At 42.1% G+C, this 57,365-nt stretch carries 59 protein-coding genes, 1 other RNA gene, 2 pseudogenes and 1 riboswitch (1 of these 63 running past the window's edge); of the genes and pseudogenes, 28 read left to right on the forward strand and 34 right to left on the reverse strand.

The genetic code is table 11. The features are described 5' to 3' along the window. From PSI06_RS08610 to PSI06_RS08620, 3 genes and pseudogenes are all read left to right on the forward strand, one after another. Positions 1–97, forward strand: a pseudogene (locus PSI06_RS08610) (IS5/IS1182 family transposase); the annotation flags it as partial. Between the two features lie 3 nt (positions 98–100). Continuing rightward, complete coding sequence (locus PSI06_RS08615; protein WP_273605009.1) at positions 101–553, forward strand: sensor histidine kinase; 453 nt, start codon at positions 101–103, stop codon at positions 551–553. Then, entirely contained in the window at positions 550–1,962 is a 1,413-nt protein-coding gene (locus tag PSI06_RS08620; protein ID WP_004589118.1) for a sigma-54-dependent transcriptional regulator, read from the forward strand. Before PSI06_RS08615 ends, PSI06_RS08620 begins: the two co-directional genes overlap by 4 nt. Before the next feature lie 75 nt (positions 1,963–2,037). Here PSI06_RS08620 and rnpB read toward each other — a convergent pair. Both rnpB and rsmI read right to left on the reverse strand, forming a co-directional pair. Continuing rightward, an RNA gene (gene rnpB / locus PSI06_RS08625) (RNase P RNA component class A) lies at positions 2,038–2,416 on the reverse strand. A gap of 43 nt (positions 2,417–2,459) precedes the next feature. After that, a complete protein-coding gene (gene rsmI / locus PSI06_RS08630; protein WP_273603494.1) occupies positions 2,460–3,317 on the reverse strand; it encodes a 16S rRNA (cytidine(1402)-2'-O)-methyltransferase in 858 nt (285 codons plus the stop codon). A 61-nt stretch (positions 3,318–3,378) separates the two neighbouring features. Between rsmI and PSI06_RS08635 the strand changes: the two genes are divergently transcribed. The 4 genes from PSI06_RS08635 (at position 3,379) to dolP (ending at position 6,867) form a co-directional block, all read left to right on the forward strand. Continuing rightward, positions 3,379–5,262, forward strand: coding sequence for a penicillin-binding protein activator (locus tag PSI06_RS08635; protein ID WP_096042310.1), 1,884 nt, complete (start codon positions 3,379–3,381; stop codon positions 5,260–5,262). 12 nt (positions 5,263–5,274) lie between these two features. Further along, the gene (locus PSI06_RS08640; protein WP_004589112.1) at positions 5,275–5,646 is read left to right on the forward strand and encodes a YraN family protein; all 372 of its coding nucleotides are present in this window, start codon (positions 5,275–5,277) and stop codon (positions 5,644–5,646) included. A 68-nt stretch (positions 5,647–5,714) separates the two neighbouring features. Then, positions 5,715–6,308, forward strand: a complete 594-nt coding sequence (locus PSI06_RS08645; RefSeq protein ID WP_004589111.1) for an SIS domain-containing protein — start codon at positions 5,715–5,717, stop codon at positions 6,306–6,308. Then, positions 6,301–6,867 carry a division/outer membrane stress-associated lipid-binding lipoprotein gene (gene dolP, locus PSI06_RS08650; RefSeq protein ID WP_004589110.1) on the forward strand — a complete coding sequence of 189 codons (567 nt, stop codon included), beginning with the start codon at positions 6,301–6,303 and terminating at the stop codon, positions 6,865–6,867. Before PSI06_RS08645 ends, dolP begins: the two co-directional genes overlap by 8 nt. Before the next feature lie 70 nt (positions 6,868–6,937). On the opposite strand, the gene PSI06_RS08655 is transcribed toward dolP, so the two are convergent. The 9 genes and pseudogenes from PSI06_RS08655 to PSI06_RS21670 all read right to left on the reverse strand — a co-directional run. Continuing rightward, a complete protein-coding gene (locus PSI06_RS08655) occupies positions 6,938–7,375 on the reverse strand; it encodes a ClpXP protease specificity-enhancing factor (RefSeq protein ID WP_004589109.1) in 438 nt (145 codons plus the stop codon). Beyond that, positions 7,375–8,001, reverse strand: a complete 627-nt coding sequence (gene sspA, locus PSI06_RS08660; RefSeq protein ID WP_004589108.1) for a stringent starvation protein SspA — start codon at positions 7,999–8,001, stop codon at positions 7,375–7,377. Before sspA ends, PSI06_RS08655 begins: the two co-directional genes overlap by 1 nt. An 80-nt stretch (positions 8,002–8,081) precedes the next feature. Further along, positions 8,082–8,831, reverse strand: coding sequence for a cytochrome c1 (locus tag PSI06_RS08665; RefSeq protein WP_273603493.1), 750 nt, complete (start codon positions 8,829–8,831; stop codon positions 8,082–8,084). Then, positions 8,828–10,093, reverse strand: a complete 1,266-nt coding sequence (locus PSI06_RS08670; RefSeq protein ID WP_004589106.1) for a cytochrome b — start codon at positions 10,091–10,093, stop codon at positions 8,828–8,830. The genes PSI06_RS08665 and PSI06_RS08670 overlap by 4 nt, the downstream gene beginning before the upstream one ends. Beyond that, positions 10,093–10,683, reverse strand: a complete 591-nt coding sequence (petA, locus tag PSI06_RS08675; RefSeq protein WP_004589105.1) for a ubiquinol-cytochrome c reductase iron-sulfur subunit — start codon at positions 10,681–10,683, stop codon at positions 10,093–10,095. The genes PSI06_RS08670 and petA overlap by 1 nt, the downstream gene beginning before the upstream one ends. Positions 10,684–11,238: 555 nt before the next feature. Next, positions 11,239–11,631: a 30S ribosomal protein S9 gene (gene rpsI, locus PSI06_RS08680; RefSeq protein ID WP_024600778.1), complete on the reverse strand. Its 393-nt coding sequence runs from the start codon at positions 11,629–11,631 to the stop codon at positions 11,239–11,241. Positions 11,632–11,639: 8 nt separating this feature from the next. After that, a complete protein-coding gene (rplM, locus tag PSI06_RS08685; RefSeq protein ID WP_004589103.1) occupies positions 11,640–12,068 on the reverse strand; it encodes a 50S ribosomal protein L13 in 429 nt (142 codons plus the stop codon). A 285-nt stretch (positions 12,069–12,353) separates the two neighbouring features. Next, positions 12,354–13,442 carry a cell division protein ZapE gene (gene zapE / locus PSI06_RS08690; protein ID WP_024033326.1) on the reverse strand — a complete coding sequence of 363 codons (1,089 nt, stop codon included), beginning with the start codon at positions 13,440–13,442 and terminating at the stop codon, positions 12,354–12,356. Between the two features lie 95 nt (positions 13,443–13,537). Beyond that, positions 13,538–13,666 (reverse strand): annotated as a pseudogene (locus PSI06_RS21670) (hypothetical protein); the annotation flags it as partial. On the opposite strand from PSI06_RS21670, the gene PSI06_RS08695 reads away from it, so the two are divergent. From PSI06_RS08695 to PSI06_RS08705, 3 genes are all read left to right on the forward strand, one after another. Continuing rightward, positions 13,611–14,021 carry a YhcB family protein gene (locus PSI06_RS08695; protein WP_369128026.1) on the forward strand — a complete coding sequence of 137 codons (411 nt, stop codon included), beginning with the start codon at positions 13,611–13,613 and terminating at the stop codon, positions 14,019–14,021. The pseudogene PSI06_RS21670 and the gene PSI06_RS08695 sit on opposite strands and share 56 nt — an antisense overlap. A gap of 149 nt (positions 14,022–14,170) precedes the next feature. Next, a complete protein-coding gene (locus PSI06_RS08700) occupies positions 14,171–15,523 on the forward strand; it encodes a Do family serine endopeptidase (protein ID WP_273603491.1) in 1,353 nt (450 codons plus the stop codon). 100 nt (positions 15,524–15,623) lie between these two features. Beyond that, positions 15,624–16,706 carry a trypsin-like peptidase domain-containing protein gene (locus PSI06_RS08705; protein ID WP_024033328.1) on the forward strand — a complete coding sequence of 361 codons (1,083 nt, stop codon included), beginning with the start codon at positions 15,624–15,626 and terminating at the stop codon, positions 16,704–16,706. Between the two features lie 146 nt (positions 16,707–16,852). Here the strand turns inward: PSI06_RS08705 and murA are convergent, their stop codons facing one another. Genes murA through PSI06_RS08740 form a run of 7 tightly spaced genes read right to left on the reverse strand, consistent with a single transcriptional unit; the run spans position 16,853 to position 21,505 of the window. Next, positions 16,853–18,112 (reverse strand): UDP-N-acetylglucosamine 1-carboxyvinyltransferase, encoded by a 1,260-nt coding sequence (gene murA, locus PSI06_RS08710; protein WP_273603490.1) that lies wholly within the window; start codon positions 18,110–18,112, stop codon positions 16,853–16,855. A 13-nt stretch (positions 18,113–18,125) separates the two neighbouring features. Further along, entirely contained in the window at positions 18,126–18,383 is a 258-nt protein-coding gene (locus tag PSI06_RS08715; protein ID WP_004589097.1) for a BolA family protein, read from the reverse strand. A gap of 5 nt (positions 18,384–18,388) precedes the next feature. Continuing rightward, on the reverse strand, positions 18,389–18,682 hold the full coding sequence (locus PSI06_RS08720) for an STAS domain-containing protein (RefSeq protein ID WP_024033329.1): 294 nt from the start codon (positions 18,680–18,682) through the stop codon (positions 18,389–18,391). Then, on the reverse strand, positions 18,675–19,355 hold the full coding sequence (locus PSI06_RS08725) for an MlaC/ttg2D family ABC transporter substrate-binding protein (protein WP_121637967.1): 681 nt from the start codon (positions 19,353–19,355) through the stop codon (positions 18,675–18,677). Before PSI06_RS08725 ends, PSI06_RS08720 begins: the two co-directional genes overlap by 8 nt. Before the next feature lie 5 nt (positions 19,356–19,360). Then, complete coding sequence (gene mlaD / locus PSI06_RS08730) at positions 19,361–19,909, reverse strand: outer membrane lipid asymmetry maintenance protein MlaD (RefSeq protein WP_273603489.1); 549 nt, start codon at positions 19,907–19,909, stop codon at positions 19,361–19,363. A 13-nt stretch (positions 19,910–19,922) separates the two neighbouring features. Continuing rightward, entirely contained in the window at positions 19,923–20,702 is a 780-nt protein-coding gene (gene mlaE / locus PSI06_RS08735; RefSeq protein WP_024033330.1) for a lipid asymmetry maintenance ABC transporter permease subunit MlaE, read from the reverse strand. Continuing rightward, positions 20,702–21,505, reverse strand: a complete 804-nt coding sequence (locus PSI06_RS08740; protein WP_004589092.1) for an ATP-binding cassette domain-containing protein — start codon at positions 21,503–21,505, stop codon at positions 20,702–20,704. Before PSI06_RS08740 ends, mlaE begins: the two co-directional genes overlap by 1 nt. A gap of 254 nt (positions 21,506–21,759) precedes the next feature. On the opposite strand from PSI06_RS08740, the gene PSI06_RS08745 reads away from it, so the two are divergent. From PSI06_RS08745 to mgtE, 12 genes are all read left to right on the forward strand, one after another. After that, positions 21,760–22,728: a calcium/sodium antiporter gene (locus PSI06_RS08745; RefSeq protein WP_004589091.1), complete on the forward strand. Its 969-nt coding sequence runs from the start codon at positions 21,760–21,762 to the stop codon at positions 22,726–22,728. A 2-nt stretch (positions 22,729–22,730) separates the two neighbouring features. Beyond that, positions 22,731–23,702 carry a KpsF/GutQ family sugar-phosphate isomerase gene (locus tag PSI06_RS08750; protein WP_004589090.1) on the forward strand — a complete coding sequence of 324 codons (972 nt, stop codon included), beginning with the start codon at positions 22,731–22,733 and terminating at the stop codon, positions 23,700–23,702. Then, the gene (gene kdsC, locus PSI06_RS08755) at positions 23,703–24,254 is read left to right on the forward strand and encodes a 3-deoxy-manno-octulosonate-8-phosphatase KdsC (protein WP_004589089.1); all 552 of its coding nucleotides are present in this window, start codon (positions 23,703–23,705) and stop codon (positions 24,252–24,254) included. Next, on the forward strand, positions 24,251–24,805 hold the full coding sequence (gene lptC / locus PSI06_RS08760) for an LPS export ABC transporter periplasmic protein LptC (RefSeq protein WP_004589088.1): 555 nt from the start codon (positions 24,251–24,253) through the stop codon (positions 24,803–24,805). The genes kdsC and lptC overlap by 4 nt, the downstream gene beginning before the upstream one ends. Then, complete coding sequence (lptA, locus tag PSI06_RS08765) at positions 24,795–25,343, forward strand: lipopolysaccharide transport periplasmic protein LptA (RefSeq protein ID WP_004589087.1); 549 nt, start codon at positions 24,795–24,797, stop codon at positions 25,341–25,343. Before lptC ends, lptA begins: the two co-directional genes overlap by 11 nt. Beyond that, a complete protein-coding gene (gene lptB / locus PSI06_RS08770) occupies positions 25,340–26,065 on the forward strand; it encodes an LPS export ABC transporter ATP-binding protein (RefSeq protein WP_004589086.1) in 726 nt (241 codons plus the stop codon). The genes lptA and lptB overlap by 4 nt, the downstream gene beginning before the upstream one ends. A 69-nt stretch (positions 26,066–26,134) precedes the next feature. After that, positions 26,135–27,634: an RNA polymerase factor sigma-54 gene (locus tag PSI06_RS08775; protein WP_273603488.1), complete on the forward strand. Its 1,500-nt coding sequence runs from the start codon at positions 26,135–26,137 to the stop codon at positions 27,632–27,634. A gap of 27 nt (positions 27,635–27,661) precedes the next feature. Next, a complete protein-coding gene (gene hpf / locus PSI06_RS08780) occupies positions 27,662–27,949 on the forward strand; it encodes a ribosome hibernation promoting factor (RefSeq protein ID WP_004589084.1) in 288 nt (95 codons plus the stop codon). Positions 27,950–27,953: 4 nt separating this feature from the next. After that, the gene (locus tag PSI06_RS08785; protein ID WP_004589083.1) at positions 27,954–28,406 is read left to right on the forward strand and encodes a PTS sugar transporter subunit IIA; all 453 of its coding nucleotides are present in this window, start codon (positions 27,954–27,956) and stop codon (positions 28,404–28,406) included. Between the two features lie 19 nt (positions 28,407–28,425). Then, a complete protein-coding gene (gene rapZ / locus PSI06_RS08790) occupies positions 28,426–29,271 on the forward strand; it encodes an RNase adapter RapZ (protein ID WP_004589082.1) in 846 nt (281 codons plus the stop codon). 40 nt (positions 29,272–29,311) lie between these two features. Then, on the forward strand, positions 29,312–29,584 hold the full coding sequence (locus PSI06_RS08795) for an HPr family phosphocarrier protein (RefSeq protein ID WP_004589081.1): 273 nt from the start codon (positions 29,312–29,314) through the stop codon (positions 29,582–29,584). A 259-nt stretch (positions 29,585–29,843) separates the two neighbouring features. Continuing rightward, positions 29,844–31,202, forward strand: coding sequence for a magnesium transporter (gene mgtE / locus PSI06_RS08800; RefSeq protein WP_004589080.1), 1,359 nt, complete (start codon positions 29,844–29,846; stop codon positions 31,200–31,202). Positions 31,203–31,248: 46 nt separating this feature from the next. Here the strand turns inward: mgtE and PSI06_RS08805 are convergent, their stop codons facing one another. Beyond that, positions 31,249–33,678, reverse strand: coding sequence for a zinc-dependent metalloprotease (locus PSI06_RS08805; protein WP_273603487.1), 2,430 nt, complete (start codon positions 33,676–33,678; stop codon positions 31,249–31,251). Positions 33,679–33,833: 155 nt separating this feature from the next. Here PSI06_RS08805 and PSI06_RS08810 point away from each other — a divergent pair, with 155 nt between their 5' ends. Then, positions 33,834–34,802, forward strand: coding sequence for a class 1 fructose-bisphosphatase (locus tag PSI06_RS08810; RefSeq protein ID WP_004589078.1), 969 nt, complete (start codon positions 33,834–33,836; stop codon positions 34,800–34,802). Between the two features lie 22 nt (positions 34,803–34,824). Here the strand turns inward: PSI06_RS08810 and zapE (PSI06_RS08815) are convergent, their stop codons facing one another. Further along, positions 34,825–35,934, reverse strand: coding sequence for a cell division protein ZapE (gene zapE / locus PSI06_RS08815; RefSeq protein ID WP_273603486.1), 1,110 nt, complete (start codon positions 35,932–35,934; stop codon positions 34,825–34,827). A gap of 59 nt (positions 35,935–35,993) precedes the next feature. On the opposite strand from zapE (PSI06_RS08815), the gene rsuA reads away from it, so the two are divergent. Further along, positions 35,994–36,686: a 16S rRNA pseudouridine(516) synthase RsuA gene (gene rsuA, locus PSI06_RS08820; RefSeq protein WP_055252720.1), complete on the forward strand. Its 693-nt coding sequence runs from the start codon at positions 35,994–35,996 to the stop codon at positions 36,684–36,686. A 26-nt stretch (positions 36,687–36,712) separates the two neighbouring features. Here the strand turns inward: rsuA and PSI06_RS08825 are convergent, their stop codons facing one another. The 8 genes from PSI06_RS08825 to PSI06_RS08860 form a co-directional block, all read right to left on the reverse strand. Beyond that, entirely contained in the window at positions 36,713–37,465 is a 753-nt protein-coding gene (locus tag PSI06_RS08825) for a HesA/MoeB/ThiF family protein (protein WP_273605010.1), read from the reverse strand. Further along, positions 37,458–38,984, reverse strand: coding sequence for a thiamine phosphate synthase (gene thiE, locus PSI06_RS08830; protein WP_273603484.1), 1,527 nt, complete (start codon positions 38,982–38,984; stop codon positions 37,458–37,460). The genes PSI06_RS08825 and thiE overlap by 8 nt, the downstream gene beginning before the upstream one ends. 13 nt (positions 38,985–38,997) lie before the next feature. Continuing rightward, a complete protein-coding gene (locus tag PSI06_RS08835; protein WP_096041151.1) occupies positions 38,998–39,789 on the reverse strand; it encodes a thiazole synthase in 792 nt (263 codons plus the stop codon). 4 nt (positions 39,790–39,793) lie between these two features. Continuing rightward, positions 39,794–39,988: a sulfur carrier protein ThiS gene (thiS, locus tag PSI06_RS08840; RefSeq protein ID WP_029774084.1), complete on the reverse strand. Its 195-nt coding sequence runs from the start codon at positions 39,986–39,988 to the stop codon at positions 39,794–39,796. A 7-nt stretch (positions 39,989–39,995) separates the two neighbouring features. Next, positions 39,996–40,997 (reverse strand): FAD-dependent oxidoreductase, encoded by a 1,002-nt coding sequence (locus PSI06_RS08845; RefSeq protein WP_273603483.1) that lies wholly within the window; start codon positions 40,995–40,997, stop codon positions 39,996–39,998. A gap of 55 nt (positions 40,998–41,052) precedes the next feature. Beyond that, a complete protein-coding gene (gene thiC / locus PSI06_RS08850) occupies positions 41,053–43,005 on the reverse strand; it encodes a phosphomethylpyrimidine synthase ThiC (RefSeq protein ID WP_273603482.1) in 1,953 nt (650 codons plus the stop codon). Positions 43,006–43,148: 143 nt separating this feature from the next. After that, a riboswitch (TPP riboswitch) is annotated at positions 43,149–43,254 on the reverse strand. A 94-nt stretch (positions 43,255–43,348) separates the two neighbouring features. Beyond that, positions 43,349–43,747, reverse strand: a complete 399-nt coding sequence (locus tag PSI06_RS08855; protein WP_248463300.1) for an META domain-containing protein — start codon at positions 43,745–43,747, stop codon at positions 43,349–43,351. Between the two features lie 311 nt (positions 43,748–44,058). After that, the gene (locus tag PSI06_RS08860; RefSeq protein ID WP_004589047.1) at positions 44,059–44,463 is read right to left on the reverse strand and encodes an acyl-CoA thioesterase; all 405 of its coding nucleotides are present in this window, start codon (positions 44,461–44,463) and stop codon (positions 44,059–44,061) included. Positions 44,464–44,546: 83 nt separating this feature from the next. On the opposite strand from PSI06_RS08860, the gene PSI06_RS08865 reads away from it, so the two are divergent. Beyond that, the gene (locus tag PSI06_RS08865) at positions 44,547–46,664 is read left to right on the forward strand and encodes a TonB-dependent receptor (protein WP_273603481.1); all 2,118 of its coding nucleotides are present in this window, start codon (positions 44,547–44,549) and stop codon (positions 46,662–46,664) included. Positions 46,665–47,597: 933 nt separating this feature from the next. Here the strand turns inward: PSI06_RS08865 and rpmG are convergent. The 3 genes from rpmG to radC form a co-directional block, all read right to left on the reverse strand. Continuing rightward, positions 47,598–47,753, reverse strand: a complete 156-nt coding sequence (rpmG, locus tag PSI06_RS08870) for a 50S ribosomal protein L33 (RefSeq protein WP_004587947.1) — start codon at positions 47,751–47,753, stop codon at positions 47,598–47,600. Between the two features lie 11 nt (positions 47,754–47,764). Then, entirely contained in the window at positions 47,765–48,001 is a 237-nt protein-coding gene (gene rpmB / locus PSI06_RS08875; RefSeq protein WP_004587946.1) for a 50S ribosomal protein L28, read from the reverse strand. A gap of 270 nt (positions 48,002–48,271) precedes the next feature. After that, positions 48,272–48,946, reverse strand: a complete 675-nt coding sequence (gene radC / locus PSI06_RS08880; protein WP_273603480.1) for a RadC family protein — start codon at positions 48,944–48,946, stop codon at positions 48,272–48,274. A gap of 144 nt (positions 48,947–49,090) precedes the next feature. Between radC and coaBC the strand changes: the two genes are divergently transcribed. The 3 genes from coaBC (at position 49,091) to PSI06_RS08895 (ending at position 53,887) form a co-directional block, all read left to right on the forward strand. Further along, on the forward strand, positions 49,091–50,284 hold the full coding sequence (coaBC, locus tag PSI06_RS08885; RefSeq protein WP_273603479.1) for a bifunctional phosphopantothenoylcysteine decarboxylase/phosphopantothenate--cysteine ligase CoaBC: 1,194 nt from the start codon (positions 49,091–49,093) through the stop codon (positions 50,282–50,284). A gap of 97 nt (positions 50,285–50,381) precedes the next feature. Then, on the forward strand, positions 50,382–50,969 hold the full coding sequence (gene slmA, locus PSI06_RS08890; RefSeq protein ID WP_004587943.1) for a nucleoid occlusion factor SlmA: 588 nt from the start codon (positions 50,382–50,384) through the stop codon (positions 50,967–50,969). A gap of 158 nt (positions 50,970–51,127) precedes the next feature. Continuing rightward, on the forward strand, positions 51,128–53,887 hold the full coding sequence (locus tag PSI06_RS08895; protein WP_273603478.1) for a S9 family peptidase: 2,760 nt from the start codon (positions 51,128–51,130) through the stop codon (positions 53,885–53,887). 106 nt (positions 53,888–53,993) lie between these two features. On the opposite strand, the gene PSI06_RS08900 is transcribed toward PSI06_RS08895, so the two are convergent. The 3 genes from PSI06_RS08900 to PSI06_RS08910 form a co-directional block, all read right to left on the reverse strand. Further along, on the reverse strand, positions 53,994–55,151 hold the full coding sequence (locus PSI06_RS08900; protein ID WP_273603477.1) for an ROK family transcriptional regulator: 1,158 nt from the start codon (positions 55,149–55,151) through the stop codon (positions 53,994–53,996). A gap of 73 nt (positions 55,152–55,224) precedes the next feature. Next, complete coding sequence (locus tag PSI06_RS08905; protein WP_273603476.1) at positions 55,225–56,466, reverse strand: glycerate kinase type-2 family protein; 1,242 nt, start codon at positions 56,464–56,466, stop codon at positions 55,225–55,227. Between the two features lie 10 nt (positions 56,467–56,476). Then, positions 56,477–57,365, reverse strand: the 3' portion of a protein-coding gene (locus tag PSI06_RS08910) for a sodium:solute symporter (protein ID WP_054982291.1). Its footprint extends 692 nt past the window's final position; 889 of the gene's 1,581 nt are visible here — the last part of the coding sequence; its start codon lies off the right edge, out of view; the stop codon is at positions 56,477–56,479.

Genomic DNA, 57,365 nt, shown 5'->3' on the forward strand with positions numbered 1-57,365 from the left:
AGGGATAGCCACGCGGTATGAAAAGCTTGAACGAAATTATCATTCAATGCTCGCTTTAGCATTTACTATGATGTGGCTACCAATGTGGGCTGATTGATATATGTACTACAAAGATCAACAGCCCCTAGTCACAAATCAAATTAAAAACTCGACAAACCACTTAGAGGTTAACTTAGCCAACTCACTGCCTGCGTTTAAAGGCAGCGGCAGCCGCATCGAGCAGGTAATCGTTAATTTAATTTTAAATGCCTGCCAAGCGCTTGAAGACAAATCGCAAAAAATTATTATCACCAGCTATTTCCATACTAAACACAATCAGGTTGTGCTGAGCATTGAAGATCAAGGCGTAGGCATTGATCAACAGCACTTAATTAAGCTCACCGACCCCTTTTATACCACCAAACGACAATCTGGCGGCACCGGTTTAGGGCTTTCTGTATCAGCGGGGATCGTGGCAGATCATCAAGGCCAACTCACCTTTAAATCAACCCTCGGTAAAGGCACAAAAGTAAAGCTATCACTACCCTTATTACAACACGAGAGTGAACTATGAATACTAATTTATATCCTAGTTTTGAGGTACTCATTTGTGATGACGACAACAGCTTTTTACGAAGCATATCGTTTGCAATAGAGCGCTACTGCGGCATTAACAACATTGTACAATGTAATGATAGCCGCGATGTAATTGCCAAACTAAACCAAGGGAATGTTCGCGTTGTATTGCTTGATTTAAACATGCCACATATCAGTGGCGATGAGCTTATAGCGCAAATTACAGAGCTTTTTCCGCATATTTCGGTGGTGATCATCAGCGGCATTAACCAAGTAGAAGCCGCTGTAAAATGTATAAAATTAGGTGCTTATGGTTATCATGTAAAAACAGAAGATCCCGAACGCCTAAGCAATAGCATAATGCAAGTGGTGCGTTTTCAAGAGCTAAACCTAGAAAACCAAGCCATGCGCGGCTATCTGCTAGAAAACCAAACAAGCCTGCATCCTGCGTTTTCTAAAATTATTAGTGTGGATCATCAAATGCATTCGGTGTTTAATTACATTGAGTCTATATCAAATAGCCAACAACCTATTCTAATTACCGGAGAAAGCGGCGTAGGAAAGGAGCTTATAGCCAGAGCCATTCACGAAACCAGTAGCTGCAGTGGCGAGCTTGTGTGTGTAAACGTAGCTGGCCTTGACGATAACTTATTTTCGGATACCTTATTTGGCCATAAAAAAGGCGCTTTTACAGGCGCTGAGCAAGCCCGCAAAGGCATGATAGAACGCGCATCAGGCGGGATACTATTTCTTGATGAAATTGGCGATTTAAACCTGGCCTCGCAAGTAAAGTTATTAAGGCTTTTGCAAGAAGGCGAATATTACCCAGTAGGCAGCGATACCCCAAAACGCATTAACGCGCGCATTATTGCAGCCACCCACCAAAATTTACTCACTAAAAAAGAAAATGGCGAATTTAGAAACGATTTATACTACCGTTTAAAAATTCATCATGTAAATATTCCGCCGCTTAGAGAGCGCAAGCAAGATATAGCCTTATTACTCGAGCACTTTTTAACGCTTGCCGCACAAGAATTTAATAAACCGGTGGCAAGTATTCCAAAAGAATTATTAATTTTACTCGAAAACTACGCTTTCCCAGGCAATATAAGAGAGCTGCGCGCCATGGCCTTTGATGCAATGAGCACCCACCAAAGTGGCGCACTGTCTATGAAAGCGTTTGAAAGCGTACGCAGCGCCGTGCCTAAATTAGATATGCAAGCCCAGCTTGCCAAGCCGTTATTTGAGTCAACATCAACACTACCCACTTTAAAACAAGCCGCAGAATTACTGGTGGCAGAAGCGATGAAACGTAGCAACTCAAATCAATCTATGGCAGCGCAACTACTCGGTATATCGCAGCCAGCACTCAGTAAGCGACTTAAAAAAGGACAGCCTGAGCCTTAAAAAACAACAAAGTACTTAATCAAATTTTAGGCACAAAAAAGCCCGCAGCGTTAACTGCGGGCTTTTTTGTTGAATGAGTGAGTTAGCCATATAAGCCGGGTTCTGTCCTTTCCGAAGAAAGTGATAATCATTCGTCTAGGCCATAAATCGCTCTATGGCTCAAGCAACCTACCCGGTTCTCACGTGGGCCACGCGTTCATTATTTAAAATGATAGAACCCTATTTGGTCTTGCTCCGAGTGGAGTTTACCTTGCAACCAACTGTTACCAGTGGCCCGGTGCGCTCTTACCGCACCCTTTCACCCTTACCAACCCGAGGGTTGGCGGTCTCCTCTCTGCTGCACTTGTCGTGGGCTCACGCCCCCCAGCCGTTAGCTGGCACTCTGCCCTGTGGAGCCCGGACTTTCCTCCCCCTGATCATTTTCGTCACAGGCAGCGATTATCTTGGCTAACTCGGCGCGCAGTATACATGAGCTGTGCCTTGTACGCAGTAAAGATTTACTCTTTTTCATCAATAATTGTTTTATACAGGGCGTTTTTCTTCATTCCAAAGTATTCAGCAACAATACCACAGGCTTTTTTCATCGGCATTTCGCTTTCAAGTAGCGCCAGCATTTTACGCGCCTCTGGCGGTATATCATCTACTTGCTTGGGTTTACCTGGCAACATGAGCACTATTTCGCCGCGTTGCTTGGTTGGGTCATCAGTTAAAAACTGCTTTAACTCACTTACGCTACCATTAAAAAAGGTTTCAAAGGTTTTGGTTAGCTCTTTTGCAAATACCACTTGTTGCTCACTACCTAAGGCCGCTTCTAAATCATCTAGGCTTGCCATAATACGGTGGGTGCTTTCGTACATTATGCTGGTAATGTTTGAGTTTACAGCTTCTATGAAAAAATCTTGGCGGGCTTTACTTTTAGCCGGCGTAAAACCAATAAACTGAAAGCGATCTGTTGGCAGGCCTGAGCAACACACTGCAGTAATAGCAGCACACGCACCGGGCACGGGTGTTACATGCGCGCCTTGCTCGCGGCACAGGTTTACAACGGCATAACCTGGGTCGCTTATCAGTGGCGTGCCGGCATCTGAGACTAGCGCGATATTTTTGCCTTCGTTTAGCCAATCAATAATTTGCTGCGCTTTTTGTTTTTCGTTATGGTCATGTAATGCAAAGGTTTTAGCCTTTATACCAAAGTGGCTTAGTAGCTTACCGGTGTGGCGCGTGTCTTCAGCAGCGATTAAGTCAACTTGCGATAATGTCGCGATGGCACGCTGGCTTAAGTCGTCAAAATTGCCAATTGGGGTGGCAACAATGTAAAGAGTGCCAATTTTCTGTGAATTCTCCTCATTTAACATTGAGGTCTCCTGCGTCAGTCAGTAATATAAGCAAATCGCGTTAACGTATTGGGAAATCATTGTGCGACTTAAACTTGTTAGTCTATTAATTATATTGTCAGGGTTATCGGCCTGTAGCACAACCGAAAAACCAACTAAAAATAGCGATAGCATTAACACCAGTGCGAATGCGCTGCAAAATCAAGCAACCAGTGCCGATGCTATTTATAAATTAGCGCTTAATCGTACCGGTGCCGACAAAATTCAATTACTTTATAGTGCGCGTGATGCGGCTATTTCGGAGCAAAGCTGGCCGTTACTTGAAAACATTTGTAATGAGCTTGAGCAAACCCCAAGCGTAGATAAAATTCAAAACCGCTTATACATTGCTTATGCACAAAAGCAGCAAAATAAAAACGACCAAGCGCTTGTTATTTTGCAATCGCTCGATGGCCAACTTAAACAGCCTGAACACTTTGCTTGGCATCAATATTTAACTGCTAGCATATATGCATCGCAAAACTTTCCTAAGCGCGCCGCACCTTATTTTTTTAGAGCCTCAGAAACTGCGAATAAAAACAATATTGAGATCCCTGCTCTGCAAAGTGCGCTGTGGGATAACTTAACAAAGCTGTCTTCTTATGCGCTGGAGCGCTTTAATCGTGGCTCTGTTATTCAACAAGGTTGGACTAACTTAGCTTTATACCACCAAGTATATGCAAATAGCGGTGTAGAGCTTGACCAAGCCATTAATAATTGGCGCCGTCGCTACCCTGGGCACCCTGCCGTAGCTATTTTACCCGAGCAAGATGAAGCCCTAGCCGACCTAGCACCAGTTAATATAGAGCGTTTAGCTGTACTTTTACCGCAATCAGGCGCAAATGAGCGTTTAGGTGACGCCCTAAAGGCCGGCATTTTGGCAGGGCTTGATAAGCAAACTATTAGCGACACTGTTTTTATAGATGAGAACCTTTCAACCCAAGTGCTAAGCGAGCAGCTGAGCCAATTTAATCCAGACTTTGTGATTGGGCCATTATTAAAAGCGAATATAGATAAACTTGCGCAAGCTAAAACACTTATTGATACCCCAACATTACACTTAAATACATTTGATGGTGAGCGACTCTCGCTGCAACATTACTTTTTTGCTTTAAACCCTGAGCATGAAGTGCAGCAAGCGCTGGAGCACTTTTTAGCTAAAGGTTATCAAAAGCCTATGTTATTAGCGCCTAATAATGCCAATGGTCAGCGTTTGGTTGATTACTTTAATATTCAGTGGCAGCGCTATAGCGAAACAAAACCGCAAATTGGGTTTTATAACGATAACAAAGACATGCCAAACACAATTACAAGCTTGTTAGAGGTTGATAAATCTAAGCAGCGTATTAAAACGGTTAAGTCTTTATTTAAACAAGAAGTAGAAAGCGAAACCCGCTCTCGTAGCGATATTGATGCGATTTACATTTTAGGCGACGCTATAGAAACACGCCTAATAAAACCTTATCTAGATGTAAATGTAAGTACTTTTGCACAGCGGATCCCGCTTTATGCCAGCTCTAAAAGCCATAGTAAACAAATAGATCGCACTGATAAAGGCGATTTAGAAGGGCTTTACTTTACAGAGCTTCCGTGGATGCTTAATGCGACAGTTAAACAACATAACTTACGCAACCAATACAACACGCTGTGGCCTGAAAATGCCGATATAAGCCAACGCCTATTTGCAATGGCTTACGATGCCGTGTCGGTGCTAAGCGACATTAGGCAATTGAGTGTAATGCCCGGTAATAAGTTTACAGGTTTAAGTGGAAAGCTTTCGGTAAATACAAGCGGACACATAGAGCGTACGCTTGATTGGGCACAATACACAAATAGACGCATAAAAGCCGTACAGCTAGAAACAAAGCAGCCCGTGCCTTTATTTATGCAATCAGCCAACGAAAGCACTACGCTTACGTTTGATTAATCTGGAGCGGCTATGTCGTGGTTTAAAGAGCTGTGGCAAAATAGCCGAGAAAAAGGCCAGTACTATGAACGCCAAGCAGAAAAATACTTAACCCGTGAAGGGCTTACGCCTATTGAGCGTAATTATTATTGCCCCTTTGGTGAGCTTGATGTGATTATGAAACACGGCGATACGCTTGTGTTTGTAGAAGTTAAGTTTCGTAAAAACAATGCGAGAGGCGGTGCAAATTATGCCCTTGGCGCACAAAAACAAGCACGATTAAAACGCACTATTTATCACTACTTGGCAGCAAAAAACTTAACTAATCAGCCTATAAGAGTCGACTACGTTGCCATTACAGGTGAAGGCTCTGGCAATATAAATTGGATCAAAAGCGTACTTTAACAACACGCAAACAGATTAGTAAAACGCCCAGCAACAAACAAAAATGACGAATAAATTATTGGTAGTCTATGCAAGATACAATTAAAGAAATTTTTACAGAAAGCATTCAAGTACAAATAGCAGCAGGCGAAGTACTGCCAAGCGCACTAGAGTCTGCGGCATTTACCATTGCACAAAGTTTAATTAATGGTAACAAACTCCTTTGCTGTGGCACGGCAAACTGCCATATGCTAGCGCAGCACATGGCCGGCGTATTAGTTAATCACTACGAAACAGAACGCCCCTGTTTACCTGCTATTGCGCTATCTCAAGAAAACATCAATTTAGGGCAAAGTAGCCAAGTAGATGAGCATGATACCTTTGCTCGCCAAGTACGTGCCTTTGCACAACAAGGCGACTTACTGCTTGCGTTAGCAATTAATGGCAACGAAAAACATATTATTTCTGCTGTAGAAGCGGCACTTACTAAAGATATGAAGGTCATAGTGATGGTAGGTGACGATGGTGGAGAACTCGTTGGATTATTAGGCCCTAATGATGTAGAAATTCGTACGCCTTCTAAGCGCCCTAGCCGCATTATTGAATCTCACTTAGTTAACTTACATTGCTTAAGTGAACTGGTTGATTTAACTCTTTTCCCGCAGGATGAAAATTATGTTTAAACGCTCTCTTATTGTTTTAGGTACTGTTGTTTTACTGCAAGGCTGTGCAGCCGCAGTGGTTGCAGGAACAGCTGGTGCAGTAACAGCAGCAAATGATCGCCGCACCATTGGCTCGCAAATAGACGACAATAATATAGAAATTAAAGCCAGTATTGCGCTTAGTGAAGTTGAACGACTAGAAAAATTCGCCAATGTAGACGCTATAAGCGTTAATGGCATTGTTTTACTGGTAGGTCAGGTTGCCAATCAAGAAATGAAAAACCAAGCTCAGCAGAGCATTGAGGGGCTCTCAGGTATACGTAAAATACATAACCAAATTAGAATTGGCTCAAATATTGGTATTACCACACAAACGCACGACTCGTGGCTAACCTCTAAAGTAAAAGCACAGCTTTTAACAGCTAAAGATATACCGAGCAATAATATTAAAGTAGTGACCGAAAACGCTGAAGTATTTTTAATGGGATTAGTATCTGAATCTGAGTCTAACCAAGCGGTTAACATTGCACGCAATGTATCGGGTGTAGAGCGCGTTATTAAAGTGTTTGAATATTTATAAAATACATAAAAAGCCGTTGATAAGGCACATAAAAAAACCGCTTAATTAGCGGTTTTTTTGTATTTAAGCGTTACTTGATGACGCGTAAATGTGAGCCTTTTTTCTTTTCTGGCTTTTCTGGCGGGGTTTCATCAATAATCTCATCTGATGTTTCCACACTTTCAAGGTCAGGTGCAAAATCGTCTTCGTCCTCTAAAAACTCATCTGCAGTAAAGACTGTTCCTTCGCCATTTTCACGCGCATAAATAGCAAGTACCGCACCTAAAGGCACATATACTTGCATTGGCTGTCCGCCAAAGCGCGCATTAAAGCTTAGTTGTTCCATATCTAACGAAAACCCAGTAACGGCAGAAGGGCTAATATTAAGCACTATTTGGCCATCTTGAACAAACTGCGTAGGCACTTGTACTGCTGGGTACTGCGCATCAACCACTAAATGTGGTGTGCAGTCGTTATCTACGATCCAATCAAAAAAAGCACGTAGTAAATAAGGACGATTAGGCGTCATTATAAACGGATCTCACGCTCTGCTTCAGTTAAAGAAGCTTGGAATGACTCACGCTCAAATAAGCGGATCATGTACTCTTTTAGCTCTTTAGCGCCAGAGCCATTAAGCTCAATACCAAACTCTGGTAAACGCCATAATAGTGGTGCTAAATAACAATCCACTAAGCTAAACTCTTCACTCATAAAGTATGGAGCTTCGTTAAAGATTGGTGCAATTGCAAGTAACGCTTCAGTTAACTCTTTACGAGCTTGTGCAGCATCTGCTGTATTGTTAATGATTTTTTCAGCAAGGCTGTACCAATCAGTATCAATACGGTGCATCATTAAACGGCTACGACCACGCATTACCGGATACACAGGCATTAGTGGAGGATGAGGGAAACGTTCATCAAGGTATTCCATGATGATGTTTGCCTGATATAAGCCAAGCTCACGGTCAATCAGTGTGGGTACTGTACCGTAAGGGTTAATTTCGTGAAGTGCCTCTGGCAAGTTATCCTTTTCAGCCAAATGAATATCTACACTTACACCTTTTTCTGCAAGTACAATACGTACTTGGTGGCTATACATACAGTTAGCACCAGAAAAAAGGGTCATTACAGGGCGCTTATTGGCAGCTACGGCCATGCCTATACCTCCATTAAATAACTAAAACAGCAATAGGGGCTTAAGCCCCTATTGCAAAATTACCTTGTAAAATGCTCAAATTAATGAACATCTCTCCAGTATTCTTTCTTAAGCATAAATGCCAAGATAAACAGGATAACTAAAAATCCAATTACCTTAATACCTAACGCTTCTGACTCAAGGCGTGTAGGTTCACCTACATACTCTAAGAAATTCGTTAAATCACGAACCGCTTGATCGTATTCATCAACGCTTAATTCGCCCTTACCATCTGTTTCAGTACCAACAACTTTAGTCACTGTTTGACCATGTTGTTCAACTTCTTCAATGATAGGTGTTGGTAAACCTTGTAGTTCTTGAAGAACATGTGGCATACCCACCGATGGGAATAACGTATTATTTACGCCAAACGGACGAGATTCATCTTTGTAAAACGACTTTAAGTAAGTGTAAATCCAATCACTGCCACGCACACGCGCCACATTGGTTAAATCCGGCGGAGCCGCACCAAACCATTTAGCAGCATCTTCTTTTGCGATAGCGTTAAGAATATGGCCACCTACTTTTGAACCATCAAAAATCAATTGCTCTTTACCAAGCTCGGTTGGAATACCAATATCACGGAAAGTACGTTCATAACGTTGATACTGCATTTGGTGACAACCAAGACAGTAGTTCATGAACAACTTTGCGCCGCGCTGCAAAGAAGGCTGATCAGATACATCGTTACCCGCTTCCATAAGAGGAACCGAAGGACCCGCAGCCATAACCATGTTAGGCAGCAAGTTTACTGATAAAGCAAATACACCAATAAGTAGCTTTTTCATCATTTCGTTAACCTCTCAGGCAATGGCTTAGTTTTTTCATTCTTACTGTATATAAATAACAGTACGAAGAACATAAAGTAAGTCACAGTACAGATTTGAGAAATTATCGTTTTCATATCAGTTTGTGGAGTTGCACCCACCCAACCTAAAAGAACGAAAGTTACAACGAAACCTGCAATGTTCCATTTGTGGAAACCACAACGGTAACGAACCGATTTAACACGACCACGGTCAATCCACGGTAACAATGCGAGTACCACAATTGACGCACCCATTGCCGCAACACCGATAAGCTTATCAGGGATTGCACGTAAGATTGCATAGAATGGCGTAAAGTACCAAACTGGGAAAATGTGCTCTGGTGTTTTAAGTGGGTTTGCTGCTTCAAAGTTTGGCGCTTCTAGGAAGAAACCATTCATCGCAGGCATAAAGAATACAACCCAACAGAACAAGATTAAGAAACCAACCACGCCCACAATATCTTTTACTGTGTAGTACGGGTGGAACGGTATCGCATCAACAATGTCTTTTTTGTCGGTGTAATACTCATGGAATTTAAATTTAGACTTATCTTCTTCAGCCACAGTGCCTTTTTTGCGTTTTATTTCAACACCGTCAGGGTTGTTAGAGCCCACTTCGTGCAGCGCAACAATGTGTAAGAACACTAAAATTACAATAACCAGTGGTAGTGCAATAACGTGTAATGCAAAGAAGCGGTTAAGCGTTGCACCCGATATTACGTAGTCACCACGGATCCAAAGTGTTAAGTCGTCACCAATTACCGGAATAGCCCCGAATAACGAAATGATTACCTGCGCACCCCAGAACGACATTTGACCCCATGGTAGTAAGTAACCCATGAAGGCTTCAGCCATTAATGCTAAGAAAATAAACATACCGAACAACCACAGTAATTCACGTGGTTTTTGGTAAGAGCCGTAGATCATGCCACGGAACATATGCATATAAACAACGATGAAAAACGCAGATGCACCCGTTGAGTGTAAATAACGTAATAACCAACCGTATTCAACATCACGCATGATGTACTCTACTGATGCGAAAGCGCCTTCAGAAGAGGGAACAAAGTTCATCGTTAACCAAATACCAGTAAGTATTTGGTTTACTAGTACTAACATGGCTAGTGAGCCAAAAAAATACCAGAAGTTAAAGTTTTTAGGTGCTGGATACTGTGCAATGTGCATGTTCCAAACACGTGTCATTGGGATACGGTCGTCAATCCAACTAACAATTTTACCAAACATTAGGCTACCCCTTTTTCTTCGCCCACTAAAATAGTGGTTTCATCAAGAAAAGTATAAGGTGGTACTTCTAAGTTCAATGGTGCAGGAACTGATTGAAATACTCGCCCAGCCATATCAAATTTAGAACCGTGACATGGACAGTAAAAACCATCATCTGTCCCTTCAACTTTTTCACTAAAGTTACCTTGGAAAAAGCCTGGAGAACACCCTAAATGCGTACAAATACCAACAGCGACAAAAATCTCTGGGCGTAATGAACGGTAATCATTTGTTGATGATTCTAGTTGTTGTGGCTCTTGCGATTGCGGATCACGAAGTTGACCTTCATGTTCTTTCATCTGCTCAAGCATTTTAGGGGTACGTGATACAACCCATACAGGTTTACCACGCCACTCGACACGTATTAATTGTCCTGGCTCAAGTTTGCTGATATCTACTTCTACAGGCGCACCCGCAGATTTAGCTCGCTCACTTGGATTCCAAGACGCAATAAAAGGAACAGCAGCCCCAGCCGCACCAACACCACCTACAACAGAGGTAGCTATGGTTAAAAAGCGACGTCGGCCATTGTCTACAGGCGCATTGCTCATCCACTTATCTCCACTATGATTCTCAACACTTGCTATATTGAGAACATCAGTTACAGCAGGTTAATTTTTCGAAATTTTTAAAATAGAAGCGATCATAATTAAAACCCTTGATTAAAACAAGGTTATTCACAGCCTCACGCTCGAATAACCCGACTTGATCAATAGTTTGATAAAGTAAGCTCGAGAATAAAGCCGAATGACTATAATAGCGCTTCTGTAAAAACAATATACTGACCAAGATCAACCCCACTACGAGGAAACAGATAAACTGTACATGGTGATGTTGAACTTGCTCATACTACTTGCCAGCCAATTGTAGCAAAAAATTCCACCAATTAACTGATGGATTTACACTAATTGCGATAATTATTTAACTTTTTTGCAGCGAAATGGGTATTTTAAAGCTTTCGTACATTAAATACGCAGTATTTATAAAATATGATCAACGCCTAGCCTTAAAAAAGCGGGCTTGAGGTAGGTAAGTACTTAAATTTTAATGCCAAAAACAAAAAACCCAGCATAAGCTGGGTTTTTGAATTCTTGATAACGTAAAAATTAACGTTTTGAGAACTGTGGACGCTTACGCGCTTTCTTAAGGCCCACTTTCTTACGTTCAACTTTACGTGCATCACGTGTAACAAAACCTGCTTTACGAAGTTGTGGACGTAATGACTCGTCAAACTCCATAAGTGCACGAGTGATACCGTGACGGATAGCACCAGCTTGACCAGTTGTACCACCACCGGCAACGGTGATGTGAAGGTCAAATTTTTCAGTCATGTCAACAAGCTCAAGAGCTTGACGAACAACCATGCGTGCTGTTTCGCGACCAAAGTACTCTTCTAAAGAGCGCTTGTTGATTACGATGTTACCAGTGCCTGGGCGTAAGAATACGCGAGCACTTGAACTTTTACGACGACCTGTACCGTAGTATTGATTTGCCATGATAGTGCTCCTTAAATGTCTAGAACCTGAGGCTGTTGTGCAGCATGGTTGTGCTCAGTACCTGCGTAAACTTTAAGTTTACGGTACATAGCGCGGCCTAAAGGACCACGTGGCAACATGCCTTTAACAGCTTTTTCGATGATCATTTCAGGCTTTGCAGCTTGAAGTTTATCAAAAGTAGTAGACTTAAGACCACCTGGGAAACCAGTATGAGCGTAGTACACTTTATCTTTGAATTTGTTACCAGTTACAGTAACTTTCTCAGCGTTGATAACGATGATGTAATCACCAGTATCTACGTGTGGAGTGTATTCAGCTTTGTGCTTACCGCGTAGGCGATGAGCGATTTCAGTAGCGATGCGACCTAAAGTTTTACCTTCAGCGTCAACTACGTACCAGTCACGTTTTACTGTTTCTGGTTTAGCAACAAACGTTTTCATTTATAAAAATCCAATGTTTTTCAATTAAAACCACAGGCAGTTATTATTAACTACCGCTCTAAGTATGCTACAACCCCTTCGAGTTTTAGACTTTAGCGCCGCTCACAAGTGGCTAAACTATATGAGGACATAGAACGCAACGTGGCAGACGCGGGAGTATACCAGCACTTAAAACACATTGCTACCGAGCGGTTGTTTTTTCCACAAGAAAATTACAAAAACTTATGCATTTATATAAAAACAACAATAAGGCCACTTTAAAGAGTCGATACAGTCGTATTAGCGCTATGCTAAATGCTCTTTTGCTAAATACTCTAAAGACTGCATTTCTTGCAGGCGGCTAATGCAGCGCTTAAATTCAAAGTTAAGATTACCTTGGGTATAAAGCTGCGTGATCGGTTTTTCAGCCGAAATAATTAATGTTACATGGCGTTCGTAAAACTCATCCACTAAAGCGATAAAGCGCCTAGCTGCATCATCATTATTTTGTCCAAGCTGTTTAACATTAGAAATAATAACAGTGTTATATAAGCGGCTAATTTCCATGTAGTCGACTTGGCTACGTGCGGTTTCGCACAATTCGCTAAATTCAAACATCACTACACACTTGGCCACTTTGCGTGTGTTGATTAAGCGCCCTTCTATTTCTATGGGTTGATCAAGCTCCCCCGCCTCTGGCGAGAGCTTATCAAAATATTCAAATAAGTTTTTATCGGCTTGCTCATCTAACGGGCTGTGAAATATTTCGGCTTGCTCAAGTGTACGCAAGCGATAATCAATACCAGAGTCTACATTTACTATTTCTGTGTTCGCTTTTACCAGTTCAATGGCCGGAATAAAACGCGCACGCTGTAAGCCGTTTTTATATAAATCATCAGGTACTATATTAGAGGTAGCGACTAATACTATATTGCGTGCAAATAATGCCTGCATTAAGCCGCCGAGTAACATGGCATCTGTAATATCTTGAACAAAAAATTCATCAAAACAAATAATATCGGTTTCAGCTTTAAATATGTCGGCAACAATTTCCAGTGGATTGCTTTTATTATTTAGCTTTTTTAGTTCATCGTGAACTCGGTGCATAAAGCGATGAAAATGCACACGCATTTTACGCTCACCTGGCAGCGCTTCGTAAAAGGTATCTACTAAATAGGTTTTACCACGCCCTACACCACCCCAAAAATAAAGCCCTTTAATTGGCTCAGGTTCGCTTTTATTAAACAGCTTTGCAAAAAAGCCTTGTTGCTGTGGTTTTTTATTTGTGAGGTCATCGTATAAACGTTGTAAATGGCGCACTGCATTTTCTTGTGCTTGGTCATGTACAAAGTCATCGCGCTTAAGATCTTGCTGGTAAGTTTGCCAAGGAGTCATATCTAATTACATTTTAAACACAGTTTAATTTGCACAACATATTAACACGCATCTTAACTCGGGGTATATTACCCACAGGATGATTTATATTTGAATCAGGCATTATTAGATATTTTTTCCCAAAGGGGTGAAGTTATGGGCACAGTTACGTGGGTAGGTTTAATTATTATTACTGCTGTAGTGGCATTTTTTGTTGGTGCATTCGTTACTAAAAAGCAATTTAAGCAAGATGAATTAAAAGAACAAGCCGAGCTAGCACAAAACGCGCTTGAGCAGTATCGCCAAGATGTGGCCGATCATTTAGCAAGCACAGGTAAGCTTGTGAATAAAATGAAAGAAAACTACGACCAACTACTCAGCCATGTTGAAGAAACCAATCAACTCTTACTTGATGATAAAAACAAAGCGCCTAGCGAGCCGTTTTTCTCTAAAGAAACAACAGAGCAATTACAAGCGTCTTTAAAAGAGCGCGAGGTTGACCGTTCATCTGCACAAGCACAACCTGCCGATTACGTCTCGGGTGAGTCTGGTTTATTTGCAGGGCAAAATGGCGATACAAAACCTGCAAAAGCCTCTTAACACACTGAGCACGCTAAAATGTTAGTGCTATCTTGAGGAACTTTTTTTTGACCCCATAGTCTTTAAATGTAACAGCTTTATATTTAAATTCGAAAAGGCTGCTTATGCAGCCTTTTTGCTTTTCCTGTGATGTGGAGTACACCCTGACTATGAAAATGAAATTATCACTTATTAGTGCTGCAATCTTATCTACAAGCTTATTACTAAGCCCAATGGCCTCTTATGCAAAACTGCCTATTGCAGTTAACGGCCAACAATTACCCACACTTGCGCCTATGCTTGAGCAAATTACCCCTGGCGTTGTGAGCATTCAGGTTTCTGGCTCAAAAGAAGTGCGCCGCCGTGCAGACCCGCTTGAATACTTTTTTGGTAACCCTCAACCACGTAGTCAAAAGCGCCAATTTAGTGGTTTAGGCTCAGGGGTTATTATTGATGCCGACGAAGGCTATGTAGTAACAAATAACCACGTAATTCAAGATGCCGAAAAAATGGTGGTAACGCTAGAAGACGGCCGTGAATTTGAAGCCACCAAAATTGGTACCGATAAAGAGTCTGATATTGCGCTATTACAAATAGATGCAGATGACTTAACCGAAGTTAAACTGGCAAATTCAGATAAATTGCGTGTCGGCGACTTTGCAGTAGCAATTGGTAATCCATTTGGTTTAAGCCATACAGTAACCTCGGGCATTGTAAGTGCATTAGGCCGTAGTGGTTTAAATATTGAAGGCTACGAAGACTTTATTCAAACCGATGCGGCTATTAACCAAGGTAACTCAGGAGGCGCTTTAGTTAACCTAAATGGTGAGCTCATTGGTATTAATACTGCTATTTTAGGTGCCTCGGGTGGAAATGTTGGTATTGGCTTTGCCATTCCATCAAATATGATGAAAAACTTAGTTGACCAAATTATTGAACATGGCGAAGTACGCCGTGGCTCACTGGGTATTTCTGGCCGCCCACTTGATGCAGGCCTTGCAAAAGCACAGCAACTTGACGTTAAACAAGGTGCTTACGTTATGCAAGTAATGGATGATACCGCAGCAAGCAAAGCAGGTATTAAAGCTGGCGATGTTATTATTAGTATTAATGGCAGCGATATTAGTGGCTTCCACGAGCTGCGCAGTAAAATAGCAACGTTAGGTGAAGGACGCGAAGTTAAATTAGGTATTTACCGCGATGGCAAAGTAAAAACCATTAAAGTAACGCTTGATGGTGCATCGGGTTTAACCGCCGCTGGCGATGAACTGCATCCTGCATTCCAAGGTGCAACGCTTGAAAACGTGCAAAAAAATGGCACTAAAGGTATTGAAGTCGCCACAGTAGATCCGCGTTCTCCTTCTGCACGTGTTGGCCTTGAAGAAGGTGATGTGATTGTACAAGTTAACCGCCAACGTGTAGAAAACATTCGTCAAATGAACAAAATTATCGAAGATACCCAAGGTAATATTGTACTTGGCGTTAAACGTGGCAGAGAGTCTATCTTTGTACTTATCCAATAAGTAACACGTTATAAATAAGCAATAAAAATAACAGCAGCACTTGCCGCTGTTATTTTTTTTGTGCCATCATAAAGAATTGCTCACTAACAATAAGAATCTCGTGCTGAAATTACTAAAATTTGTACTTCCCCCATTGTTTGTCGGTTTAGGTATCGCTTTTTTAGTGGTTTTTTTCAGCCCTAATATGCGCGCCTCTTTACTCCCTAATGTTCCCTTGCCCAGTGCTATGAGCTCAAATCACCTTAGTTTTGCTGACGCGGTTAAACGTGCTGCACCGTCGGTAGTAACTATTTTTTCAGAAAGCATTTCTAAAGAGCCTCGATATAAGCAACAAAACACCGTTCAAGAGCTTGGCTCTGGCGTAATTATGGCGCAAGACGGCTACATATTAACTAACTACCACGTTATAAATAATGCAGATCAAATCTTGGTTATATTAACCGATGGCCGACGCTTTTTTGATGTGCAGTTAATTGGCTTTGACACCATTACCGATTTAGCCTTATTGAAAATTAACGCCGACCACCTGCCGGTGATCCCCGTAAACGATAATTACACCACCAGTGTAGGTGATGTAGTGCTGGCCATTGGTAACCCACTCAATTTAGGGCAAACCATCACCCAAGGTATAATTAGTGCCACCGGTAAACAAAAAATTACCGATAGCCCTTATAACAACTTACTGCAAATGGATGCTGCTATAAATGTAGGTAACTCTGGCGGGGCTTTGGTTAATTCAAATGGAGACTTAGTGGGGATCACGTCTGCGCAATTTAAAACTCGTGAAAACCTAAATATCCAAGGAATATTTTTTGCTGTTCCCTATTCGCTCGCTAAAGAAGTAATGGCAAAGCTAATACGCCATGGCCGTGTAGTACGTGGCTATTTAGGCTTTGAAGGCACCGCTGTAGATAGCACGGGCAAAGAGGTAAACGACAGCCTTACTGAGGTCGCTGGTATGCGAATCACCAATTTAGACCCATTAGGCCCTGCATGGCAAGCTGGCATTGAAGAGCAAGACATCGTTATTAAAATTGCAGGGTTAAGTGTCGCCAACCCGCAAAAAGTACTCGAAAAAATAGGCAATACACAGCCCGGTAAAGAAATAGAATTTGAGCTGTACCGAAACGGTAAAGTAGAAAAAATAATGGTTAGAGTTGCAGAGCTCGAAACTAAACTCTAACCAAAATGGCAATAAAAAGGTCGGATAGCAATACGCGTATCCGACCTTTTTTATGTCTAAAGTAAACTGTGTTTAACTCAGCGCGCTTAATTTAGGAGCAAGTGTGCTCTCACCTCAAAACAAGTAAATATTATTGCGAATGGGTATTAGCTACTTCTGCGCTTAATATTGGCACCTAAGCCACTGAGTTTATCTTCAATGCGTTGATAGCCTCGGTCTACGTGGTAAATACGATCGACTACCGTTTCACCTTGCGCCACAATACCGGTTAAAATTAAGCTTGCAGAGGCGCGTAAATCGGTTGCCATTACTTGTGCGCCACTTAAACTTTGCGTTTCACCACAAATAGCGGTATGCCCTTCTAAACGAATATTAGCGCCCATGCGTTGTAACTCTGGTACGTGCATAAAGCGGTTTTCAAAAATGGTTTCGGTAATTGTTGCACTACCATTAGCCACTACATTTAACGCGGTGAACTGCGCTTGCATGTCGGTTGGAAAACCAGGGTGTGGCATGGTTTTAATATTAACGGCTTTGAGCTCACGATTACGCATATCTAAATAAATGCTGTCATCGTTTACTTCAACTAATGCATTCGCGGCACGTAATTTTTCAATAACAGGCTCAAGTGAATGAAAATCTGTTTTTTTACAAAGTACTTCGCCTGCAGCCATCGCTGCTGCAACTAAAAAAGTGCCCGTTTCAATGCGGTCAGGTAAAATGCTGTGCTCACAGCCGCCTAAACGCTCTACGCCATCAATTTCTATACGGCTTGTACCTGCACCAGTAATTTTTGCACCCATAGCAATTAGGCAATTGGCAAGGTCAATAATTTCGGGCTCGCGTGCTGCGTTTTCAAGCACCGTTTTACCATCAGCAAGTGCTGCGGCCATTAGTAAGTTTTCGGTTGCGCCAACACTGACCATTTCCATGAAAATTTCAGCGCCTTTAAGGCGGCCTTCTACCTTTGCATTGATATAACCATTTTCAACGTTTATTTGTGCGCCCATGCGCTCTAAACCTTGAATATGTATATCAACCGGGCGTGCGCCTATAGCACAACCACCAGGTAGCGATACCTGCGCCTCACCAAAACGCGCCACTAAAGGCCCTAGTGCCAAAACAGAGGCGCGCATTTGCTTAACTAAATCATAAGGAGCAAGCGTTTTATTAACGGTTGCGCCATCGATATACAGTGTATCGCCTTGCCAATTTATAGTTGCGCCTAAGGTGCTTAAAAGCGCCTCAGTGGTCACAATATCGCGAAGGCGAGGAACATTCGTAAATGTACTTTTACCATCGGCAAGCAGTGCGGCAAACAAAATTGGTAATGCGGCATTTTTAGCGCCAGAAATAGTTACTTCACCCGCAAGTGAAGTGCCACCTTGAATTACAAACTGATCCATTAAGAGGCCTTAACTATTGAGGTAAAATAAATTTTTGTTCACGCTTCCACTCAGTTGGCGTAAATGCACGAATTGATACAGCGTGAATTGTACCGTCTGAAATAGTATTCATTAATGGGCCATAAACTAGCTGTTGCTTTTTAACGCGGCTTAAACCGTCAAAGCACTCACCTACTGCAATTACTTCATAATGGCTACCATTGGCTTTTACTTTTACTTCAGATAATTGAAGTTCGTCGCGTAATAATGTTTCGACTTGGCTAGTTTCCATAACTCTCACTCAAATAAAGTTGTTACCTGACCCAACTGCATTAAATTTTGCAATTGCTCAGGTGGATTTTGCAATTCAAGGCGTGTGCCCTGTTGCTTAAATTCAGCAAAAGAGTGAATTAACCAAGCTAAGCCCGCTGTGTCAACCCTCATTACCTCACAAAGGTCAAAATAGATGGTTTTATGCTTACTTAATGACTTGGCGTTCAGAAGCTGTTCATTGCCAATTGAGCTGCGGGTAAGTTCACCACTTACCCTATAGTGCTGCTCATCTACTTGGCTAATTGCCAATTTAGTCATTGCTGTTGTTGCCTCTAAATTGCACAGGTAACTGGCTCTTTTGCTCTAGTAATTTACTTACGTGTGCAATACCTTGCTGGCGTAAAATACCTTGTAGCTCACTTTGTTTTGCATCGAGTAAGCTAATTCCTTCTGCAATCATATCGTATGCGCGCCACTCGCCGCTGCGATCTTCACGTACTTTAAAATCAATTTTTATGTCAGGCTTGCCATCTTCTGTAATTTTAGTTTTTACTACAACTACATCTTTGCCTTTAAATGGCTGCTCTGCGCCAAATTCTACATGTTGGTCAGTGTATTGAGTAAATACCCCCGCGTAAGTAGCAACTAAATAGCTTCTAAACGCGCCAATAAATTCTTGGATATCTTTAATTGCTTTGGCTTTTTCGGCTTCATCGGTAATTGCACGCACTTTAGACACTTCACTACCCAACACACGAAGTGCTGCATATTTGTAGTCTATGTAAGGCATCAGCTCTTCTTCTACAATAACACGAAGGTGCTCTTTATCTTTAGTGATAAGCGGTTGATCTTTTTTAATGCGCTCAAATGTATGCTCTGCTACCTGACGCACCATCTTGTTAGGATCTGTCAGTTTAACTTCGGCTGCGCTAACACTTTGCACAGCTAGGGTTGCACTAAGTGCAATAACGGCTAAAAACTGTTTCAACATAATAATTACTCACTACCTTGGTTGAATAAAAACTGCCCAATTAACTCTTCTAAAACAAGTGCAGACTTAGTATCTGTGATTGAATCACCATCACCTAACGCTTTGCTCTCTACGCCAAATAACTCATCGATTGCTTGATCTTGTGCGTTTTCGGTCACTGTCTCACCTAAACAGCGCTGCTCTGCTGCATTAGGAGAAATAACAGGGTGAATACCTAAGTACTGCTCCCCTAAAATACCCGATGTTAAAATTGAGATTGAGCTAGTGTCTGAAAAACGACATAAATACTGTGCATCTATCGTCATATTTACCACAGGCAAAAACACCTGTGGGTGTACATAAATAGATTCAACACGGCCAATCACTACACCGCCTACTTTTACCGGTGCACGCGCTTTAAGTGAGCCGATATTTTCAAACTTTGCATTTAGCGTGTAGGTTTCGCCCGACCCGCTAATACCCGAATTAGCCACTTTAAGTGCTAACATTGCAAACGCTAAAATGCCTAATGCGACAAAAAAGCCAACTAAAATCTCTAATTTCCGTGAATTCATTATCTATACCCTATTAGCTGGTAAACATTACCGCTGTCAAAATAAAGTCAAACCCTAATACTGCCAGTGATGAGTGTACGACTGTTTCTGTTGTTGCTTTACTGATCCCTTCTGAGGTTGGGATACAGTCGTAGCCCTTATAAAGCGCAATCCAGGTCACTACCATGGCAAATACAAAACTTTTTATCATGCCGTTTAATACATCTTCTTGAAACGATACTTGCGATTGCATTATCGACCAAAAGCTGCCGGTATCTACGCCTAACCAATCAACCCCAACTAAATGAGCACCGATAATGGCAACCGCAGAAAAAATAAGTGCAAGCAATGGCATACTAATAAAACCTGCCCAAAAGCGTGGTGCAATAATGCGCTTGAGAGGGTCAATGGCCATCATTTCTAGTGAAGAGAGTTGCTCAGTGGCTTTCATTAAGCCTATTTCTGCCGTTAGCGCACTTCCAGCGCGCCCAGCAAATAATAGCGCTGTAACCACAGGGCCTAGTTCGCGTAATAAACTAAGCGCAACTAATGGGCCTAGGCTGTCTTCGGCGCCATAGCCAACCAATACAGTGTAACCTTGCAGCGCAAGCACCATACCAATAAACAAACCCGACACCATAATAATTAATAATGATTGCGAACCAACCATATAAAGTTGGCGCACTAACAGCGGTGTGCCTTTTTTAAAGTTAGGTACATTCCACAATGCATTAAAAAGCATGTTGGCAGAGCGTCCTAATGCAGCAAAACGCCCCAGCGTTTTATGACCTAACTTTTGAAATAAATCCAACATTAAGCGTTTTCTCCTAACAGCTCATCAGCATACGTTTGTGCAGGATAATGAAATGGCACTGGCCCATCCGATAATCCTTTTAAAAACTGCTGTACTAATGGAGATTCATGATTACGCATTTCATCCGGTGTCCCTGCACCTATTACGCCTTGATCGGCAATAATAATAACGTGATCGGCAATACTCATTACCTCCGTTACATCGTGGGTTACAATAAGGGATGATAAACCTAGCACTTCATTTAACGACTTAATAAGCTTTACCAATACGCCCATAGATATTGGGTCTTGGCCGGCAAAAGGCTCATCATACATAATAAGTTCTGGGTCCAGTGCAATAGCACGTGCAAGTGCTGCTCGTCTGGCCATACCGCCAGAAAGCTCAGAAGGCATTAAATCTTTAGCACCGCGTAAACCCACCGCTTGCAGTTTCATTAATACGACTAGTTTAATTAACGCTTCACTTAACTTGGTGTGCTCTCGCAGAGGAAATGCAATGTTGTCAAATACCGACATATCAGTAAATAACGCACCGCTTTGAAACAGCATGCTCATTTTGGTTCGTGCCGCATATAACTCTTTGCGCGACATACTAGGAATACTGCCACCTTCGAATAAAATATCGCCGGCGTCAGGCTTAAGCTGCCCACCAATTAAGCGTAGCATTGTGGTTTTGCCAATTCCGCTTGGCCCCATAATCGCTGTTATCTTACCTTTAGGAACACTAAAACTCATATTTTTATATATGGTTCTATCGCCTCGCGAAAAGCTAACATCCTTGACTTCTACTATTGATTGCGACAAGTCGCTCTCCGTAACAATGTTCACTCGTGCTCCTATTTTAAGGGTTTTTTAGCCAAGATGGAAAAAACAATTCGTAAGATTTTGTAATACGCCTACAAAAAGCGCTCTAAGGCTGAAGTAAATTGCCTTAACCTTTGCTTAAGCGCATAAAATTCACGCACTGCAATAGTAGACCCTGCTCTTTTGCTTATACTTTCATGTTGGCTTTTGTTACTATTCGCGCCATCTGTATTTTGAACATCTGGCTTAACATAATGGTTACCTCGTTTGTTATTTTAATTCTTGGTTTTGCTGCACTTGTGTGGAGCGCCGACCGATTTGTATACGGTGCGGCAGCGCTTGCTAAAAACTTTGGAGTCCCTACTTTAATTGTTGGCTTAACGGTTGTTGCTATGGGTTCTTCGGCCCCTGAAATGATGGTATCGGCCTCGGCTGCTTTGGCAAATAAAACCGACACAGCGGTCGGTAACGCGGTAGGTTCAAATATAACAAACATCTTACTTGTGTTAGGTATTACTGCGCTGCTACGCCCTTTGAGTGTGTCATCAAGCACTTTAAAACGCGAAATGCCGCTTGTTATGCTGGTATCCTTGGCTACGTGGTATGTATTTTCAGACAACTACTTCTCACTTACCGAAGGGGTGGCGTTGCTAGTTGCATTTGCTGTGTTTATTGGCGGCTTGATTGTGGTTTCTTTGCGCGCAAAAAATCAAGATGACCCTTTTGTCTCAGAAGCCTGCGATGAGGTTCCTAACGATGTACCAACTAAAAAAGCCGTTTTATGGCTAATTGTCGGCATGGTTTTATTACCTGTTAGCTCACACTTTTTAGTTGGTTCAGCAGTCGATATTGCTAAATACTTTGGTTTAAGCGACTTAGTAATTGGCTTAACCATTATCGCTATTGGCACAAGCTTGCCTGAACTTGCAGCTTCTGTAGCGGGTGTACTTAAAAACGAAGATGATTTAGCCCTCGGTAATATTGTGGGCTCAAATATATTTAATATTTTAGCGGTATTACCGCTTGCAGGTATTATTAACCCATCAGTGGTTGACCCGTCACTTGCAAACCGCGACATACTTATTATGTTAGGTGCTACGCTTGCGCTTATTATTATGTCATTGAACTTTAGAGGTTCTCAGCGTATCAATAGAGTAGAAGGTGGCCTATTACTCATCGCATTTTTGGCGTACCAAGGTTATATTTTTAGTCAAGTAGGGTAACAATGGCACAACTAAATTTTATAGAGCAAGGTTTACGCGTATTAAACATTGAACGCCAAGCGCTTGCTGATATTACGCAATACGTTGACGAAAACTTTCATAGTGCGTGTCAGCTCATGTTTGATTGCCAAGGCCGGATTATTGTTATTGGCATGGGTAAATCAGGCCATATTGGTAATAAAATTGCTGCTACCCTTGCAAGTACAGGCAGCCCTGCTTTTTTTGTTCACCCAGGCGAAGCAAGCCATGGCGATTTAGGCATGATAACCAAAAATGACGTGGTTATGCTTATATCAAACTCGGGCGAAACCAGCGAAGTACTTAATATTATTCCGGTACTTAAACGTCTTGGTGCAAAAATAATATCGATGACGGGCAACCCGCTCTCTACTATGGCAACACTTGCCGATGTGCACGTATGCATAAAAGTAGAACAAGAAGCCTGTTTATTAGGTTTAGCGCCTACTGCAAGCACCACTGCCACTTTAGCGATGGGTGATGCAATGGCGGTTGCGCTTTTAGAAGCACGCGGCTTTACCGCCGATGACTTTGCACTCTCTCACCCTGGCGGCAGTTTAGGTAAGCGATTGTTGCTCACTTTAAAAGATGTAATGCACAGCGGCACAAACACCCCTATTATAGGTGTAACGCAAACAATTAAAGACGCGTTAATAGAAATGTCAGCCAAAGGGCTGGGCATGACCGCTATTGTAGATAACAATCAACAGCTTGCCGGCCTTTTTACCGACGGTGACTTACGCCGTATTTTAGAGCAAAGAGTTGATATACATAGCACCGCTATTAGCCAGGTTATGACTAAGTCATGCACAACCGCCACGGCCGATATACTTGCAGCTGAAGCCCTAAACATAATGGAAAACAAACGTATTAATGGTTTAATTGTGGTCAATGATAAAAACCAGCCAATAGGCGCCTTAAATATGCAAGACCTCTTAAAAGCAGGAGTATTATAAATGCAATTTGAAGATCTCTATCAACCGCTAAGCGATGATGCCAAAGCACGCGCCAAAAAAGTAAAACTACTCATATGCGACATTGATGGTGTATTTTCTGATGGCCGAATTTACCTCGGTAACCAAGGCGAAGAATTAAAAGCATTTAATACAAAAGATGGTTTTGGCATTAAAGCGCTGATCAATAGCGGTTTTGAAGTTGCGGTCATTACGGGGCGTCACTCAGAAATAGTACAAACTCGCATGAGCAGCTTAACCGTGCAGCACATTTATCAAGGCCAAGAAGACAAACTTATTGCTTATCAAGAACTCAAAAACACTTTAAAGTTAACTGATGAACAAATAGCCTATATTGGTGACGATGGCCCTGACATGCCAGTAATGGAGCGCGTTGGCTTTGCCGTTGCAGTAAACGATGCGCACCCGCTTATTAAGCGCTTATCGCATTACACTACGCAAATGCCTGGCGGCTTTGGCGCCGTTAGAGAGCTCACAGACTTACTTATGCTAGAGAATGGCATAGCGCTTACAACACAAGGCACCAGTTCATGAATGCAGCACGCGTTATACTCAGTGCGTTATTCATCGGCTGTATGGTTTGGCTTTGGTACCCTTATTTTACCCAAACCAATGTAGCGCCAGAGCAAGAACCTGAAGTAATTGCAAAGCCCGATTACACCGCTATAGAGCTTAAGCAAACAGCCTATGACGAGCAAGGTAAAATAAGCCATAAAGTCACAGCGGCTAAAATGGAGCTGTACCAACAGCTTGGTTTTACATTTTTTGAAAAACCTATTTTCACCTTGTATAACGAAAAACAAACATGGCGAATAAATGCAGACGAAGCAACGCTTTACGAAGATAAACAACTTATTTTAGAAGGTAATGTTGTTGCTAAAAATTTAGTTGATAACGCCATGATAGATAACATCAATGCCGATAACATCGAAGTCGACATTAAAGCGCTAACAATGCGCTCTGAGCAGCCAGTGGTTGTCACTGGGCCTAATTTAAAAATTGTCGGTAAAGGCCTTGAAGCCGATTTAAAAACCGAAGTAATAAAACTAATTAACCATACGCGAACAATATATTATGACCAATAAACTCACTAAAATACTTATTATCCCATCGCTAATGCTTGCATTTAGCGCCTCTGCTGCTGAGCCTGCGGCTCAACCGCCAGCAAATCAAATTTCTATTAGTGCAGACCGTCAAGAAGGCCAACTTAAAGAAAACGTAGGTATTTTTGAAAAGAACGTCGAAATTGTGCATGGTAATCGCAAAATTACAGCCGACCGACTCGAAGTACATAAACGTGAAGACTTAGGGGATAACAAACAACTCCTTATTGCCACTGGCAGCCCAGCCTACTTCGAAGAAAAACAAGACGATGGTACCGTAATGAGTGCCAGTGCAAACGAAGTACGTTACGACGTAGCAAAGCGATTTTTAACGCTTGTTGGCGATGCTGAAGTCGCGCAAGCCGGTCAAAAAATTAATGCTAAAAGTATTACCTACGATATGCAGCAGCAGCTTATTAGCGCAGAAAAAGACGAAAACTCTACGGATCGTGTCCACACAATTTTAGTGCCTGTTGAAGCAAAAATTAAAGAAAAAACAGGTAACGAAGGTCAACCATGAGCACCTTAAAAGCAGAACTATTAGCAAAAAGCTATAAAGGCCGCCAAGTTGTAAAAAATGTAGGCCTTGAAGTAGAAGCCGGCAGCATTGTTGGCTTATTGGGCCCTAATGGCGCAGGTAAAACCACCACCTTTTACATGATTGTAGGATTAGTACCTAGCGACAAAGGTAAAATTTCTATTGATGATAACGACATTACGTTATTACCTATGCACAGCCGCGCCCGCTTAGGCATTGGCTATTTGCCGCAAGAGTCATCAATATTTAGAAAGCTGACAGTTTATCAAAACTTAATGGCTATTTTAGAAACGCGTAAAGAGCTCAATAAAGCCGCACGAGAAGAAACGCTTAACAACTTACTTGATGAATTTAGTATTCAGCATATTCGCGATAGCCAAGGTATGGCGCTTTCTGGTGGTGAACGCCGCCGTGTAGAAATTGCCAGAGCACTGGCAGCGAACCCTAAATTTATTTTATTGGATGAGCCTTTTGCTGGTGTTGATCCGATTTCAGTGTTAGATATAAAGAAAATAATAGAACATCTTAAAAACCGTGGCATTGGCGTATTAATTACCGATCACAATGTAAGAGAAACCCTTGATGTTTGTGAAAAAGCCTACATTGTTTCTCATGGGGAGCTAATTGCATCTGGCACCCCAGAACACGTATTAAATGACAAAACTGTACGCGATGTTTATTTAGGCGAGCAATTTAGGCTGTAACATTTAAGCCACACCTACAAGCATCTGCTAATATTAATTATAACAACATAAAAGGATTGTTAGAGATACATGAGGCAATCATTACAGCTGCGCATGGGCCAGCAACTTACAATGACTCCACAATTGCAACAAGCGATTCGCTTGCTGCAGCTCAGTACATTGGATCTCAAGCAAGAAATACAAGAAGCACTTGATAGCAACCCGCTATTAGAAGTAGAAGAGCAAGATTACACGGAAGAGTCGGCTGGAAAAAATGAACAAAAAGCAGATACGGATGATGTAACCGTAAGCGCATCGGCTGACGATACAACCAGCGAGTACGAGCAAGACAGTGGCGAAGCTTTAAATAAAGACACCGTTAGCGATGATATGGCAATGGATGTAACTTGGGATGAGTACATGAGCGCAGCCCCTGCTGCATCCTCAGGCCCAATGCCGGAAGATGAGTCTATTTATCAAGGTGCCTCTACTGAAACGCTACATGAGTATTTAATGTGGCAGCTTCAGCTTACTCCTTTTAGCCCAACTGATGAAGCCATTGCTATTGCCATTGTAGAAGCTGTAGATGACTCGGGTATTTTAACGCTAAGTTGTGAAGAGATTTTAGAGAGCTTTAACCAAGAAAACGATGACGAAGTTGAAGTTGAACTTGATGAAATAGAAGCCGTTTTAAAGCGTATTCAGTTATTTGACCCTGTAGGTATAGCCGCGCGCAGTTTACAAGAGTGCTTGTGCATTCAGCTAAACCAGTTTGATAAAGACACCCCTTTTATAGAACAAACTAAAATGATCTTAACCGATCACATTGATCTATTAGCGGCACGCGACTATCGTACATTAATGAAAAAGACTAAGCTTAAAGAAGACGAGCTTAAAGAGGTCATGACCCTAATACATACCCTCAACCCAAAACCTGCAGATACAATAGTAAGGGAAGAGTCGGAGTATGTAATACCAGATGTGTCGGTTAAAAAAATAAAAGGCCGCTGGGTGGTAGAGCTAAATCCAGATAGCATGCCAAAAATACGCGTAAATAGTCAGTACGCGGCTATGTCACGTACCGTAAAATCAAGTGGTGATAGCCAATTTATTCGCTCTCACTTACAAGAAGCTAAATGGTTTATAAAAAGCCTTGAAAGCAGAAACGACACGCTGCTTAAGGTAACTAACTGTATTGTAAAACAGCAACAGGCATTTTTTGAACATGGCCCCGAAGCCATGAAGCCAATGGTTTTAAACGATGTTGCTGAAATGGTAGAAATGCATGAATCGACAATTTCGCGTGTTACTACGCAAAAATATATGCATACGCCACGTGGTATTTTTGAGCTTAAGTATTTTTTCTCAAGCCACGTAAGCACTGAAAACGGCGGCGAGTGTTCATCAACCGCAATACGTGCCCTAATTAAAAAGCTAATTGCCGCGGAAAACTCAGCTAAACCATTGAGTGATAGTAAAATTGCGGATATATTGGCAGAGCAAGGAATTAAAGTAGCTAGACGCACAATAGCAAAATACCGTGAATCGCTAGCTATTCCACCGTCAAATCAGAGAAAGAGTTTGATATAAGACGTAAAAAACAAAGAGGAAATGCTTATGCAACTAAACCTAACTGGTCGTCACGTAGAAGTAACTGATTCACTTAGAGACTATGTAAATAATAAATTTGCAAAGCTAGAAAGGCACTCAGATCATATTAGCAATGTGCATGTCATTCTCGATGTAGAAAAACTCAACCAAAAAGCAGAAGCGACTATTCATGTAAGTGGCGCAGATTTATTTGCCTCAACAGAGCACCAAGATATGTATGCCGCTATAGACTCGTTGATTGACAAGCTCGATCGTCAAGTCATAAAACATAAAGAGAAGCTTGCTAGACACTAATATTATGAAATTAAGTACATTAGTATGCCAGGACTGCAGCAAAGCTGCGGTCCTTTTTAGTAGTAAAAAAAGAATTTTAGAGTTTATCAGTGAGCTTGCTCATGAAAAGCTCCCCTACTTACCACAACAAGATATTCTTAATGCGCTGGCAAGTAGAGAAAAGCTAGGCAGTACTGGCATTGGCCGGGGTATCGCCATTCCTCATGGCAGAATGGGTGGCGTAGAAGAGCCGCTGGCTTTAGTACTTGTTAGCGACACGCCTGTTAACTTTGATGCTATTGATAACTGCCCTGTTGATATTTTTGTTGCACTCATCGTACCAGATGGCGATAACCAACAGCACCTAAAGACTCTGGCAACCATAGCTGATAAACTGAGCAACAAAGAATTTTGTAAACAGCTGCGTAGTGCTAAAACCGATGCAGAGCTGTATCAAGTAATTGTTGATCAATCGTAGTAAATACTAAGGGCTATAAATGGAGTTAATTATCATAAGCGGCCGTTCTGGTTCAGGTAAGTCGGTTGCTTTACGCGTGGTTGAAGATTTAGGCTATTATTGCGTAGATAATATTCCGGTCAACTTACTGCCCTCTTTAGTGCGAAGTGTTTCAGATAACTATGACAAAATAGCCGTTAGTATAGATGTTCGTAATATCCCCAAAGAACAAGACGAATTTAACGATATTCTCGAGTACCTTCCTGACTTTGCTAAACCCACACTGTTTTATTTAGATAGTGATGATCAAACACTGATCAAACGTTTTTCAGAAACACGCAGATTACACCCTTTATCCATCGATTCGCTGCCGCTTGATTTAGCAATAAAAAAAGAAAAAGAACTGCTTGATGTACTCGTAACGCGCGCTGACTTTATGCTAGATACCACCGATTTAAGTGTGCACCAATTAGCAGAGTCAATTCGCGAAAAAATACTGGGTAAAAAAGATAAGCAACTTATTGTAACGTTTGAATCGTTTGGCTTTAAACACGGCATACCTAAAGAAGCTGATTATGTTTTTGATGCTCGCTTTTTGCCAAACCCCCACTGGGAGCCTGAACTCAAACCGCTTACGGGCCTTGATCAACCAGTAAAAGATTTTTTGGCAAATCACAGCATAGTCCAAAAATTCACTTGGCAAATTCAGACCTTTGTACAAACTTGGTTGCCACACTTAGAGCGTAATAACCGTAGTTATCTCACTATTGCAATTGGCTGTACTGGTGGTCAACACCGCTCGGTTTATTTAGCGCAAGCCATTGGTGAGAGCTTTGCTATGACGCATCCGAATGTCAAAATTCGTCATCGTGAGCAAGAAAAGTAACCTTAAAATAATAACCTGTTCAGTTTAGGTATAGTAATTTATGCGCTGTGAAGACACATTTTTAATAAAAAATAAATTAGGCTTACACGCCAGAGCGGCAACGGTCCTTGCGCAATTAGCTGTGCAGTTTGATGCTAAAATCACCTTACACCAAGATGATAAAGAAGCCGCAGGCGACAGCGTATTAGCTTTAATGCTACTTGAAAGCAGTAAAGGTAAAGAAGTTAAAGTAGTCTGTGAAGGCCCTGATTCAGAGCAAGCTTTGCATGCGGTTGGGCAATTAATTGCACAACGATTTAACGAACAAGAATAATTTAAAGCACCATAGCCTTATAAGTTAAAGACTTATCTGGCCAAATTATAAAGATTTAGTAAATTAGGGTATTCCGACTCGCCTAATTTAGTGCTTTAATTTAGGGTAATAAAGCCATGCCCCTGCTAAATTTGGTTACTTAATTTTAAACACTAATTTAGCCCCAGCATTGGGTTTAGCACAAAAAATAAAGAAAATGACAGTGGGCAACACCACCTACTAAACACCTTTCCATTACACAAAAATATTTAGGATGCCAATGCCAGAAGCGTTTGAACAAGACTATCCACTACAGCAACTAAAACAAGTGACTAAATCACTTAATAGTGGGCAATTTGTTCAAGTAAGACGCATGCTAGCAAAAACAGCACCTTGTGATACAGCACTGCTGCTTGAATCCTCTCCGCATAAAATTAGACGCATGCTTTGGCAACTGGTTGACCCAGATGTGCAAGGGGATGTGCTAGAAGAGCTCTCTGAAGATGTACGTTTAGGTATCATTGCACAAATGGAACCTGAGCATATTGCCGCGGCCACTGAAGATATGGGCCACGATGATTTAGGTGAAGTCCTACGTAGCCTACCTGATACCGTGTACAAAGATGTGGTTAGCGCTATGGATACGCAAGACCGCGAACGCGCTACACAGGCTTTATCTTACCAAGAGCGCTCAGCAGGCGCGCTAATGAACACCGATACGGTGACCATTCGCCCAGACGTTACACTTGATGTTGTGCTGCGTTATATTAGGCTACGCGGTGAGCTGCCAGAGGGCACCGATGATTTATACGTTGTTGATAAACATAACTGTTTTTTAGGTGCATTATCACTTAGCACACTGTTAACTAATCCGCCTGAAAAAATTGTTCAAGATTTAATGGATGAAGACTGTGAGTCTATCCCTATTTCGATGGATGAAAGTGAGGTTGCTCAGTTATTTGAGCGCCACAACTGGATATCGGCCCCTGTAGTCGATGATAACGCCCACTTGCTTGGGCGTGTCACCATTGATGATATTGTTGATGTTATTCGTGAAGATGCAGAGCACAGCTTATTAAGCCTTGCCGGTCTTGATGATGAAGAAGACACCTTTGCACCTGTTTTAAAAAGCTCAAAAAAGCGTTCAGTATGGCTTGGCGTTAACTTACTCACAGCCTTAGCTGCCGCCTTTGTGGCCAGCTTTTTTGAAAGCACCTTAGATATATTACCTATTTTAGCTGTACTCAATGGCATTGTGCCCTCAATGGGTGGTGTAGCAGGTAGCCAATCTTTAACTCTGGTTATTCGCGGTATTGCCGTGGGCCATATTAACCAAACTAACCAACGATTTTTAATGGCTAAAGAGCTGGCGATAGGCGCATTAAACGGGGTTATTTGGTCAATACTTATAGCCAGTGTAATTGCGCTTTGGCAATGGGATTTTATGCTTGGCGGCGTGCTCGCATTTGCAATGTTTATGAACCTTGTAGTGGCCGGTGTTGCTGGCGCATGTATTCCTATTTTATTGAAAAAAATGAATATAGACCCTGCACTTGCCGGTAGTGTTGTACTTACAACGGTGACTGATATTGTCGGTATTTTTGCCTTTTTAGGCACCGCAACGTGGCTACTTATTTAGCAACCTGAGCTCAGGTTAAGTAGCCACTACACACTAAAACATATAATTAAATTGGTGAGCCCGGTGGCATTGGTAAAGCACTGAAGTTTTCAGGCCACTTACCTACTTTTAAAAACTGTTTTATTTGCTCTGCTAAATACTGTTTAAATGCGCTTTCTCCTACACTGGTATTACTTAACATTGAGTTTTGATTGTACTCTTTGCTTAGTTTTACCAAGTAGAAACGTAACTGCGCCTGCACCTCTGGACTTACCTTGTCGCTAGTGACTAAATCAGCCATATTTTTTGCAGTTAAAAATTGCACCCGCTGGGTGATTTTGCCTTTCATTGTATTAGGTGATGACACATTAAACACCTGGCTGTAAAGCTGCTCTAACAACTCATCTAAGCTGTAAAAATTAGAATTACGTACTTGTTGTTGAGCTAAACGATTTAAACGCTGTGGGTTTAATAATAACGATAAACTATGCTGCGCAGCTACTTCTGGCAAGGCCATCGCATCAAGTGTTACACCCGTACGCCCTGTTATGCTTTCACGCGATTTAGATTCGCCATATGCTTTTGGCGGGATAAGCGCTAACACCGACTCAGGCAAAATTAAATTAGCCGGTTTTAATGTTGTTAAAACAGCACTAAGCGCCGCTTGCTGCTGCGCTTTTGCAACCACTTTCGCGCCCTTAGCAGGTGAGTTGTTGCGTGTTTCGTATTCGTAGTTAACTCCTGCAATTAGCTTAACTGCAGCCTCTACTTGATAGCGATGGAATAAATAAAGCGGCACGAGTTTTTCTTCTAACTGCGAGAGTGCATCGCCTGTTTTAATGTTGTTAATGCCAAATTGCGAAAGCGCTTTTTTACGTACATCAAGCACTCTAAGTAACTCTTGCGCTGGGTTAGTACCGTTATCCCATAAGTGCGCTGTAGGGTGTGCCCCGCCCTTAGCGCGTGCGTCGCTATCAGATATAAACTCAAGGCCCTTCGTTTTGTTCTCTTTTAATATTGCTGCAAGCTCAGCGCTTTCATCTTGATTAGTGAAGTCGCTGTAACCATATTTAATAACTTGGGTATCCCATACGCCCATACCGCTTGCATAGCCGCGGGTTACATCAAGCTCGCCTTGCTCGTTAAAGCTAAGTAGTGGGTGTGGGTAATCCATAACTGACGCTCTATCCCCCACCGAGGCTGCAAAGTTATGTGCAATGCCCAGCGTATGGCCAATTTCGTGTGCACTTAACTGGCGAATCCTATCAAGTGCCATTGCCTGTAAATTTTTAGCCACCTCGTTACCTTTTAAATAAGGCGCACCAAGGGCTTCTGCAATTAAAATATCTTGGCGTACACGCAATGAGCCAAGTGTTACATGCCCTTTGAGTATTTCGCCGGTACGAGGGTCTATAACAGAGCTTCCGTAAGACCATCCGCGTGTAGCACGATGCACCCACTGAATAACGTTATAGCGAATATCCATAGGATCAGCATTGCTCGGCAATACTTTGACTATAAATGCGTTTTTATAGCCGGCTGCGCTAAAGGCATCATTCCACCACTTACCGCCTTCAAGTAACGCACTTTTAACCGGCTCAGGCACGCCAGGATCTAGGTAGTAAGTAATGGGCTCTACGGGTTCACTAATCGGTAAACTTGGATCTTTTTTAGCTAAGCGATGGCGCGGTATATAGCGCACAAACATAGATTCACCAAGGGTGGCTGCATAGTCTTTATGCTCAATGCTCCAATACCCTGATTGCGGGTCAAATTTACGTGGCGTGTATTTATCATCAGGTAATTTAATAAGTGAGTGGTGCATATGTACAGTAAGTGCGTATGCATCGGCGCTTACTTGGCGCACAAATTTACCAGGTTTAGAGCCCTTAAACGTCAATACTGCTTCAAGCTCGGTATTTTTTACAAACGCTTTTGAGCGATTCATATACACCGCGCTGCGTGATTCATCAAGGCTAAAGCTGCCTTGCTTGCGCGCTGCAAGCGTACGGCTTACCCCGTGTACATCGCTTAATAAATAGGGTGTGTAATCAATCAGGAGCGTTTTTTCGCTTTGCGCTACCACTTTAAAGCCCGCTAAAATACTGGATGCAAAGGCCTCTTTAATACTTTGCTGCTCAGCTTTGTTAGTGGTATTAGCGCGATAATATGTATTTAGCGCGCGCAACATTACTTTATCGCCAAAACGCTCAAACTGAACTAAATGCGTGTTACCAAGTTGGCCTCTATCTAAGCCTATATCGTTAGAGCCAACACCATAGGGTAAGCTTTGCTGAAGTAAAAATTGCTGCTCTAATTTATCTACTTTTAAAAATACTTTGCCGTTTTGAGTATCGTAATAAAACGAAAAGTACCCAGGAAAGTGATTCATTTGCGCAGTAAATTCATCTATAGGCTTAATTGCTGCGTGCGCTTGGGTTATCATAGAGCACAGCACAGTAAAGAATATGTAACTTATTAGTGGTATTTTTTTCATAATCTTATCTTTGTTATTGGCGTTTTAAGTACGATTAGGTGGCACCATTATTACAGTGCTATTTAAACAATACAGGTATTTAAGACGAAATTCAGCGCACTAAGTTAATCTCTCTCACATTTAGATTAGCTAGTACACGTTATCAGGAAAATAGAATGCGTAGACTCCCACCAGTATTACTAGAAGACGGTTGTCCTAGAGAACTTTTATCGTTAATTAGAACCATTTTAGCAGCATGTAAAGAAATTTCGTTTCGTGTTGGCCAAGGTGCGCTTTCTGGCGTATTAGGCTCAACGCTTGATGAAAACATTCAAGGTGAAACCCAAAAAAAGCTCGATGTATTATCTAATCAGCTTTTAAAAGATATTTTACTGGAGTCTGGGTCAGTTAAAGCCATCGCCTCAGAAGAAGAAGACTACACTGTAGCTGGCAACCAAGACGCTAAATACATTGTGGCGTTTGACCCGCTTGATGGCTCATCAAATACCGATATTAACTCGCTAGTGGGTACTATATTTTCGATTATGGAAGCCCCTGAAGGCTCAGATGCCGCCGATCAAAGTATATTTATGCAGCCAGGCCACAAACAAGTTGCAGCAGGTTACGTGCTTTACGGCCCATCAACTATGCTTGCACTTACTACTGGTAAAGGCACGCGCATGTTTACGCTAGATAAAACCCAAGGTAGCTTTTTACTAACACAAGACTTTGCCACTATCCCTGCTGATACAAACGAATTTGCTATTAATGCGTCAAATCAGCGTCACTGGCAGCCAGCAATGCAAAACTATATTAATGACTTACTCGCTGGCGATACCGGTCCACGTGCTAAAAACTTTAACATGCGCTGGATTGCCGCTATGGTTGGCGATGTGCACCGTGTACTTAGCCGTGGTGGTTTATTTACTTACCCAACCGACACCAAAGATGCAAATAAACCTAATAAACTACGTTTACTGTACGAAGCCAACCCCATGGCTATGCTAGTTGAGCAAGCAGGTGGTATCGCTTCTACGGGTACTGAGCGTATTATGGATATTCAACCCGATGCAATCCACCAGCGTGTGGCGGTAATATTAGGCTCTAAAAACGAAGTAGAAACGTGCTTGGGATACCATAAGTAATTTTTTAATTAAAAGGAAATACTTACCAATTTTGCATTTCGACAATGCGCGACTGCGTTCGCGCATATTCAAAGCTTAACTTTTGCCCCTGATACAAATAGTCAACGTGCGCGTGGGCGTTTATAACTAATAACTTTTGGCAATCGTAAAACTCATCCACCAATGCAATAAAGCGCCGCGCTTCGTCATCTAAATAATGCTCATTGAGGGTTTGTTTTTCGCGTTGATAACTGTCTTCAATACCATGCACTATTACTTTACCTGTTGCGCCTACACCCATTTTTGGCACATTTTCTATATATAAAATATCAAACTGCTTGGCTAAAAACATATAATCGTAAGCGCTACGCGCTCCTGAGCAAAGCGCCATAAAATCGATCATTAATGCATTATCTGCGGTTAATAAGCACGGTAAGCTGCGGGAGTGTACCTGTAAAATTTGGTTTTCCTTTGCTTGTGGATACTGAGATAAAAACTGCTTTTTAAACTCGCTTATAGGTAAATTAATAAAATAATGGCGGCTATTTTTACCGTACCTAAAGCGATGGTCATCCTGCCCAGCAACACTAATAACATGGCAATAATTTTTAATTAAATCGATTGTGGGTAAAAACCGCGCGCGCTGTAGGCCATTGCGATAAAGCTGCTCAGGTTTTGCGTTAGAAGTTGCCACCAGCACTACCCCACTATCAAACAAGGCATTAAATAACCTTGCCATAATCATTGCATCGCCAATGTCGCTAACAAAAAACTCATCAAAACACAGCACTTTTATATCTTTCGCCCATTGTTTAGCAATTAACGTGAGGGGGTTTTTATGACCTTGTAGCTGGGCTAGTTGCGTGTGTATTTGCGCCATAAAGTGATGAAAATGCAGCCGCTGCTTACGCCCAGTGGGTAAATTTTTATAAAATAAATCCATTAGCATGGATTTACCCCGCCCCACCGGCCCATGCAAATAAACCCCTTTAATCAACGGCGCCTTTTTCCACCAAGGTGTTTTTATGTGTAACTGTATACTTAGGTTATTTAACGCATTTACTGCATTTTGCTGAGCGCTATCAGCACACAGTTCACCCGCATCTATTTTTGCTTGGTAAAGCCTTAAAATTTGTGGGTAGTTTACTGACATGGGGTTTCACTATCGGCTATAATCGCCGCCATTGTAGCCGACTAAAAATGTGAACCAAAATGAAATTCCCTTGCCGCTTAGATAAATTTATTAGCCACCTAGCCGAGCTACCACGCTCAAAAGCTCGCGCGGGTATTAAACGCCAAGAAGTGCAAGTAAATGGGGAAGTTGTTAGCGCGTTCGATTTTCAAGTAGCCCAGCAAGATGAAGTAACATTTGCTGGTGAGCCTATGGTATTTTTAGGCAAACGCTACTTTATGCTGCACAAACCTGTAGGCTACGTGTGTGCAAATGTAGATGAACTACACCCCACCGTATTTGATTTACTCGATGAGCCAAATATGGCCGACTTTCATGTAGCAGGTCGCCTTGATATAGACACCACCGGCTTAGTACTTATTACTAACGATGGCGATTGGTCGCACCGTATTACCTCGCCAAAGCACAACAAATTAAAAACCTACTTAGTAGAAACTCAAGAGCCTATAACCGAAGAAGCATTAGAGCAACTACGTAGCGGCGTACAACTTCACAACGAAAAAGATCTCACCCGTCCAGCTAAAGCAGAAGCACTTGCCACCTACAGCTTACGTTTATCAATCAGCGAAGGTAAATACCACCAAGTTAAACGCATGTTAGCCGCGGTAGGTAACAAAGTGGTAGAGCTACACCGCGAGCAAATAGGTAATATTATACTGGACGAAAACTTAGCAAGTGGCGAGTATAGACAATTAACAGAGGGTGAGGTTTAAATAAACTGCTCATTTAAAGTAAATGATTACCTCAAAGCACACTCTTTGCAGTTTATATCTTTAATCATTTTAAAATGCTGTTGCTTTAAGCTCAGCGCATCAAAGCTGATAAACACACTACCTTCAACATGCCCTAGCAGCATATTAAGCGTAAGCTGTGCCTGCATAGAGCCTATAATTCCTAACAGTGGGCTTATTACACCTGCACTACTACAATTTACAGCGGGTGCGGCGTCACTTTTTGCAAAAACACAGCCATAACATGGGCTACTGTTTTGCCTAAAATCAAAGCCCATAAGTTGCCCACGACTTGCAATCGCGGCACCTGCAATTAAAGGCAACTTATGAGTAAAGCAATAACGGTTAACACTGTAACGTGCTGCAAAATTATCAGAGCAATCAAGTACTATGTCGGCATTTTTTAAAAGCTCCCCTGCGTTGTTATCATCGAGCTTTTTACAATGCGTCACTATTTCTATTTGATTATTAAGGCTTGTTAATACTTTGCCAGCAGCGGTGGCCTTGTTTTGCCCTAAGTGATTAACTTTATAAAGCACTTGGCGCTGCAAGTTAGAAAGCTCAACCGCATCATCATCTATTAAAATAAGTGTACCAATACCTGCCGCGGCTAAATACAAAAGTGCAGGGCTACCTAGCCCGCCAGCTCCCACTACTGCTACTGTGGCTGCTTTAAGTGCTAACTGCCCTTCTAACCCCACTTCTTTTAATAATAAGTGGCGACTATAACGCAGGGTTTCTTTATCGCTAAGCTTATTCATTGGGCTGGTTTATAGCACTTTTTAGCGCACTAATTGCAGCAATATAATCATCCGCTTCACTAATCGCTCGTACAACCGCAACACTGCCTACTCCTGTATTTGCAACCTCGCTTGCGCGGGTTAAATCTATGCCGCCAATGGCCACTGTTGGGTAGTTTTGCATTAATGGCACACACTTTTTAAGTTTATCGAGACCTTGTATCTGGCCGCTCATATCTTTGGTCGTGGTTGGGTAAATAGCACCAAATGCCATATAACTTGGTCGGTAGTTGTGCGCACGTAACATTTCGTAAAAACCATGGGTAGAAAGCCCAAGCCTTAAACCTGCTTCTTTAATTGCTGCTAAATTAGCGGTTTCTAAATCTTCTTGGCCTAAGTGTACGCCGTAGGCACCGTGCTTTATTGCCAACTGCCAGTAGTCGTTTATAAATACGTGAGCGTGGTACTTTTTGCCCAGCTCTACCGCCTGCTTAATTAACTCTTCAAGCTCAAGGTCGGTTTTATTTTTAACGCGAAGCTGCGCCGTAGTAATACCTTGCTGCAAACATTTATCTAGCCAATCTATGCTATCGACCACAGCATATAGGCCCAACTTTTTGCTCTCACAAGGTGCAAAATCAGCGGCCATATTGAATTCCAGCGGCACATCAAAATCAAGCTCATCACCAAGCCAGCTGCCAGGCTCTATTACTTGCGGGTAGTCATTTAACTGTGTAGGAAAAGCAGTATGTGCAACAGGGCCTATTCCTTCTCCGTATCTAACCGACTGCTTTAAGCCCTGATTTATATAAGCTTTAGCTAAAATAAAAGCATCTTTTAAGGGGTAGTCTTTTGCTAAACACGCGGCAATAACCGAGGCCATGCTACAACCTGTACCATGACTATGAGGGCTTTGAATTTTTTTATTCCCAAGCCAATACTCTTCGCCGTTTTGTGTGCAGTAATCAATACAATAACCTGTTGGGTAATCCCAGTGCCCGCCTTTAATAACAACCGCTTTTGCACCCCAACTTAATAGCTTTTTAGCAGCGTCTTTCACGGCGCTTGGGCCAATTAAATATACGCCTGTTAATAATTGCGTTTCGTGCGTGTTAGGTGTTATTACATCCACCAGCGGCATTAAGCATTCTTTAATGGCACTTACGGTATCTTCCTCTGTTAATACATCACCACTTGAAGCAATTGCAACGGGGTCGTAAACAATTACAGGCGGTACAGGCCATTTAGCTTTATAATGCGCTATATGCTCGCTTATCAATTGAATTTGCTGCACATTAGCCAGCATGCCAATTTTAATTACTTTGGCTTTCATGTCGCTTTCGAGTGCGAGTAATTGCGATTCAATAATATCGGTAGATACCGCGTTAATGGCCTCTACACCTAAGCTATTTTGCGCCGTAAGCGCGGTAATTGCAGTACAGCCATGCACGCCAAAGCTTTGCATTGCTTTTATATCGGCTTGAATGCCTGCGCCACCACCTGAGTCTGAGCCTGCAATTGTCCACACTAAATTATTCATACTCTTTATTTCCTTACTGCTGATGCCAAAACGGCATACCCATTGTAGGTGTTGAGGGGGCGGCTAAGTCTTTTTCAGGCATTGCTTTGGCATTATACGCAAAGCGCCCTGCCTCTACCGCGGCTTTAAATGCACGGCTCATCGTAATTGGGCAGCCAGCCCCTGCTATCGCTGAATTTAATAATACCGCATCATACCCTAATTCAAGCGCTTGGCAGGCATGCGAAGGCAAACCAAGCCCTGCATCTACAATTAATGTTGTGTTTGGTAAGCGCTCACGAATTGTTTTTAAATTATAACTATTTAAAAGCCCCTTACCGGTGCCAATAGGCGCGCCCCAAGGCATAAGCACCTCACACCCTAGCTCGTTTAAACGCTGGCAAAGAACTAAATCATCAGTGCAATAAGGCAATACTTTAAAGCCATCATTAATTAATATTTTTGTGGCTTCTAACAATGCGAATGGGTCGGGTTGTAAGTTGTAATCATCACCTATTAGTTCAAGCTTAATCCAATCGGTTGCAAATACTTCACGGCACATTTTAGCAAGTGTTACGGCTTCTTTTACACTGTGGCACCCTGCGGTATTCGGCAGTATTTTAAGGCCAGTGTTTTTTATAAGCTGCCAAAAGTCATCCCCTGCGGCAGCGCTTTGCTGGCGCCTTAATGACACCGTTACTATTTGCGCGCCAGAGGCTTTTATAGACTCTTCCATCACCGCTGGAGAGGGATAAAGCGCCGAGCCTATTAATAAACGGCTATTTAGCTGCTCGCCATAAATAGTTAAGCAATCGTTACCTTGCATAATGCTACCCACCTTGAATAGGCGATAACAATTCAATGCTATCCCCTTCGTTAATTGTGGTGCTGGCGTGCAAACTTTGTGGAATAAATTCGCCATTTAGTGCCACCGCGAATGGAGGCTTTGCACCAAAATTTTGTAATACATCAACAAGCATTGAGCTTTTAATAGTTAGCAGCTCACCATTAATTGTTATAGTCATTTATTACTCACCCTATTTGAGATAACGCATCAGCCACTAAGGCGGGCCCTAACATATAGCCATGACGATATAAGCCATTAATGCTAATTACGTTACCTGTTTTTAAAACCGCAGGGCGGTTATCGCTAAATGCGGGGCGTAACCCGCTTTGAATATTTAACAGCCGTGCTTCGGCAAACCCGCTGTGCACAGTGTAAGCCGCCGAAAGTAGCTCAAGCGTGGAGCGTACTGTTGCAGGGCCGCTATCATCAGACTCTATTTCAGTTGCACCAATTACATATTCATTATTTGGTTTTGGCGCTATATAAATTGGGTAGCGCGGGTGCATTAAACGCACCGGCCGCGTTAAATTAACCTCAGGTGCATGTAATCTAGCCACCTCACCGCGTACCCCTCTAAGGGGTTTATCGCCTTTAGCACCTAAGCCACGACAGTCAATAATGTAATCAAACGCGCGGTTATTCACCTCGCCGTTTTGAATGCTAACGCGTTGGTTAAAAACAAACTTAACCTTACGTTTATTAAGCATGGTAAAGCTTGCTCTATAAAAGGCCTGGTTATCTATTTGCCCTTCGCAGGGTAAAAACACACCTTGGTTAAAACGATTAGCTAATTCGGGTTCTAACTGCGTTATTTGCTGAGCATTTAACGCCTGCGCGCTGTGCCCTGCTATAGGCTTAATACGCTGGCTAAAGCTTTGTAAGTCACCTTTATCTTGCTGGTGCGCCACGACCAGCGTGCCTTTTTGCTGATAAAAAACCTCGCCTTCAAGCTCGCTCACTATCTCTGGCCAGCGCTTGAGAGAATTTAGCCCCATGATGGCTAAATCCGTTTCACACAATACCGACTCAGCAAGCGGAGCAAGCATTGCCGCAGCCACTTTACCGGCACTATTTTGTGTGTGTTCGTCACTGGCTTCAAACACGGTTACATGATGCGACTTACTAAGCTCAAGGGCGGCTAAGCGCCCTGCTAAACCAAACCCCACAACAGCAATGTTGTAAAACATAAAACCTCCTTTTAATAACAGGCTAGCAGCCATAAGCCGCTAACCTGTTATTGGCTTATATTGCTTTGTGGTAAATTTCTGAGCCCGTTTGTTTAAACTCTTCAGATTTCGCTTTCATTTGCGCTTCTACATCAAGCATTTTGATCTCAATTGCATCGCCAACATTGTTAGGATCGATCCCGCGTGATTCGAGATCTTTGGCGTAATCGCGTACCTCTTGGGTAATTTTCATTGAGCAAAATTTAGGGCCACACATAGAGCAAAAGTGCGCTACTTTGCCTGACTCTTGCGGTAGGGTTTCGTCGTGATATTCACGGGCACGTTCTGGGTCTAAACCAATGTTAAATTGGTCGTGCCATCTAAATTCAAAGCGCGCTTTTGATAATGCATTATCGCGCTCTTGCGCGCCGGGGTGGCCTTTGGCTAAGTCGGCCGCATGTGCTGCAATTTTGTAGGTAATTAAGCCCTCTTTTACATCTTCTTTATTGGGCAAACCTAAATGCTCTTTTGGTGTTACATAACACAGCATGGCACAGCCGTACCACGCTATTTGTGCAGCGCCTATACCCGATGTTATATGGTCGTACCCTGGTGCTATATCGGTCGTTAATGGGCCTAATGTGTAAAAAGGCGCTTCGCCGCAATGTTCTAATTGCTCATCCATATTGGCTTTAATCATATGCATTGGCACATGGCCTGGGCCTTCAATAAATACTTGTACATCGTGTTTCCACGCAATTTTTGTAAGCTCCCCTAACGTACGTAGCTCACTAAATTGCGCTTCGTCGTTGGCATCAGCAATCGAACCTGGACGAAGGCCATCTCCAAGCGAAAAACACACATCGTATTGTTTTAAAATTTCGCAAATATCTTCAAAGTGCGTATATAAAAAGTTTTCTTTATGGTGCGCTAAACACCACTTAGCCATAATTGAGCCACCACGCGATACAATGCCGGTTACACGCTTTGCCGTCATTGGCACATAACGCAGCAATACACCGGCATGAATGGTAAAGTAATCAACGCCCTGCTCGGCTTGTTCAATTAACGTATCGCGAAATATCTCCCACGTTAGGTCTTCGGCCACTCCGTTTACTTTTTCAAGCGCCTGATAAATGGGTACCGTGCCAATGGGCACCGGCGAATTACGTACTACCCACTCACGGGTTTCGTGAATGTAACGCCCGGTTGATAAATCCATTACGGTATCGGCACCCCAGCGCGTAGACCACACCATTTTTTCTACTTCTTCTTCGATTGATGAGCTTACCGATGAATTACCAATATTAGCGTTAACTTTAACTAAAAAGTTACGGCCAACTATCATGGGCTCGGTTTCGGGGTGGTTAATATTATTTGGTAAAATAGCGCGACCGCGGGCTATTTCGTCGCGTACAAATTCAGGGGTAATAAAATCGGGAATACTCGCCCCAAACGATTCGCCTTTATGCTGTGCTGCTAGCAGCTCTTCTCTAATTTGTGCACGGCCCATGTTTTCGCGTATGGCTACGTATTCCATTTCAGGGGTAATAATGCCTTGGCGAGCATAATGCATTTGCGTCACGTTTTTGCCCGCTTTACCACGGCGAATTTTAGGTAAATGATCAAAGCGAATATGATCAAGGCCGTCATCGGCCATACGTTGCTGAGCAAATTGCGAAGTGACCGAGTCGAGCACTTCAGTGTCGTTGCGCTCTTTTATCCACTGCTCACGAAATTTAGGTAACCCCTTACGTACGTCTAGCTCAAAGTTAGGGTCGGTATACGGGCCTGATGTATCGTAAACACGCAGTGGCTCGTTTGGCTCATACACAGGGTTTTGCTCATCACCACCAATAAACGTATCGCTTAATGTAATTTCGCGCATACCCACGCGTACACCGCTTTGGCTACCCTCAACATACACTTTTTGTGAGCTTGGAAATGGCTGACCCGTTAAATTATAAATGTAATCTGACGCAGCAGCGCGCGTTTCTCGACGTGTAGACTTATTTGTAGTGTTTGACATGACTTACCTCATTGCTAAAGGGTTGTCTTGTCAGATATTCCATAAGGAATAGAGAAAGATCGTAAAGCAGTGGTTACGCTGCTTTGCGGCCTAAAATGGCTAGTTATTTTGTTGTGCGCATAAAAAAAGACGCACAAGCGTCCCATTTTAGGCAGCTTGTTCCCTACGCAGGTTTTAACCTGATCAGGTTCACGGATCCCGCTTTCGCGATCTCAGCCTTAATTATTTAAGGCACTCCGACAAGTAAAATTATGTTCGTTGATTTGCTATTTTGATCAAATCAGCGTTGAGTGTACGCCAGTTAAAAATTGCCTGCAAGGGGCAGTTTTAAATACTCATGCCACTACTTTGCAATAAACAAAAAAGTTTGATCGCCCTGCATAACTAACTGTGGGCCTTGCATGGTAAGCGTTGCACCTTCTCTTAGCGCTTGTAAAAACTGCTGCTCTAGCTCATCAACGTCTTCTCCGCACGACTTACGCGTCATGCCAAGTTTATTAACGCTAATACTGCTGTCTTTAAGCTCGCCTTCACCAAAAAACTTATTACATCCTGCAAACCCGTTTACTTGCAACGCTTCAATAAAGCTCATTGATGCACTGTAAGAGGCCGGCACAGCTAAACCATCAACCTTTGATAGTTGCCATTGTGTGTACTTTAGCTGCTCAGTGGTCACCGTCCCTGTGGCTGTACAACCAATACATAAACCGATTAAAAGCATCGGTAGTGCTGCTAATTTCATGCTATTTCTAACTAAATATTTAATTACCGTAATAGTAACAATTTTTATGCGGTTTATCCGTTAAAAATGCATGTTTTAAATGTAAATTTTTGTTCTATGATAGTTTAGAGAGTGTTGAACTTTGCAGATTAAAACGTGTTCACAGTAAGGGGGCTTTAATCGCTTTGCTTGGTTTGTAACTTAGTGGGCTCGATAACAGCACCTACGCTACCCGCTATTTACGATAAACAACCCCACTGCCTAGGCGCTGCTTTAAAACAAACTAGGTTAAATTTAATCCCAAAGCTCACAGCCCCTAAAAATTATACCCGCTAATCCTGGGTGTAATTTTTAAATAAATTATCTATTTCGGGAGGTAAAAAAGGGCGCCCTTTTTCATTAACCGAAGTGCCTATAACCTTGGCTTGTAGCATTACTTTGTTGTCGTGTTTACGCACTAAGGTTTGCTTAAACGCAAACTTTATACGGCTTATACGCTCAGGTTCAACTGCTATATAAAATTCATCATCTGGTACAAGCGAATGTTTATAATCAACCTCACTGCGTATCACCACTAAATTGACTTTTTGCTTTGCTAGTAGTGCAAAATCAACCCCATTTGCAAATAAAAACTCATGGCGAGCATGCTCTAAATAATTAAAGTACACACTGTTATTTACAATTCCTTGTAGGTCACATTCGTAATGGCGCACTTTAAAATCAACTTTAAAGGTCATATTAGTAATCCTGATTATTTAACGTATAATCGCTGCGTTATAACACAAGTATTAAAATAATTGCTACCATACGAGTCCCCAAAATGGAGTTAAGTAACCTAATGAACTTACGTTTGTCTTTAATTACTGCGGCGTTATTACCGCTAATTAGTACACCACTTATAGCAAACGCTGATGACAGCGACCTAGAACGAATTGTTGTTACAGGCGACTTTCAACGTGAAAGCATTCAAACATTAAGCGCTAGCGCTAGCCTATTTAGCAAAGATGAAATTAATCAACGTGGTGCAAGTTACTTAGACGAAATGCTAGGTAGTACAGCCAACGTAAACTTTACATCTGGTGCGTCTCGTGGTCGTTATATTCAAATTCGTGGAGTGGGACTTCGTTCACAATTTGTAGATCCAATTAACCCATCGGTTGGCTTAGTTATTGACGGCATTAACTACTCGGGTTTAGGTGGCAGCTCATTATTATTTGATATAGACCAGGTAGAAATTTACCGCGGCCCACAAGGCACTCGCTTTGGTGCAGACGGCATGGCCGGTATGATCCAAATGGAATCAGCTCAGGCAACTGCCGATCCGAGCTTAAAATTACAAGTGGGTATGGGTACTTATAACTCACGCGAAGCAGGCCTTGCAACAAGTACTGGATTAACCGACGACACAAGTGCCCGCGTCAGCTACTTTCGCAGAAAATCAGACGGCTACGTAGATAACCTATATTTAAACGACGAAACTCAACAACAAGATGAGCAAGTAGCCCGCTTTAAATTAAACAGCCAACTTACTGAGCATTTAAACACAGAGTTAAACCTGCACTACATAGATATAAACAACGGCTACGATGCGTTCACGCTTGATAACAGCCGTAATAGTGTAGCCGACGAGCCAGGCCAAGATAATCAACAAAGCTACGCCATTGGTATTAATAATACCTACACAGGCTTTGATGCCTTTGATGTAAGTTTAAACCTTTCAGCCATTGATACAGAGCTACTTTACAGCTTTGATGAAGACTGGGTATGTAACGATGCAAGCGAGCCACAATTATGTGCAGCTGGCTTACACCCTTGGGGTTATAGCTCAACCGATGTGTACACGCGTGATCGCGATGATCAATCGGCTAATTTACAATTTAATTCTAAAACAGGTAACTGGGTTGCCGGTGTTTACTATCAAAACCGCGATGTAGATTTAGAGCGCGAATACACATGGCTTGCAAGTACATTTGCATCAACCTACGAAACCAGTAACGTAGCTGTTTACGGCCAAGTAGCCACACCTATCGGCCCTAAAACCACACTCATTACCGGTTTACGTGTAGAGCAATACCAAGGTGATTACACCGACAGCAACGGCTTTATTGAAGAGACTGACGACGTAATGGTTGGCGGTAAAATAGCACTTGAATACCAAGTGATTGACCGTACTATGATCTACACCAGCATTACCCGTGGTTATAAAGCTGGCGGTATTAATTCAGAAGCATTAGCCAAAGCTAAAGATGAAGGCTTAAACCTAGATGCTGATTTTTTCCAGCAGCATACAAGCTTTGACCCAGAATACCTTTGGAGCGGCGAGTTTGGCGTTAAGGGTTCATCGCTTGATGATAAATTTACCCTTCGTTTAGCAGCATTTTATATGCACCGCGACAACATACAGCTAAAAGCATGGCAAGTAGAAGGTCAGCAATTTACAGGCTACGTTGATAACGCAAGCTCTGGTAGCAACTACGGGCTAGAAGTTGAAGGTAGTTACCAACTTACCGAAGACTTATTCTTAACAGGTAGTGCGGGTTACTTAAACACAGAAATTGACGACTTTGTAACGCAATCTGGCTTAAATCAAGACGGTCGTGAGCAAGCGCAATCACCTAAATACCAATACGCATTTAGCGCACGTTACAACTTTACTAATGAGCTGTACGGTATGATTGGTGTTGAAGGTAAGGACGATTACTACTTCTCCGATAGCCATAATTCAAAAGCACCCAGCAGCAATTTAGTAAACCTAAGCCTAGGCTACGAAGCCGACATATGGGCAGTGCGCGCATGGGCACGTAACGTATTTGACGAAACAGTACCAACCCGCGGCTTTGAGTTTGGTAATGACCCACTTGATGGCTATGCTACACACACCTACGTGCAATTAGGTGAACCAAGAGTAGCGGGTATAACGTTTACGTTAGAGCTGTAATGACCCTTCTCGACTAAGGGCTTTACTTACGCTGTAATATGCGGCTCTTTTATTAAGTATGTAATTCCCTCTTTATCTTCGATTTTGAGGGTTTTACCTTAGCAAAGTTTTTTAAGCACAAGAAAACTTATAACTTTTAGCACATTGCTGTCATTTTAGTTAAGCCCTAACCTATACAAATATTCTTAAAAGCCATATATTATCTGTCAAACTTATAAATGTGCTTTTAGCTGCGCACCCCGATTACTCACGAAACACTGTAATAGCATCGTAAGAAACAAACAGGGTATGTTACGGGTAAATAGACACCCTTGCGGTTTGACACATGTTATAAAAGTTACAGAACATTATTCAATCCTCCTGTGTAACAGCTTAATTTTTGGTCTCGCACTTCCTTATATACCTAATTAGATAGATTAGAAATTGCACATAGTCTTAGATAGAAAGTATGCAATACATAATCCACGCTTACCTTAGGAAACACTCTCAAATTAAAGGCCTATACCATTCTTTTTCTTGCTCAGCGACAAGACAGGCGACTTTCTTAAGAAATCTGTGTGCGGTAACACATTGCAAGTCCATAGTGTGCAAAGAAGTTAAAAGTAAGCATGCTAAATATTTTATATCGAGTTAGCTTGCCTTTATACGGGCTAAATATCCTAAGATGCTATCACTTCATTAAGCCATGTTCAGGGGAGGGTTAAAGATAATACAAAACAAGCGGAGCATTAATTACATCACTTCAGTGAGCTATAACGCCTCAAAACTTCGACGCTCGCCTTTTTAAGAACTAGTAAGCCATTAAAAACAAGAATACTTAAATTATATCTGTTGATTTAATAAAATATTTTAGGGGCTGTTTAATATTGATAAGTGCTAAAAACAAAAAACCCAGCATAAGCTGGGTTTTTACAATTCTGAAAGAAAACTAAATTACTTAATTTTAGCTTCTTTGAAAATCACATGTTTACGAGCCTTAGGATCGAACTTTTTGATTTCCATCTTTTCAGGCATGTTACGCTTGTTTTTGTCGGTAGTGTAGAAAAAACCAGTACCAGCAGTTGAAACTAAACGGATTTTATCGCGCATGATTCAGTTCCTTAAACTTTTTCGCCGCGAGCACGGATATCTGTAAGTACCGCGTCGATGCCTTTTTTATCGATAATACGCATACCTTTAGTAGTAGTGCGTAGTGTTACAAAACGTTTTTCACTTTCAACCCAAAAACGGTGTGTTTGTAGGTTAGGTAGGAAACGACGTCTAGTCGCGTTTCTCGCGTGTGAACGGTGATTACCAACCGTTGGACGCTTACCTGTAACTTGACATACTTTAGACATGTCTATATATCTCCAATAACTTCGCTCGAGCTTAATTTAACCTAAGGCCATGTATTTGTGCCCTAGATAAATCGAAGGGCGCTCTTTATACAGCTTTTACAGGCAAAGATCAAATACTGATCTATCCAACCAGCTCATATGTAAATTTGATAGCGGCTAATTATAAAGATCGAATGCCCTTAGGGAAAGTAAAAACTGCATTTAAATTAAACTAATTTGCTAAAACCGTCCAAACCGCTCATTTTTAACACACTTATTCATCAAGCAACCTTAAATCAAGCCTCGCTGTGCAAAAGAAACACACGTTTCTCCTCCCACAATGATGTGATCAAGCACATTTATGTCTACTAATTGCAGTGCTTGTTGTAATTTATTAGTGATAAGTTTGTCTGCTTGGCTTGGTTCGGCAATCCCGCTTGGGTGATTGTGTGCCAAAATAATGGCCGCAGCATTATTTTTTAAGGCCGCTTTTAGAACTTCTCTGGGGTAAACGCTGGCTGAGTTTATCGTGCCATAAAACAAAATTTCGTCTTTTACTAAACGGTTTTGGCTATCGAGATAAAGCACCATAAACACTTCTTGCTGTAGCCCACGCATTTGCAGCGTTAAATATTCATACACCGCATTTGGCGAATTAAACACCGCATCGCGCTGGCAACGCTCCTGCATGTAACGCTGACTCAGCTCAAGCACCGCTTGCAATTGCACATATTTTGCCATCCCTAACCCTTTTTGTGCGCAAAACTCATCTTGGCTGGCGTTAAATAAATTATGCAATGTTTTGTTTTCGTTAAGCAGGTGCTGTGCAAGCTCAATCGCATTCATACCGGGTAGGCCCGTACGCAAAAATATCGCTAATAACTCAGCATCGGTCAATGCTTTAGGGCCTTTTGCAATGAGTTTTTCGCGTGGGCGAAGTGAGTTAGGTAACGATGTTAATTGCATTATTCATCCTTGATGATTAAAAAACAGTCTTATAACTGTAATGCAATTTTTAAAATTAGCCTGATTATTTAATCCTAAAAACTTAGCTCAAAGCACAAAGATTTGTTATTTTAGCCTGCATATACACTCAAGCAAAAAACACTCATGGCTAACTTAACAAACAAAAAAATCGTACTTGGCATCACCGGCGGCATTGCGGCCTATAAATGTGCCGAGCTCGTTAGGCGCTTAAAAGAGGCAGGTTGCGAAGTAAAAGTAGTTATGAGCGAGTCAGCTAAACATTTTATAACCCCATTAACCATGCAAGCGGTGAGTGGTGAAATGGTGTCTGATTCATTACTTGACCCCTCAGCAGAGGCTGCAATGGGCCACATAGAATTTGCCAAATGGGCTGATTTAATTTTAGTCGCGCCTGCAACGAGTAATACCATTGCCAAAATGGCCGCAGGCATCGCCGATGATTTACTTACCACACTATTACTGGCAGCCCCTGCTAAAGTGGCAATAGCCCCAGCAATGAACCAGCAAATGTATGCACACCCTGCAACACAAGCAAATTTAGCCACTTTAAAAGCACGTGACGTACTTATTTGGGGCCCAGGCAAAGGTGAGCAAGCCTGTGGCGATGTAGGTGCTGGGCGCATGCTAGAGCCGCATGAGCTTGTGGCTTTGTGCACTGCCACAGAGCAGCCGCAATTATTAGCAGGTAAAACCATTACAATTACAGCAGGGCCAACCCGAGAGCCGCTTGACCCTGTACGTTTTATCTCTAATCACAGCTCAGGAAAAATGGGCTTTGCCCTGGCTGAGGCCGCTTTAAAGCTTGGCGCTCATGTCAATTTAATTTCAGGGCCTGTCACTATCAAAGCCCCTGTTGGCGTTAATTTAATAAACATTGAAAGCGCTGAGCAGCTATTAAATGAGTCATTAACCTATGCCCCACTCTCTGATGCTTTTATTGGCTGTGCAGCCGTAGCCGATTATAGAGCGGCTAATGTAGCGACTCAAAAAATGAAAAAACAAGGCGATGAGCTTACCCTCACCCTTGTTAAAAACCCCGATGTAATAGCCGCCGTAGCAAACTTAACGCAAAACCGCCCTTACACTGTGGGTTTTGCTGCTGAAACGCAAAATGTAGAGAGCTATGCAAAGGGTAAACTTAAAAATAAAAATCTCGATATGATCTGCGCTAACGATGTATCGCAAAGTGGTTTAGGGTTTAATTCAGATCACAATGCTTTAACACTTTACTGGCAAAATGAGCAGTTAGCACTGGCGGTAAATAGTAAAACACGCATTGCTCTTGAGGTAATTAAACAACTTGCCAAGCAACTATAAAGTGCTGGAAACAAACTGAATAAAACATTAACATAAGCCACTCATTTGAACAAAAAATGATTAGCAGCTAAAAATAACAAATAAAAAAGGAAGGTTCATGCCTGCGACAAAAAGAAGTAATCGCAAAGAGCAAATACTGCAAGCCCTCGCGCAAATGTTAGAAACCAGCCCAGGACAACGGATTACAACTGCAAAGCTTGCTGCTGAAGTGGGTGTGTCTGAAGCTGCGCTTTACCGTCACTTTCCAAGTAAAGCACGTATGTTTGAAGGCCTAATAGAGTTTATCGAAGACACGCTTTTATCGCGCATTAACCTTATTTTAGAAAACGAAAAAGAAAGCCAAACACGCGTTTATAATATTTTGTTGTTGCTACTAACGTTTGCAGAAAAAAACCCAGGTATTACACGCATACTTACCGGCGACGCCCTGCAAGGCGAGCAAGAGCGTTTACGCGAACGTGTACAAGGGCTATTTGAAAAGCTAGAAACGCAATTTAAACAAGTACTGCGCGAGCGCAAACTTCGTGAAGGTAAAACCTTTCAAAGTGACGAACTCACCCTTGCTAACTTTTTACTAGCCTATGTTGAAGGTAAAATGAACCAGTTTGTGCGCAGCGACTTTAAAGTAAAACCAAGTTCGCAATTTGAAAAACAATGGCCAGAACTACAAAAAATTTGGTTATAACCTTACTTTATTATTTTACCGTTAGCGCTAGTTAATCGCGCTAACGTTTACCCTTTCGTCCCTTTTCTTATACCGCTTATCTGATCCGCTCGAAATATAAACCAAACTCGCTACAATACTTATTACATTAAAAGTACTGTGAAAAACGAGAATCAATAATGAAAACAACGCTCACCTTTTTAAGCTCAGCACTGCTTGCAAGCTTAGCGAGCCCGGCTGCTTGGGCTCAAAAGCCGTTAAAATTTAAAGACGTATTCGATTTTAAGTACGCAAAAAACACCCAACTTTCAGATGATGGTAAAATCCTCAGCTTTAGCGCTAAACCCTACCGTGGCAATGCAAACGGGCAAGTTTATGACTTAACAACAAACACCCTTATTAGTACCGTAGAGCGCGGCACCAAGCCCGTTATTAACAAAGCGGCTAATTGGGTGGCATTTACACAAGTACCCACCCTGCTTGAGCAAGAGACCAGCGAGAAAAAGTCATCACTTAAAAACAACCTCATTTTAGTCAATACCCAAACCGGCGAAAAACAGCAATTTGCCGACGTAAAAGACTATGTTTTAGGTAACAATGGCCAGTGGCTTGCTTATCGAGTTGATAAAAAAGCAGAAAAAGACACACCCACTGAAGATAACAGCGAAGAAAAAAGCGCTATCACACCAGATAAAAAAGATAAAAGCTTTGAGCTAGTAATAATAAACTTAAAAAACAGCACCACCCACAGCTTAAATAATGTATTTAGTTATGCGCTAAGCTCAAGTGGCGCACAGCTAATTGCCAGCCAAAGCTTTAGTGATGGCAACAACAATCAGCTTGTACTGCTTGAACTTAATAATAACTTTGCGCAAAGCGTATTAATTGATGAGCCAGGCGTGGTTGCACAATCAATTAGTTGGCACCCTGATAAAGAAATAGCCGCATTTAACCTCGGTAACTACGTAAACGATGATGAGCGTCGCAGACAATACTCTCTAAAGCTTTGGCAAAATAACACCCTTAGCACTATCGACTCCCCTAATAAAGAGTGGGTAATAGGTAAAACAGCATCGATTAGCTGGTCTGAAAATGGCGAGCGCTTATATTTTGAAAACCACCCCAAACTGGCCGCTAAAATAAAAGCAAAAGAGTACACCGACGAAGCATCACTGTACGACTTTGACACGATTCGTGAACATAAAGCGCTAAACGTGTGGCACAACAACGATGCCCAAATAAAACCACGAGAAGAACAACAGTGGAACAAGGTTAATAAAAACCGCCATTACAGCGCTGTTTTTCATTTAAAAAGCCAAAAAGCAGTACAACTAAGCAATGAAAAAGTCAGTGATTTAGCGCTTAACACAAATCGTAACCAAAGTGTATTAGGCTATTCTAACCAAGCCCACCTAGAAAAAATTATGTACGGTGGCTTTTTTGCCGACTACTACAGCATAAACATTAATACCGGTGAGCAAACTCCCATTATTAAAAACTCACCGTTTACACCAAGCCTTGCACCTAATGGGCGCTATGCGGCCTACTTTGCACAAAGCCAAGTGCAACTTAAAGATTTAAAAACCAACAAAGTTACCGCCCTTAGCAAAGCTATTAATGCCACGTTTGCCGATGACAAACACGACTATCCATCACCGCAACCTGGTTATGGGTTTGCCGGTTGGTTAAATAACAGCAGCCAAGTATTGGTTTATAGCAAATACGATATTTGGGCGTTTGATGTCAACACTCAACGCGCTGAGCGTTTAACTAATGGTAAACCAAGCAATACGCAATATCGCGTTATTAAACTTGATAAAAACCACGTAGGCTTTGCCCAAAACGATACATTACTTGTATCAGCCATTAACTTACAATCAAAGCAACGTGAAGTAGCCAAGCTTGATTTAGCCTCACAGACGGTTACTAACGTACTGAGTGGCAAAAAACGTATTGATGTAGTTAAAAAGGCAAAACATGCCGATAAATACCTCTTTACCGAGCAAACATATCATCAGTTTCCTGATTACTACCAAAGCGACTTTAGCTTTACAGCGCCTAAAAAAGTTACCAACTTAAACCCACAAATGGCGGATTTTGCCTGGGGCGAAAAGCCTGAGCTAATTAGCTACAAAGGCTTTGATGGCGAAGACCTACAAGGGGTATTAATTAAACCTGCAGGTTACAAAAAAGGCGATAAAGTGCCCGTTGTTGTGTATTTTTACCGCTATATGAGCCAGCGCATGTATGACTTTCCTAAAATGGAGCTAAATCATCGTCCTAACTTCCCTATGTTTACCTCAAATGGTTATGCAATCTTTTTACCTGATATTCGCTTTGAAATAGGCCACCCAGGTAAATCGTCAACGCAAACCATGATCAACGCCACGCAAAAGCTTATAGACCTAGGCATAGCCGACCCAGATAAAATAGGCCTACAAGGGCATTCATGGGCAGGTTATCAAAGTGCGTTTATGATCACTCAAACAGATATGTTTAAAGCGGTTGTATCGGGCGCGCCGGTATCAAACATGACTAGCGCCTACAGCGGCATACGTTTAAAGTCGGGCCTTGCGCGTCAATTTCAGTACGAAACAGGGCAAAGCCGCATAGGTAAAAATTTATTTGAAGCACCCGAGCTATACATCGAAAACTCACCAGTGTTTTTTGCCGATAAAGTAAATACCCCTATTTTAATTATGTTTGGGGATAAAGACGACGCAGTGCCTTGGCACGAAGGCGTGCAATATTACTTAGCCTTGCGCCGTGCGGGTAAAGACGCCACCTTTTTACAATACGAAGGTGAACCACATCATTTGAAAAAGTTTCCTAATCAGGTCGATTTTTCAGTGCGTATGATGCAGTACTTTGACCATTACTTAAAAGGCAAGCCAGCAGCTAAGTGGATGACAGAAGGTGAACCGTTCGTTGAAGAGTAAAACCCATTCGCCATAACACTTAGTTAAGAATTTGGTTTCAATACTAAAAAAGCCGATATTGTATAAATCAATATCGGCTTTTTGTTTTAAAGTTTCTATTATTAAGCTACAAACACAGCTCTCTAAATGGCAAAGTGGCTGCACCAATGGAGACCGGAAAGTTATTAATGTTTGAGACCACCAGCTTAGGCATTGGGCGTTTAGCACCGCGTCTAAATTGTGCGTAAACCTCAGTACGCGCTATTACTTTTTCGGCCAGCTCTTTAGGTATATGGCCGCCAATAATAATCGCTTCTGCATCTAATAGCGCCGAACAACAAGTTGCTACTAAATCAAACGAGTCTTGAACTTTAAATAGCCACTCTTCTACGCCTGGCCATTCGGGGTCAAAGTTATCGTGCAGGTCATAAATTGAATCAACTGCTACACCATTTTTTTTCAAAATGCGCTTTAGTAACTCTAAATTGGGGTGAGCGTATAACTTTGGCGGTAACATATCGCCAAGCTCGCCAGCATTACCGTAAGTACCACGCAATACATCGCCGTTATTTACGATTCCGCCTCCAAATGCCGCCGAGACAAACATATAAACAAAGTTTTTATACTCGCGGCCTATACCTGCAACTCCTTCGCCAGCGGCGGCGCCTGTGGCGTCATTCACCACCCACGTAGGGAGTTGAAAATGCTTAGAGACAATATCGATAATATCAACCTGCGACCACTCCTCTAGCATATGGTGGGTATTCATTTTACCGTCCATAGAACTAAAAAAGCCCGATATACCCACGCCCATACCCAGCACTTTTTCGCTTGCAATGTTATGCTCTGCGCTTATATCGTCCACTAGCTTTTGCGCACTTTTAAGTACGTTATTAATACTCATGTCTGACATAAGCTGCATATGGGTGTAAATAACTTTGCCGGTAAAATCCATGACTGCTACAGAAATAGCATCAAGCAAAATAGCTAAACCAAAGGTAAAGCCGTATTCGGGGTTAAGCGCAATACCAAACCCAGGCTTACCCTTTTTATTAGGGATAAGCGTATCGGTTTGCATTATTACGCCATGCTGAGTTAACGATTTAAGTAAACGCGAGACAGTTTGCTGCGGAATTCGGGTGGCGCTCACAATATGGCTTTGTGTTACGCATTGCTCCCAAAACACCACCTTAATAATATCACGTTCAATGTCTTGAAAAAGCTTACCGCCTTTTCCAAGCTCAAATCCTGAGCGTAATAAGTTACTGTTATTTAGCGAAAACATAGCTATTAACCCTAATAAAATTAGAGCACAAGGTTACGTTAAACCACTTTAAAGAACAAGTAGGCGAGCGCGCCTACTCAATCACTATCACTCTAAAATCGTTAACGTTAGTATTTGTTGGCCCAGTAATAATTAAATCATCAATGGCTTTAAAAAACTGATGGCTATTATGGCCTTCTAACTGAGCGTGTAAGTTTTCGCCAGCAGCAAGTGCGCGCGCAATCGTGCTGCTATCTATATACGCACCGGCAACGTCTTTACTGCCATCTACACCATCGGTATCACAGGCTATGGCATAAATACCCGCCTCGGCGTTAAGCGCCTCAGCCAATGCCATTAAGTACTCTTGATTAGGGCCACCATCGCCATAAACATCGGCTACCGTTACTGTAAGCTCACCGCCAGAGAACAACATAACGCGCTTACCTTGCGCTTTTTGCTCAAGGGCAATTTTAGCATGTGCGCGGGCAACCTCTTTTGCCTCACCTTGAATGTCGTACCCCAGTACTTGCGTATCCCAGCCTTGGTGCTGTGCTACATCAATAGCACTGTCAATCGCGTGCTGGGCATTAGCCACAATAAAGTGTTTGCCTTGAGTATCAGCCTCGCGTGGTTGCTCAGGCTTTAATAAATACGCTTCAATTTCGTTAATAACCGGCCAGTTGTACTTTTGTAAAATAGCCAGCGCATCGGCTTTAGTGCTGTTATCACTAATTGTGGGGCCTGATGCAATATCACTTGGCTTATCCACTACTACATCCGAAATAATCAGCGTGACATAATCCGACTTAGCCGCTTGCGCTAACTTGCCACCTTTAACAAGCGAGAGCTGTTTGCGCACAACGTTAATTTCATCAACACTTGCACCACTTTTAAGTAAAAACTGATTAAGCGCCTGCTTTTGCCCAAACGGTACATCATCTACCGGCAAACACATAAGCGACGAGCCGCCGCCTGATATAATAAACAAAATAGGAATATCGGCCGGGTTATTTTTTACAAGCGCCAATAACTCTTTACCTGCTGCTAAGCTGTTATCATCTGGCGTTGGGTGATTAGCACTAAGCACTTTAATCCGCCCAGTATCGCCGGCACTTTCGTAACCGTAACGTGTCACTACCGCACCAAAGCATTTATCACCATAAAAACGGTTAACCTCTGCAGCCATTTCGGCGGCGGCCTTACCGGCTCCCACCACGCATAAGCCATTACTGGCATCTATATTTTCCAAGTACTTGCTCATGCAAGCACTCGGTTTACAGGCATTTACCGCCGTGGTAAATAAATCGATTAAAAATGACTTTTTAGAATCCATGGGTTAACGCTCACGAAAAAATTGATGGAATAGCAAGGCAAATTAATACCATCACAACAAACATGCTAAGCAGCATAACGATATCTTTACCGGTTAAAATTGAGTTTGAGATAGTCTCAGCGTTTTGCGCTTTAGCAACCTCGTTTACTTCGCGTGGAATCGCAATGCTTGTCGTAAGGGTAATCACCGCAGTGGCCACAAAGCCAATAAAGTTCCACCAAAACCAAAATACGTCTGGCGCAAATACCGACACCAACAAGTTAATTAACACACCACTAATTAAGCCTATGTTTGCATGCAGCGCAGCACTGCGCTTACTAACTACGGCAATTAAAAATACCGCCAGTATTGGGCCATAAAATAACGAGCCTACTTTGTTAATGGCTTCAATAATAGTTGGCGCTATATCACCAGCATAAAGCGATAAAATTAACGTAATTGCCCCCCAAATAAGCCCTAAGTATTTAGCCAGTTTTAAGTAGGTTGGTTGGTCTAGCTCTTTATTTGAAATACGGCTGTAGTCTTCAATACTTACCGCCGAAAGCGAGTTAATAGCAGAGCTAAGTGATGACATAGCCGCAGATAAAATAGCCACCACTAATAAACCAATTAAGCCATGTGGTAAGTAATCTAAAATAAAGATTGGCATCATCCAATCTGGGTTATCGGCTGGAATTTTGGCTAAAAACTCGGGGTTGCTCATAGCCAGTGTGCCTACAATTAAGCCCGACACACAATATAAAATAGTAATAGGAAAACGCACAACGCCGTTGGCTAAAATCATGTAGCGTAAGTTTTTAGGATCTTTTGCACTAAGTGCACGTTGCGCTTGTGTTTGGTCACACCCATAGTAAGAGGCGTAAAGCACCACACCACCAAAAATCATAGGTAAAAAGCCA

The sequence above is a fragment of the Pseudoalteromonas sp. GABNS16E genome (assembly GCF_028598715.1).
Taxonomy (GTDB): Bacteria; Pseudomonadota; Gammaproteobacteria; order Enterobacterales; family Alteromonadaceae; genus Pseudoalteromonas; species Pseudoalteromonas atlantica.

Excerpts from the sequence above, each read along its gene's own strand:
- PSI06_RS08750 (WP_004589090.1), top strand. The coding sequence starts at position 22,731 with ATGGCACAACTAAATTTTATAGAGCAAGGTTTACGCGTATTAAACATT.
- PSI06_RS08895 (WP_273603478.1), top strand. The coding sequence starts at position 51,128 with ATGAAAACAACGCTCACCTTTTTAAGCTCAGCACTGCTTGCAAGCTTA.
- rsuA (WP_055252720.1), top strand. The coding sequence starts at position 35,994 with ATGAAATTCCCTTGCCGCTTAGATAAATTTATTAGCCACCTAGCCGAG.
- thiE (WP_273603484.1), bottom strand. The coding sequence starts at position 38,984 with ATGAATAATTTAGTGTGGACAATTGCAGGCTCAGACTCAGGTGGTGGC.
- rsmI (WP_273603494.1), bottom strand. The coding sequence starts at position 3,317 with ATGTTAAATGAGGAGAATTCACAGAAAATTGGCACTCTTTACATTGTT.
- thiC (WP_273603482.1), bottom strand. The coding sequence starts at position 43,005 with ATGTCAAACACTACAAATAAGTCTACACGTCGAGAAACGCGCGCTGCT.
- thiS (WP_029774084.1), bottom strand. The coding sequence starts at position 39,988 with ATGACTATAACAATTAATGGTGAGCTGCTAACTATTAAAAGCTCAATG.
- PSI06_RS08665 (WP_273603493.1), bottom strand. The coding sequence starts at position 8,831 with ATGATGAAAAAGCTACTTATTGGTGTATTTGCTTTATCAGTAAACTTG.
- PSI06_RS08845 (WP_273603483.1), bottom strand. The coding sequence starts at position 40,997 with ATGTTTTACAACATTGCTGTTGTGGGGTTTGGTTTAGCAGGGCGCTTA.
- PSI06_RS08615 (WP_273605009.1), top strand. The coding sequence starts at position 101 with ATGTACTACAAAGATCAACAGCCCCTAGTCACAAATCAAATTAAAAAC.
- PSI06_RS08775 (WP_273603488.1), top strand. The coding sequence starts at position 26,135 with ATGAGGCAATCATTACAGCTGCGCATGGGCCAGCAACTTACAATGACT.
- PSI06_RS08700 (WP_273603491.1), top strand. The coding sequence starts at position 14,171 with ATGAAAATGAAATTATCACTTATTAGTGCTGCAATCTTATCTACAAGC.
- PSI06_RS08900 (WP_273603477.1), bottom strand. The coding sequence starts at position 55,151 with ATGTTTTCGCTAAATAACAGTAACTTATTACGCTCAGGATTTGAGCTT.
- PSI06_RS08860 (WP_004589047.1), bottom strand. The coding sequence starts at position 44,463 with ATGACCTTTAAAGTTGATTTTAAAGTGCGCCATTACGAATGTGACCTA.
- PSI06_RS08905 (WP_273603476.1), bottom strand. The coding sequence starts at position 56,466 with ATGGATTCTAAAAAGTCATTTTTAATCGATTTATTTACCACGGCGGTA.
- PSI06_RS08655 (WP_004589109.1), bottom strand. The coding sequence starts at position 7,375 with ATGACGCCTAATCGTCCTTATTTACTACGTGCTTTTTTTGATTGGATC.
- dolP (WP_004589110.1), top strand. The coding sequence starts at position 6,301 with ATGTTTAAACGCTCTCTTATTGTTTTAGGTACTGTTGTTTTACTGCAA.
- zapE (WP_273603486.1), bottom strand. The coding sequence starts at position 35,934 with ATGTCAGTAAACTACCCACAAATTTTAAGGCTTTACCAAGCAAAAATA.
- slmA (WP_004587943.1), top strand. The coding sequence starts at position 50,382 with ATGCCTGCGACAAAAAGAAGTAATCGCAAAGAGCAAATACTGCAAGCC.
- PSI06_RS08785 (WP_004589083.1), top strand. The coding sequence starts at position 27,954 with ATGAAATTAAGTACATTAGTATGCCAGGACTGCAGCAAAGCTGCGGTC.
- kdsC (WP_004589089.1), top strand. The coding sequence starts at position 23,703 with ATGCAATTTGAAGATCTCTATCAACCGCTAAGCGATGATGCCAAAGCA.
- radC (WP_273603480.1), bottom strand. The coding sequence starts at position 48,946 with ATGCAATTAACATCGTTACCTAACTCACTTCGCCCACGCGAAAAACTC.
- PSI06_RS08620 (WP_004589118.1), top strand. The coding sequence starts at position 550 with ATGAATACTAATTTATATCCTAGTTTTGAGGTACTCATTTGTGATGAC.
- PSI06_RS08640 (WP_004589112.1), top strand. The coding sequence starts at position 5,275 with ATGTCGTGGTTTAAAGAGCTGTGGCAAAATAGCCGAGAAAAAGGCCAG.
- zapE (WP_024033326.1), bottom strand. The coding sequence starts at position 13,442 with ATGACTCCTTGGCAAACTTACCAGCAAGATCTTAAGCGCGATGACTTT.
- lptB (WP_004589086.1), top strand. The coding sequence starts at position 25,340 with ATGAGCACCTTAAAAGCAGAACTATTAGCAAAAAGCTATAAAGGCCGC.
- PSI06_RS08865 (WP_273603481.1), top strand. The coding sequence starts at position 44,547 with ATGGAGTTAAGTAACCTAATGAACTTACGTTTGTCTTTAATTACTGCG.
- lptA (WP_004589087.1), top strand. The coding sequence starts at position 24,795 with ATGACCAATAAACTCACTAAAATACTTATTATCCCATCGCTAATGCTT.
- mlaE (WP_024033330.1), bottom strand. The coding sequence starts at position 20,702 with ATGTTGGATTTATTTCAAAAGTTAGGTCATAAAACGCTGGGGCGTTTT.
- sspA (WP_004589108.1), bottom strand. The coding sequence starts at position 8,001 with ATGGCCGTAGCTGCCAATAAGCGCCCTGTAATGACCCTTTTTTCTGGT.
- rpmB (WP_004587946.1), bottom strand. The coding sequence starts at position 48,001 with ATGTCTAAAGTATGTCAAGTTACAGGTAAGCGTCCAACGGTTGGTAAT.
- coaBC (WP_273603479.1), top strand. The coding sequence starts at position 49,091 with ATGGCTAACTTAACAAACAAAAAAATCGTACTTGGCATCACCGGCGGC.
- PSI06_RS08855 (WP_248463300.1), bottom strand. The coding sequence starts at position 43,747 with ATGAAATTAGCAGCACTACCGATGCTTTTAATCGGTTTATGTATTGGT.
- PSI06_RS08825 (WP_273605010.1), bottom strand. The coding sequence starts at position 37,465 with ATGAATAAGCTTAGCGATAAAGAAACCCTGCGTTATAGTCGCCACTTA.
- lptC (WP_004589088.1), top strand. The coding sequence starts at position 24,251 with ATGAATGCAGCACGCGTTATACTCAGTGCGTTATTCATCGGCTGTATG.
- PSI06_RS08835 (WP_096041151.1), bottom strand. The coding sequence starts at position 39,789 with ATGCAAGGTAACGATTGCTTAACTATTTATGGCGAGCAGCTAAATAGC.
- PSI06_RS08645 (WP_004589111.1), top strand. The coding sequence starts at position 5,715 with ATGCAAGATACAATTAAAGAAATTTTTACAGAAAGCATTCAAGTACAA.
- PSI06_RS08670 (WP_004589106.1), bottom strand. The coding sequence starts at position 10,093 with ATGTTTGGTAAAATTGTTAGTTGGATTGACGACCGTATCCCAATGACA.
- PSI06_RS08805 (WP_273603487.1), bottom strand. The coding sequence starts at position 33,678 with ATGAAAAAAATACCACTAATAAGTTACATATTCTTTACTGTGCTGTGC.
- rpmG (WP_004587947.1), bottom strand. The coding sequence starts at position 47,753 with ATGCGCGATAAAATCCGTTTAGTTTCAACTGCTGGTACTGGTTTTTTC.
- rplM (WP_004589103.1), bottom strand. The coding sequence starts at position 12,068 with ATGAAAACGTTTGTTGCTAAACCAGAAACAGTAAAACGTGACTGGTAC.
- mgtE (WP_004589080.1), top strand. The coding sequence starts at position 29,844 with ATGCCAGAAGCGTTTGAACAAGACTATCCACTACAGCAACTAAAACAA.
- PSI06_RS08715 (WP_004589097.1), bottom strand. The coding sequence starts at position 18,383 with ATGGAAACTAGCCAAGTCGAAACATTATTACGCGACGAACTTCAATTA.
- mlaD (WP_273603489.1), bottom strand. The coding sequence starts at position 19,909 with ATGAATTCACGGAAATTAGAGATTTTAGTTGGCTTTTTTGTCGCATTA.
- PSI06_RS08810 (WP_004589078.1), top strand. The coding sequence starts at position 33,834 with ATGCGTAGACTCCCACCAGTATTACTAGAAGACGGTTGTCCTAGAGAA.
- rapZ (WP_004589082.1), top strand. The coding sequence starts at position 28,426 with ATGGAGTTAATTATCATAAGCGGCCGTTCTGGTTCAGGTAAGTCGGTT.
- PSI06_RS08725 (WP_121637967.1), bottom strand. The coding sequence starts at position 19,355 with ATGTTGAAACAGTTTTTAGCCGTTATTGCACTTAGTGCAACCCTAGCT.
- murA (WP_273603490.1), bottom strand. The coding sequence starts at position 18,112 with ATGGATCAGTTTGTAATTCAAGGTGGCACTTCACTTGCGGGTGAAGTA.
- hpf (WP_004589084.1), top strand. The coding sequence starts at position 27,662 with ATGCAACTAAACCTAACTGGTCGTCACGTAGAAGTAACTGATTCACTT.
- PSI06_RS08795 (WP_004589081.1), top strand. The coding sequence starts at position 29,312 with ATGCGCTGTGAAGACACATTTTTAATAAAAAATAAATTAGGCTTACAC.
- petA (WP_004589105.1), bottom strand. The coding sequence starts at position 10,683 with ATGAGCAATGCGCCTGTAGACAATGGCCGACGTCGCTTTTTAACCATA.
- PSI06_RS08720 (WP_024033329.1), bottom strand. The coding sequence starts at position 18,682 with ATGACTAAATTGGCAATTAGCCAAGTAGATGAGCAGCACTATAGGGTA.
- PSI06_RS08745 (WP_004589091.1), top strand. The coding sequence starts at position 21,760 with ATGGTTACCTCGTTTGTTATTTTAATTCTTGGTTTTGCTGCACTTGTG.